Consider the following 57,671-nt stretch of genomic DNA (forward strand, 5'->3'; position numbering starts at 1 on the left):
CCCCTTTTGGGGTGTGGGCAGTGTGGTTTGCCCGGGGGGGCTTTTTTTCCCGGGTTTTCTCCTCACCTGGGTGCCGGGGGGGGGGGGGGGGGGGGGGGGGCCCCCCCCGGGGGGGGGGGGGGGGGGGGGGGGGGCCCCCCCCTGTTCCGGGTGGAGCACTGCTTGGCGGCCCCTCACCCCGACCCTCTCCCCCAAGGGGAGAGGGAGCAGCGGTCACCGCGTTTGTTGGGCGGGTTGGACGTCTTGCGTTTCTTCGGTCGGCGGGTTGCGGATCGAGGGGCGGAGGCGGCTCAGGCTGCATAGGCCTGCCACTAGCGCCAGGCCTGCTGCGACCAGGGGCGGGGTAATGCCCGCGCCTACGCCCATGGCCAGGAGGGCGGCGACCAGGGTGGCGCCGGTGGTCTGGCCTACCAAGCGCACCGTCGAGACCAGGCCGCCAGCCGCAGCGGCGCGTTCGCGGGGGGCGCTGCCGATGATGAGGCGCGCGTTCGGGGCCATGAACATCCCGAACCCCGAGCCGCACAACGCCATCCGCCAGGCGATGTCGAAATACCCGGGGTCGGCCGGCATGTACGCGATCAGCAGAAGCGCGCAGATCGAGACGCCCATGCCGATCCCGCCGAGCAGCCCCGCCGGGTAGCGATCGGACAACCAGCCGGAGAGCGGCGCGACGAACATGTTCGCCAGCGGCCACGGTGCGATCGCGGCGCCGACTTCCGCCGCGCTGAACCCGTAGGCGTGCGTCAGGCGGAACGGGGTCGAGAGCAGCAGTGTCATCTGTGCGATGAACGCGGTGTAGGCACCGATCGCCGACAGCGCGAGCACTGGCCGCGCGAGCAGGTCGATCGGCAGGATCGGCTTGGTCTCGCCTTGTTCGCGTTTCACGAAGAACCAGCCGATCACTGCGCCGGTCAGCACGATGGCGGCGGAGACGATCGGGCTGTCGCCGTGGACCGCGCTCTCCGCGCCGCCGATGACGAGGCCGATCATCGCTGCGCACATGACTGCGCCGAGGACGTCGAAGGGTTCGTCGTGTTTGCGCGGTTCGGGTAGCGCGCGGCCGAGTAGGAGCGACGCGATCGCGAACGGGACTGCGCTGGCGAACACCCAGGGCCAGGGGGCGATGGCGAGGACGAGGCCGCCGATCGTCGGGGCGAGTGCCGCGGAACTGGAGACGACGACCGAGTTGATGCCTAGCCCGCGGCCAAGTTGCTTGGTCGGGTAGATCGAGCGGATCAGTGCGGATGAGACGCTCAGTGCCGCCGCGGCACCCAAGGCTTGTGCGGCGCGGACGACGAGCAGGAAGGGCAGGCTCTTGGCGAAGAAGCAGAGCAACGTCGCGACGGTGAAGAGCAGCTGGCCGTATTGGTACATGCGTTTCAGGCCGATGCGATCGCCGAGCCCGGAGAAGGGGAGCAGCGCCATCGCCAGGATCAGCTGGTACACGGTGACGACGGTCACCACCGCGCTGCTGCCGACGTGCAGGTCGCGCGCAATCGTCGGGAGCGCGACGGTGGCGATGCCGCCGTCGATGATCGTCAGCGCCGTGCCCGCCGAGATTGCGGCGATCGCGACGAAGCGGCGGGGTTTGGGCAGGCCGTCCTGCATTTTCTTGAACTCGCTTCGTCACCCCGGACTTGTTCCGGGGACCACCGTGCCGCACAATCGACAGGATTTGTTATGCGGATCGGTGGACCCCGGAACAAGCCCGGGGTGACGGTAGGGAGTTGTATATGCGTGGTATCTTGTTTGCGACGGCGGCGACATTGCTTGCGGGGACCGCAGCCATCGCCCAAGTCGCACCGATGACCAAAACGAACACTGCCGCCGACCCGTATATCTGGCTCGAGGACAAGGATGGCGCAAAGCCGCTCGCCTGGGTCGAGGCGGAGAACGCCAAGACGTTGCCGCGGCTGCAGAACGATCCGCGCTACAAGACCTTCTATTCCGAGGCGCTCGCGATCGCGTCGGCCAAGGATCGCATCCCGATGCCGAACCAGATGTTCGGGCGGATCTATAATTTCTGGCGCGATGCCGAGCATCCGCATGGGCTGTGGCGTTGGACGAGTGCTGCCGATTACGCGAGCGCGACGCCGAAATGGACGACCGCGCTCGATCTCGATGCGCTGGGCAAGGCCGAGGGCAAGCAGTGGGTGTGGAAGGGGTCTACTTGTCTTCAGCCCGAGGAGCGGCTGTGCCTCGTCGCGCTGTCGGAGGGTGGCGAGGACGCGGTGACGTATCGCGAGTTCGACCTGTCGACCGGCGCGTTCGTCGAGGGCGGCTTCATGCTGCCGAAGTCGAAGCAGGATGCGAGCTGGGTCGACAAGGATACGCTGCTGGTCGCGCGCGACTGGGGCGCGGGGACGACGACTCAGTCGGGCTATGCGTTCGTGTTGAAGCAGGTGAAGCGCGGCCAGCCGCTGACCGCCGCGACCGAGGTGTATCGCGGCGCGGCGACCGACCAGGGGCCGACCGGTGCGGATGTGCTGACCGACGAGAAGGGCAACCGGCTGGTGGTGATCCAGCGGCGGAAGACGTTCTTCGGTGCGGACAAGCTGGTGTGGACGCCGGCGGGGACGCGGCCGTTGGCGTTGCCCGACCGGACGTTTCCGGTTGGCATGATCGACGGACAGGTGATCTTCTCGACCAGCGATCCCTGGGGCAAGATCCCCGAGGGGGCGGTTGCCTCCGCGCCGCTTGCCGAGGTGGAGAAGGGCGCGATCAATCCTACGATCGTGTTCGCACCGGGGCCGCGCCAGTCGGTCGACGGGATGGCGCTGACCAAGTCGAAGCTGTTGCTGGTGGTGTCGGACAATGTTCGTGGCCGGGCGTCGGTCTATACGCATGGGGCGGGCGGCTGGACCGCCAAGCCGATCGCGTTGCCCGACAATGCCTCGATCGACGTCGCGAGCACGACCGATCGTAGCGACGATGCGTATCTGACGGTGACGGGGTTCCTGACGCCGACGTCGCTCTATTCGCTGGATGCGGCGACGGGGGCTGCGCCAAAGCCGATCAAGACTTTGCCGGCCAAGTTCGATGCGTCGAACGATGTGGTCGAGCAGTTCGAGGCGACGTCGACCGACGGGACGAAGGTGCCGTATTTCGTCGTCCACAAGAAGGGCATCGTGCTCGACGGGACGACGCCGACGATCATGACGGCGTATGGTGGTTTCCAGGTGTCGATGACGCCGAGCTATTCGGGGAGCACCGGCAAGCTTTGGTTGGAACGGGGCGGCTCGTACGTGCTCGCGAACATCCGCGGGGGCGGGGAGTTCGGGCCGAAATGGCATGACGCGGGGCGGAAGACCAAGCGGCAGGTGATTTACGACGACTTCGCGGCGGTCGCGAAGGACCTGTTTGCGCGGAAGCTGACGAGCCCGGCCAAGCTGGGAATCTATGGCGGGTCGAATGGCGGGTTGCTGATGGGGGTCGAGTTCAACCAGCATCCCGACCTTTGGAAGGCAGTGACGATCCAGGTGCCGTTGCTCGACATGATCCGGTATGAGGGGATTGCGGCAGGGGCGTCGTGGGTCGACGAATATGGCTCGGTGACGGTGCCAGCGGAGAAGGCGTTCCTTGAGAAGATCTCGCCGTATCAGAACATCAAGAAGGGCGTCGCGTATCCGGAGCCGTATATCTGGACGACGACCAAGGATGACCGCGTCGGGCCGCAGCACGCGCGGAAGTTCGCGGCGCGGTTGAAGGAATATGGGCTGCCGTATCTGTATTATGAGGACACGGCGGGTGGCCATTCGGGCGATGCGGATATCGAGCAGGGGGCTCGGTTGCAGGCTTTGCAGATGACGTACTTCACGCAGAAGCTGGTGGGGGTGGCGAAGTAGGGGGCGGCCCGAAGAACCCCGTCATCCTGGACTTGATCCAGGATCCAGAGCCACGAGGCATTCCGCACGTGGCTCTGGATCCTGACTTTCGTCAGGATGACGGGGCGCGCCTCAGCGGCAGCGGACCTGGCTGTTGCTTTGCTCGACCGCGCGCCCGGCGAGACCACCCGCCGCTGCACCGAGCAGCGAGCCGACGATCCGCGAACGGCCGCCGTCGATGACGTTGCCGAGGATGCCGCCGCCGGCCGCGCCGATGATCAGCCCGGTCGTGCCGTCATTGCGCTTGCAGTAATATTTGCCGTCCTGCCCCGCATAGACGCGGTCGTTGGTTGCCAGCGTGCGCTCCTGGTAGTTCGGGCCGGCGCGATAGTAGCGCGAGGGGTCGTAGTTACCCTCGTCGCGCTCGTCCGGATACGCTTCCTGGTAGCCGCCGCTGCGATCTGGCGCGGTGCGATAGCCGCCCTGTGGCGCATAGCCGCCGCGGTTGCCGCGGACCGACTGGTAGCGATCGAATTCCTGGCGGAAGATCTGCAATTCGCTGTCGAGGCGCGATTGGGCGGCGGCGAAGCGCGCGTCGTCGGCCTGCGACTGCGCGAGCGCGGGGGTGGCGGCGGAGAGGCAGGTAGCGGCGATCAGTGCAGCCGTACCGAGAAAACGCTTCATGATCCGGATCCTTCTAAAAGGTCACAACGAGAGTGGGCGGCAGCATCGCGCCACCGCCCACTCGATTTCAAGACTTATCAGCGGCAGATCTGCACGCGGCGGTTGTGGCGCCATTCGGTGCGGCAGCGGCGGCTGTTGTTCCAGTTGCGACGATCATGATCGCGACCACGATAGCGACGGTCGTCGTGACGATCGCCGCGGTGATCGTTGTGGCGATAGTCGCGGCGGTCGCCCCGATGGTCGCGGTGGTCGCCGCGATGATCGTTGTCGCGATACTGCTGGCTGTACCCGCGCTGTGCCTCTGCGGGAGCGGCGGCGCCGAGGCCGAGTGTCGCGAAGGCCAACCCGGCAGCGATGAGATGCGTAAACTTCATGAGATGTCCTCTCGAACCCGACAATCGGGATGTGCCGTTGATACGGCTATCGAGAGACATCGTTCCTGAACGGGGTTGTTGGCTGGCGTACAGGTTGGGTGCGCCAGCCGGGGATCAGGCGGCCCTATGTTAGCCGGGGAGCCCCTCGATCACGAATACGCGGTAGTCGGCACCCTTAAGGCGGTGCTGCAGCGCGTCCTGATAGGCCGGGCTGTCATACCAGGCGTGCGCCTCGGCCACGTCCGGGAATTCGAGGATCACGGCGCCCTCGACAGCCTGACCTTCGAGCGTCTCGACCGCACCGTAGAACGCCAGTGGCTTCAGCGTGCGACCTTCGCGGGCCAGGGGCGCCTTGGCCTGGTATTGCTTCATCTCTTCGGCATCGGTGACTTCGTTGCGCACGAATACGACATAGGCGGTCATCAACATTCTCCTTCTGCGGCGGCAGGGTGGCAGCGAATATACCTATGCCCGTCAAGATGCGCCTGGTTTCGGCCTGAACGCACCGAGGCCCGCGATCGCCAGTCGTTGGGCGGGGATCGCTGTTTCGGCGAACGAGAAGCGCAGGTAGCGCGCGGTGGTCGGTCGGGCGAAGGCGATGCGCTGGGCGGCGAGCGCGTAGGCGATGTTGGGGAGTTCGCCCTTGGCGATATCCTGCCAGCTCTTGCCGTCGGTGCTCGCCTCGACCCGGTAGCCTTTCGGCGGGGCGGTGTTCGCCATTACCGCGCGCGACGGGATCAGGACGAAGCCGGCGAGGGTCTCGGTCGCGGCGAGGTCGATCGTGACCGAGGCGGGTGTGCCGGGCGCAGGCGCGGGCAGGGTCCAGGCGGTCGCGCTGTCGTCGTCGAGCAGCGCCTTGGCACCCGGCGCGGTCGCGGTGACGATCGACCAGCGGGTGGTGACGACGGTGGTCGTGTCGGTGTTCCGGACCGGCGCGACGGGGGCGGGTGCGACCTGACGGAACAGCGCGACTTCGCTGATTGCTGGGCAGGCGGTGCCTTCGAGGATGCGCAGGCGGAGGCGGCGGGGGGCTATCGGTTTTTCCAGACGGACGATGCGCTGGGGGCCGATGCCCGAATGCTCGGCGAGCTTGCGCCATTGTCCGCCGATCTCGGCGTCGATCGCGAACCGGGTCACGCGGATGCCGAGTGGGAGGTATTCGCGGAGGCGGATGAGGTCGAACGATCGGCCCGGCGGGAGGTCCAACGTCAGCGTCGGCGTGGTGATGGCGTCGGGCGTCGACCAATAGGTGTCGCGGTTGCAGTCGAGCACTGTGCTGGCCGCATAGGTCTTCCCGCGGACGTGGCTGGCGGATGCGACGGCGCCCTTGGCGAGATCGGTTGCGAAGGTCGCGGTTTGGGCCGTGCCGAACGACTTCAGTGTCTCGACGTCGATGTCGGCGAGGCGGCCGCGCCGGTCCGGCGGCAGGTTGAGGTTGAGGTTGGTGCCGCGACCGACCGACTCGTCGTGCAGCTTGATCAGGCGCGCGGGCGTCTTGACCTTCGAATCCTCGTCGGCGTGGTAGAACCAGCCGGGGCGGATCGAGACGTCGGTCTCGGCGGGCCACCAGAGCGGCGCGCCGCGCACGCCAGAATTGCCCTCGGACTGGACATAGGGATGGTTCGGCATCGTCGGCCAGCACGGATCGCCCGCGATGCCGTCCTCGTTCCCGACCCAGCGCAGGTCCGCGCCGAGCGGGTCGAAGGTGCAGGCCATCGGCTGATGCTCGTGGACCAGCGCGACGATCGACGGCCAGTTATAATATTTTGGCGCGTCGATCTTCCGCGTGTCGCGCGCGCCGCCGTAATAGCCGTCGCCGCCGTTCGCGCCGTCGAACCAGAATTCGAACAGCGTGCCGTAGCGGGTGCAGAGTTCGACCACCTGCTTGCGGAAATACTCGACATAGGCGGGGCGGCCGTATTCGGCGTGGTTGCGATCCCAGGGCGAGAGATACAGGCCGAAATCGAGCCCTGCACGGCGCGTGGCGCGCTCCATCTCGCCGACGATGTCGCCCTTGCCGTCCTTGTAGGGGCTGTTGCGGATGCAGTGTTCGGTCAGCATCGTCGGCCACAGGCAGAAGCCATCATGATGCTTGGCGGTCAGGATGATGCCGCGCATGCCGCCGGCCTTGGCTGCCGCGACGATCTGGTCGGGCGAGAAGTCGGTCGGGTTGAAGAGCTTCGGATCTTCGTCGCCATAGCCCCATTCGCGATCGGTGAAGGTGTTGATCGAGAAATGGACGAACGCGTATTGCTCACGCGCGTGCCAAGCGAGTTGGCGCTTCGAGGGCGTCGCACCCCAGGGTTTCGGCGCGGTGTCGCGGCCGGCACCGATCGCGTGGGTGGCAGTGGCGGCAAGACCCGAGGCTAGCAGCAGGCGGCGGGAAACTTCGGTCATCATCGTCTCCGGGAGGTATCAGGCAGCGGGCTGGCCGAACGAGGGCGGTCGGTCGGCGAGCTTCGCGCCGAATGCAGGGTTCGGCGTGGCGGACATGGTGAAGCGGAGCGTACCGCCAGCCGCGAGATCGGCGTGGGATATCCAGCTTTTCGTCCACGGTTTGCCGTTCCACTGGACCGCCGCGACATAGGGCGTGTCGGCGCGGTTGCCGGGTGCGTCGACGACCAGCTTGCGGCCCTTGCCGACGCGGACCTCGGCGTGGGTGAACAGCGGCGAGCCGAACACGTAGACCGCCGCGACCGGATCGACCGGGTAGAAGCCGAGCGCCGACATCGCGAACCATGCGCTCATCTGGCCGCAGTCGTCGTTGCCGATGATCCCGTCGGGCGCGTTGCGGTACATCGTGTCGAGCAGCTTGCGGACCAACGCCTGCGTCTTCCACGGCTGCCCGACATAGGCGTAGAGATACGGCACATGCTGGTCGGGCTCGTTGCCGTGAGCATATTGGCCGAGCAGCCCGGAGATGTCGGGCGGCGCATCCTTGGGTAGTGTCGACGGCGCGGCGAACAGCGCGTCGAGCCGGCTCGCGAACTTCGCGTCGCCGCCGAAATGCGCGATCTGGCCGTAGAGATCGTGCTGGTTCAGGAACGTCGTCTGCCAGCCATTCGCCTCGGTGAAGTCGCGGTAGCGCTTGGTGTGGCCGAGCTGGATCGGATCGTACGGCTTCAGCCAGCTGCCGTCGGAGAGCTTGGGCCGGGCGAGGCCGATCGCGGGATCGAGCACGTTACGGTAGTTGCGGCTGCGGAGACGCAGGCGATCGGCGTCTTCTTTCGCGCCGGCCTTCTGCGCGAGCGTCGCCATTGCCCAGTCGTCATAGGCGTATTCCTGAGTCCGGCTGACCGACTCGTCGACGACGTCCGCGGGGAGGTAGCCACGCTCGATATAGGTGCCGCGCGCGCGGCTGTTGACGAGGTCGGGGGCGGCGGGATCGAATGCGCGGGTTCGAATCGCGGGCCATGCAGCGGCATAGTCGGCGTCGATGCCCTTTGCCGCGGCCTCGGCCATGATTGCGACCGAGTGCCAGCCGATCATCGTGCCGGTCTCGACCCCCTGGAGCGGCCAGCAGGGTGGGCCGTACGCGCTTTGCTGCGTCTGGCGGATCAGGTCGCGGACCAGCGACTTCGCGCGATCGGGTGCGACCAAAGTCAGCAGCGGGTGGAGCGTGCGATACGTGTCCCAGGTCGAATAGGTGCTGTACGCCTGCTCGCCGGCGGGGACGCTGTGAACCTCGCGATCGAGCCCGACATAGCGGCCGTCGACGTCGGAGAAGAGCGTCGGCGCGATCATCGCGTGGTAGAGCGCGGTGGTCATGATGACGCGGGCGTCGTCGGTGGCGCCCTCGACCTTCACGACCTTCAACGTGTCGGCCCAGTTCCGGATCGCCTGGCGTCGCGCGACGTCGAACTCGCGGAAATAGGACGCGGCGAGGTTGGTGCGCGCGCCCGCCATGTCGACCGCGGAGACGGCGGTGCGGACGACGATCGGTGCGGCGCCTGCGTTGTCGTAATGCAGCACCGCGCGGACGCGGTCGGCGGTGACGATCGCGCCGTTGACGCTCTGTGTGTCGGCGTAGAGCGTGATCCGATCGGGCTTTGGCGACACGTGCATCGCGAAGTGGATGCGGCGGCCCTTCGCCCAGCGGAACGTCCGGCGGCTGCCGGTGAGCGTGCCGTCGGTATCGAGTTCGATCCGGCTCTCGTCGATCAGCGGACCTTCGCCGGGGCGGCTGTCGCGGTAATTGCCGAGGTCGATCAGGAGGTGGCCGGGGCCGGCGGGGAAGTGGTGACGCTGCCAGCCGACGCGTGTCTCGGCGGTCAGTTCGGAGCGAACGCCGTTGCCGAGCGTGACGGCGTAATAGCCGGGCTCGGTGACCTCCTGCGCATAGGTCTGGCGATAGCCTTCGCCGGGCTTGTCGGGTGAGCCGGGCAGCAGCTTGACCGCGCCGCGGCCGGGGACGACGAGCACGTCCATCAGGTCGGCGATGCCGGTGCCCGACAGATGCGTGTGCGAGAAGCCCATCATGGTCGGGTCGCCGTGATGATAGCCCGAGCAGTTGGCCCAATTCTCGGTATCGGTGTCGGGACTGACCTGGACCATCCCGAACGGCATCGTCGCGCCGGGATAGGTGTGGCCGTCGCCGCCGGTGCCGATCCACAGATTGGGCGCGGCCTTCACCGAGCGCGCGGCTGCGGGGATCGCGCCGGTGATGGCCAGCGCACCGCTTGAGCCAAGCAGGGCGCGTCGGGTGATCTTCATAGTGCGCTCGCCAATAATGCGGGGCGGGTGTTCGCAAGCTGAACGATCAGTTCGCCGAACAGCCCGTTGGCCCAGGCGAACCAGGAGCGCGTGAACTTGGCGGGATCGTCCTTGTCGAACGCCTCGTGGATGAAGCCGGTGTCGGCATCAGTGTCGCGCAGCATCCGCAGGCACGCGCGGACGGTCGCGTCATCTGCGCCCGCCAGCGCGCGGACGATCAGCGACATCGGCCAGATCTGGCCGAGCCCGACATGCGGTCCGCCGATGCCCTCGGCCTTGGTGCCCTTGAAGAAGTAGGGGTTGGCGTCGCTCCAGGCGGCATCGGCGGTGCGACGCCAGAGCGGATCGGTGGCGGGGACGCAGCCCATATAGGCGAGCGCGGAGAGCGACGGCACGTTGGCGTCGTCCATGAAGACGGCGTTGCCGAAACCGTCGACTTCGAAAGCCCAGACTTCGCTGCCGTCGCGCAAGCGCATCCGGCCGTGCGCGACGAGGGCCGCCTCGACTTCGTTCGCGAGCGCGGTCGCGTCGGCGGCGAGCGCCGTGTCGTGACGCGCTTCGTTCGCGACGACCGCGAGTTCGCGCAGGGTGGTGACCGCGAACAGGTTCGACGGGATCAGATACGGGTAGACGCAGGCATCGTCGGAGGGGCGGAAGCCGCACTGGATCAGGCCGTTGGGCTTGGCGGGATTGCCCCAGCCTTCGAGCGCCATCGTCTCGGTGTTGCGGTTCGAGGATCGCAGGAAGCTGTAGGGGCCGCGACCGTCCTTGCGCTGTTGCTCGCGGTAGGTGCGGATGCTCGCGCGGGCGGCCTCGGCCCAGGTCGCGTCGAACGGTGTCGCGTCGCGCGTCGCCTGCCAATAGCCGTAGGCGAGGCGCATCGGATAGCAGAGCGAGTCGATCTCCCATTTGCGCTCCGCGACGCCGGGTTTCATCTCGGTCTGGTCCTTGAGGGCCCAGCTGAGATCGGTCTTCGCCGTCGGGCTTTCCATGAACGCGTTGGCGTAGGGGTCGATCAGGATCGAGCGCGACTGGCGCGCGATGAGCCCGCGGAAGAGCGTGCGCAACGCCGGGTCCTCGCGGACGAGATGGAGATAGGGGCGAAGCTGCGCGGAGCTATCGCGGAGCCAGAGGCAGGGGATGTCGCCGGTGATGACGAACGCATCGGGGGCGCCGCCGATCGTCGACATGCGAACCGTGGTGTCGAGCGTGTTCGGATAGCAGTTGCCGAACATCCAGCGGAGCTTTGGGTCGCCGATCCGGGCGGAGACACGCGCGATCTCGCGTTCGACCGAGCGGCTGGTGAAGTTGCGGTCGGCGAGCGCGGGGCGCTTGCTGGGGAGCGAGGGGCGGGCGGCGAAGGCGGACGTGCCGACGAGCGCCAGGCCCCCGGCGACGCCGCCGGCCATCACGGTGCGGCGGTCCATGTTCGTGGCGCTCACTTGGGCAACTCCACCGTGGCGCCGGTGATCGTCAGGTCGCTCCACTGGCCCGCGCCGTCGCCGGGCTGGCCGCCACCGATATAGAGACGGTAGGCGCCGGGGACGATCGTCCGCGTGCCGTCGCGCGCGACGCTGCTCATCGACCGGGGATCGATCGTGATCGGCACGGTGCGCGACTGGCCGGGCTTCAGCGCGACGCGGCCGAAGCCGACGAGCTGGCGCTGGAGGACGGGGGTGGTCGATCCTCCGGCTTTGGCTGCGGGCGCGACGAGGTACGCCTGGACGACTTCTTCGCCTGCACGGTCGCCGGCGTTCGACAGCTTCGCGGTGACGGTCAGCGGCTGTCCGGCGGCGACGCTGAGCGCCGGCTTCGTCGCGGCATAGGCGAAGCTGGTGTAGCTCAGGCCGTGGCCGAAGCCCCAGAGCGGCGTGCCGGTGAAGTAGCGATAGGTGCGCTCCTTCATCGTGTAGTCGGTGAACGCGGGCAGGTCGCCGGTGGTCTTGTAGAAGGTGACGGGAAGGCGGCCCGACGGGTTGTTGAGCCCCGCCAGCGTCTCGGCGATCGCGGTGCCACCGGCCTGGCCCGGATACCAGGCGGCGAGGATCGCGTCGGCCCATGCCGGATCGACCGCGACCGCGCTGCCGCTGGTGAGGACGAGGACGATGGGCTTGCCGGTCGCCTTCAGTGCTTCGAGCAGGCGGACCTGCGCTGGAGGCAGGCCGATGTCGGTGCGGTCGCCGCCGACGAAGCCGGGGACGCTGACCGAGAGCGCTTCGCCTTCGAGATCGGGCGACAGGCCCATCACCGCGACGATCACGTCGGCGTCGCGCGCGGTGGCGACCGCCTGGTCGAGCAACGGCTGTGCGGGGGGGCTCCAGAGCAGGCGGACGCCTTCGTCGTCGCTGCGGTGATCGAGTTCGAGGCGGAACGGGACGGGCTTGCCGTCGCTGGTGAGCGTGACCTCGACGCGGCCTTTCTTGACCTCGCCGGCGGAGATCTGGCGATCGCCGATCCAGAGCCGGACCGCGTCGTGCGTCGCGCAATCCTTCCAGCAGGCGGGGACGTCGACGACCAGCGGATAGGTGCCGGCGGCGGGGGGCGTGAAGGTCCCGGTCCAGCGGACGCCGAAGGTCCTGGCGAGACCGGGAGCGGGGCTCGCGCGGTTGTGGTCGATGTCGATGTGGCGATCGATGCGGGTCAGAGTCGGTGCGCCGACGCCGGCCTGCGCGGCGAAATATTCGGTCTTCAGGCCGCCGACGAAGACGGTTTCGGGGACGGGCACGGCTGCGCCATCGGCGAGCGATGAGCCTTGCGCGTAGCGGACGTTGGCGCCGCCGAACTGCTTGCGGATGCCCTGCAGCGGGGTGACGGGCGCGACCGCGGTGCCGTGATAATTGCCTTGCAGCACGCCGAGATCGTCCGCGTCCGCGCCGATCACCGCGATCCGGCTGCCGGGTTTCAATGGCAGGCGGTTCGCATCGTTCTTGAGCAGGACGATCGATTTCCGTGCCGCGTCGAGTGCGAGTGCACGGTGGGCGGGGGTGTCGACCTGGTCGGTGCCGATGCTGCGCCACGGGTTGGCGGCGCCGAACACGGTGCCGAGCGCGCGGCGGGCTTCGAGCGCGCGAATCAGCGCGGTGTCGACCTCGGCTTCGGTGACGAGACCCTGGCGGACCGCGGCGGGGAGGGCGGCGTAGGCGCTGCCGCAATTGAGGTCGGTGCCGCCCCGGATCGCGGCGGCGGCGGCGCCCGCGGCGTCGAGGCGGTAATGGTGGTAGAGGCTGATGTTCGACACCGCGTCGCAGTCCGACACGGTGAAGCCCTTGAACCCCCAGTCGCGCCGAAGCCGGTCGACCATCAACGCCGATGACGCGCAGGCCGGGACGCCGTGGATCGAGTTGTACGCGCACATCAGCGACTGCGCCTTGCCCTCGGTGACCGCGAGTCGGAATGCGGGGAAGTAGGTCGCCTCCAGGTCATAGGGGCTGGGATCGACGTCGAAGCTGTCGCGGCCGGCTTCGGGGCCGCTGTGCACCGCGAAATGCTTGGGGGTGGCGATGACCTTGGGATGGAGCGGGTCGGGACCCTGCAACCCGCCGATGAACGCGACGCCGAGGCGACCGGTGAGATACGGGTCCTCGCCGTAGGTTTCCTGGCCGCGGCCCCAGCGTGGATCGCGGAAGATGTTGATGTTGGGCGACCAGATCGTCAGCCCCTCGTAGATCTTGCGGTTCGCGCCGACGTCCTGCGCGTTGAAGCGCGCGCGGGCCTCGGTCGCGACGACGTCGCCGATCTTCGCGACCAGCGCGGTGTCCCAGGTCGCGGCCATGCCGATCGCCTGCGGGAAGACGGTGGCGTGGCCGTTGCGCGCGAGGCCGTGCAGCCCCTCGTTCCACCAGTCGTAGGCGGGCAGGCCGGCTTTCGGATCGGCGGGCACGGTGCTCTGCAACTGCGCCGCCTTTTGTTCGAGCGACATTTGCGCGACCGCGGTGGCAACGGGATCGGCGGAGGCGAGCAGGAGCCAGATCATCGGGCGAGGGTCCTCAGGGTAAGCGCTTTCCGCAAGGTGGCGGCGGAGGCGTCGGAGACGACATGGATGGTGACGCTCTCGCCCGGCAACAGGTCGAAGCCGTCGTCGGACGGCTGGGCCGCGACCGCGCCGAAATCGAGCATTATCGCGCGGGCCAGGTTGGTCGCGGTGATCTTCACGTCGTTGCCGGTCCAGCGAACGCTCAGGCCGGGGTCGGGGTACGCCATGTCCTTGGGCAGGGCGCGTTCGATGATCGCCCGGCTCGTGCCGCCGTTATCGAGCTGCAGATCGGCGACCGCGTAGCTGCCGGTCGGCGCGGCGGTACCGAACAGCGCATCGTCGGACAGCGTCGCGACCAGTCTCGACGAGAGCGGCTCGAGCATCAGCGCGGCGGTGGTGTCCTTCAACACCTTGCCGTCCATCGTCATCGTCCGCACCCGCCAGCGGGAGTCGACCAGCGTGGTCGCGTCGGAGATTAGCGAGATGCGCGTCGCGCCGTCTTTCCGCTCGGCGACGATCGCCTGGGGCGCGAAGAACCGCCGGGCGGCGTAGTTGAGCAGCTTCCAACGGCCGGCATGATCGATGCTCGCCCAGCTGATCGAGGGCCAGACGTCGTTGAGCTGCCAGTAAAGCGAGCCCATCGTCACCGGTCGGCAGGCGCGGTGATGCGATGCGGCGATGCGGATCGCCTCGGCCTGGTTGACCTGCGTCAGGTAGACGAGATCGGCAAAGTCGCGCGCGGGGCGCAACCGATCGCGCAGGTACATCATCAGCCGCTCATTGCCTTCGCTGGCGAGGAACTTCTGGTGCGCCTTCATCACCGGGCTGTCCGCCGTGAGCGTGCCCTTGCCGGCGAATTCGCGGATCGTCGACAGGTCCGGCATCGACTGGAACCCGTATTCGGACATGAAGCGCGGGCAACTGTCGAGATAGTTCTCGACCGGCTTGGAGCCCGACCATACGTCCCAAAAGTGACGGTCGCCGTCCTTGTCGGTGTCGACCGGCCCCTCGTAATTGGTCGAGGGCGAGCCCGGCCAATAGGGCGTGCCGGGGGCGTTGCGCGTGACGGCTTCGCGCAGGACGCGGTCGAACAGCACGGCCATGCCGGCGCCGATGCGCTCCTGCTCGTCGGCGCCGACCGCCTTCTTGAAGGCCTTCCGATCCGACCAGTTCTCCCAGCCCGACAGGACCTCGTTGCCGCCGGCCCACAGCACGACGGAGGGGTGCGATCCGATCCGCGCGACCTGTTCCTCGGCCTCGATCCTGACGTTCTCGCGGAAGGCGGCGTCGGGCGGCGTGACGCTGCCGCCGAACATGAAGTCCTGCCACACCATCAGGCCCATCCGGTCGGCGATGTCGTAGAACGCGTCGTCCAGATAGGTCCCGCCGCCCCAGATGCGGACCATGTTCATGTTGGCGTCGCGCGCGCCCTTCAGGATGGTCTCCATATAGGCAGGCGTGACGCGCGCCGGGAAACTGTCGAACGGGATGATGTTCGCGCCCTTGGCGAAGATCGGCGTGCCGTTGACCTTGAACCCGAAGCTGCCGTCCTTGCGGATCAGCTCGACCGTGCGCAGGCCGATCCGCTTCGTCACGCTGTCCTCGGGCGTCGGCTCCGCGCCGCCCAGCGATGCGGTGACGGTGTAGAGCGGCTGCGCGCCGTAACCGACCGGCTGCCAACGCTTCGGATCCGCAATCGCCAGCGGGATCGAGACCGCGTTGATGCCCTTGACGAGCGTCACCGTCCGGTCGACCGAGACCGTCTTGCCGTCCGGCCCGGTGACCGCGGCGCGGATCGTCGCGACGCCGGGCGTCTCGACGGCGATGTCGAGCTTGGCGGACAGCCGTGCTTCGGTCGGCGTCAGCGCCTCCTGGTCGACGCGGAGCGTGTCGATCCGCGCGTCGTCCCAGATCTCCAGCCGGACCGGCCGCCAGATGCCGGTGTTGACGATGCGGGGACCCCAGTCCCAGCCGTAATTATATTTGGGTTTGCGGATATAGGGCGAGGTCTGCTTGCCCTTGGGTTCGTCGCCGAACGCGCTGTCATATTCGCCCGGCAGCGGGTTCTTCTCGGCGAGCACCATCGGCTGGAGCGTGCGGATCGGCGAGGCGATCGTCACCAGCACCTCGTTGCGTCCGACCTTGAGCACGGGCTGTGCATCCACACGCCAGCGCCGGTGCGCGTTGTCGGTGGTCAGCAGCACCGTGCCGTTGACGCTGACCGTCGCGAACGTGTCGAGACCGTCGAACACGAGATCGAGGTGATTGCGCTGGAGCATCGCCGGGGTGACGTCGAACACGCGGCGGAACTGCCATTTGGTCAGCCCGGCCCACTGGATCGCTGCCTCGTTGGTGCCCTTGAACGGATCGGGCACGCGGTGCGCCGCGATCAGGTCCTGCTGCACCGATCCGGGGACGGCCGCCGGCAGCCACGTGGCCTCGCGCTTGTGCGCGGTGATCGCGGCGGTGTCGGTCGGATCGATCCGCACCTGCCACGCACCGTCGAGCGGCACGATGGTCTTGGGCGAGGCGAACGCGGGCGCGGCGAGCGCGATCAGGGGAAGGACGAACCAGCGACGCATCAGCGTGTCTCCGACAGGGTCATGCGCTCGACCGCGTAGAATGGGTCGGACGTGGGGGAGGTGAATTGCAGGCAGATGTCGCGGTCTCCGGTGATCGTCGGCAACGTCCCGTTCACGCTGAAGCGGGTCGGCGCGGTCTTCGGATCGGGCAGCGGGAAGGTACCGGCGATCACCGGTTTCGCGCCCTTTACGGTGCAGCCGACCAGCACCATTAGCTCGCCGTGTGGCGTCACGTTGTAATGCTGGCGCACCTTGGTGACGTCGTGCGCGAGGCCCCAGTTGCGCGGCAGGCGAGCGATATCGATCGTGAACCCCTTGGCGACACCCATCGGCGCGGCCGGGTAGGCGGTGCAGGTATCGAAGATGTCGGCGTTGAACACCGGGGCGTTGGTCTGTGCCTCGGAGGTCAGCGGTAGGCGGAGGATGAGCGAACCGGCAGGGCAGGCGATCATGTCCGACGCCGTGCGGGTCAGCAGCGCCTGGCGCCCGGTCTCGAACAGCCGCGGCTCGGCGACCGACTGGCCGCTCGCATCGAAGGCGGCGGCGCGGATCGACACACCGGGCTTTACCGAAAGCGGCGCGGTGTAGGCAGGCGACCGCGCGGTCGGCATCTTGCCGTCGAGCGTGTAGCGGATCGTGCCGTCAGGCGCCTGCGTGGCGAGCACGACTTTCGTGCGATTGGTACGGAGCGCATCGCCGCGCGTGCCGTCGAGCGTGTAGCCGACCGCGAACGCGCTGTCCGCGACCTCCAGCCCCGACTTCCGCCAACGCCGGATCTGCGGCTGGACCCGGTCGAGGAAGCCGGCGAAGTCGCGCTTGTCCTTGCCCGACCACGTGATCTCCGCGAGCGCGGCGGCGCGCGGGAAGATCAGGTGCTGCATCTGGTACGGGGTGACGATGTACTCGCTCCACAGATTGGCCTGTGCGCCGAGCACGTGCTGCGCCTTGTCCGCCGAGATGCCCGTCGGCATCGGCTCGTAGTTATAGACCGTCGCGAGCGACTGGATTGCGAGGCGGCCGGGCGGTTCGTCGCGCCGGTCGCTTTGCAGGTTGTCGAAATAGAGCGTCGGTGCGGGCGACAGCACGACGTCGTGGTTCTGGTTGGCGGCATCGACCGCGCCCTTTTCACCACGCCACGACATCACCGAAGCCGACGGGGGCAGGCCGCCCTCGAGGATCTCGTCCCAGCCGATCAGGCGACGTTTCTTGCTAGCGAGATAGGTGCCGAACTGGTCGATCATCCAGCTTTGCAGGCCGTTCTCGTCCTTGATGCCGAGCTTCGCCATCTGCGCCTGGACCTCGGGGCTGCGTTCCCACTGGTCCTTCACCGCCTCGTCGCCGCCGAGATGAATATAGGTGCCGGGGAACACCGCCATCAGTTCGTCGAGCACCGTCTTGACGAACGCGATGCCCTTGGGGCCGGGGTTGAAGAGGTACGGGTTGACGCCCCACGCGTTGCTGACCGCAGGCGTGTCGCCGGTCACGCCGAGCTCTGGATAGGCCGCGACGAGCGCCTGCGCATGGCCGGGGAGGTCGATCTCGGGGACGATCACGATGCCGCGCTCGGCGGCGTAGGCGACCAGTTTGCGCAGTTCGTCCTGCGTGTAGAAACCGCCGACGCGCGCGCCGGGCGCTTCACCGGTCGAGGGGCTGGTACGGATGCTGCCGATCTCGGTGAGCTTGGGATAGGCCTTCACTTCGAACCGCCAGCCCTGGTCGTCCGACAGGTGCAGGTGGAGCGTGTTGAGCTTAACCGACGCCATCTGGTCGACGATCGCATAGATCGACGGCAGCGACTGGAAATGCCGTGCGGTGTCGACCATCAGCCCACGCCAGCCGAAGCGGGGGGCGTCGTCGATCGTCACCGCGGGGATGCGCACGGGCTGGCCGAACGCGCGATCGGGGCTGATGAGTTGGGCGAGCGTCATCGCGCCGTAGAGAAGCCCGGCGTCGCCCGACGCGGTGATCTTTGCGCCGGACGCGTCGACGGTCAGCCGGTATGCCTCAGCGCCCTTGATCGCGGCATCGCGGACGAAGCGGATATTGCCGTTCGGCGACGTCTGGAGAGCGAGCCCGCGCTCGGTCTTCACATGCGCGATGAGCAGGCGCGCGGCTGCGTCGGCACCCGCGTCGGATGGATCAGCCGCAACCATTGCACCGTTGGCGACCGTAAAGCTGCCGGCGGTGCGAGTGATTGCCGAAGGTTGCGGTACCAGTGGCAGGCGGTCCTGCGCCTGGGCAGGGATCGCGCAGAGAGCGGCAGGAAGCAGCGCCGTCGCCGTCAGCCAGCGCCCGGCATTTCGGTTCGCGGTTGCACGCATGTCGACTGCTCCCTGTATCGGCTCCTGACGGCCGCTGGTCGAGGAATGTAACCAATATAAGTCCAGACACAACCCCGTCATTTGACAGCAAGCTTGTCCTGATCTGACAAGAGATCGGACGTGGGGCGGTCAGGGGACATACCAATATGGCCCATGGATTTAGTCTGGTTGCCGACCAGGCGGTCCTTGGCTACGCTACCATAAGGGACGCGGCAAGGCTCGCTTTGAGCTGCCGGTCGGAGGGGGAATACATGGCGTTTTCCGATGACATCGGACGCTTTCGCAAGGGAAATCCATCGCCGCTCTACCTCCAGTTGCAGGAACTGATCCGCAACGCGATCGGCGAAAAGCTGTTGGTGCAAGGCAATGCGATCCCGGCCGAGCGCGATCTCGCGATCGAGTACGACGTATCGCGGATCACCGTGCGCAAGGCGATCGGCGGACTGGTCGAGGAAGGGCTTCTCACGCGCAGGCGCGGGGCGGGGACGTTCGTCGCCGGGCGCGTCGAGAAGAGCTTCTCGAAGCTGTCGTCGTTCAGCGAAGACATGGCGGCGCGGGGCCGGACGTCGAGCAGCAGCTGGATCTCGCGCTCGGCGGGGCAGGTGAACCCTGAGGAGGCGATGGCGCTGGGGTTGTCGCCGGGGGCGGCAGTGTTCCGCTTCAACCGCATCCGCTATGCCGACGAAGAGGCGATGGCGCTCGAATTCTCGACGATCGCGGGATATTGCCTGCCGTCGGTCGAGGTGGTCGATGACTCGCTCTACACCGCGCTCGAGAACGCTGGCAGCCGCCCGGTACGCGCGCTGCAACGCCTGCGTGCGGTACCGTTCGGCGGCGAGCATGCGCGGATGCTGGGCGTCGACGCGGGCCATGCCGGGCTGCTGATCGAGCGTCGCGGCTTCCTGCGCGATGGCCGGGCCGCGGAGTTCACGCGCTCCTATTACCGCGGCGATGCGTACGACTTCGTCGCCGAACTCGCCGATATCTGACCTCCACTACCGAGAGTACCGATGAACCGACGTGAGCTTCTTGTTGGCACGGCGGGCGCCGGTGCTTCTCTGGTCGTGGGGCCGATCGAGGTCGGGTTTGCGGCTAGCGTCAAGGCGCAGGGCAGTGCCGGCGCGCTCCCCATGCCGCAGCCGTCGCGAACCCTGCCGTCGCGCGCGCTGGTGCAGGATCCGTCGCGGACGCTGATCGAGCGCGGGTGGCTGTTCCACGAGGGCGACGTGATCGCGCCCGCGCCCGACGGCCACAACGCGACGTATCTAAGTGTGAAGGCCGGCAACGCGCTGGGCGCCGCGGCGATAGCGTATGATGATTCGGACTGGCAGTCGGTCCGCCTGCCGCATGACTGGGCGTCGGCCCAGCCGTTCGTGAAGACCGCAAGCATCTCGCAAGGCTTCCGTGCACGCGGTATCGGCTGGTACCGGCGGACGCTGCGGCTCGATCCGGCGGACCGCGGCAAGACGATCGGGCTGCAGTTCGACGGAATCGCGACCAACGCGACGGTCTGGGTCAACGGCAGCGTCGTCGCGCACAACTGGTCGGCGTATACCAGCGTCGAGATCGACCTGACGCCGTTCGCGCGGTTCGGCGACGACCTCAACGTCATCGCCGTGCGCGTCGATGCGCAGGCGATGGAGGGCTGGTGGTACGAAGGCGCGGGGATCTATCGCCATGCGTGGCTGATCCGCCGCGCGCCGGTGGCGATCGTGACCGACGGCGTGCACTGCGATCCGAGGCCCGCCGCGAATGGCGGGTGGAGCGTGCCGGTCGAAGTGAAGCTCGGTAGCATCGATCGCGCGTCGGTCGGCGTCACGGTGGATGTCGCGCTGCTCGATCCCGAGGGCAAGCGCGTGGCGGGGGCGCAGGCGGCTGCGACGGTCCTGCCTCTGGAGCACGCGACTGCGGCATTGACGCTGGCCGTGCCTGCGCTGCGCCTGTGGTCGATCGAGACTCCGACGCTCTATACCGTGGTGACGCACGTCCTGCGCGACGGGGCGATCGTCGACGAGCGACGGATTCCGGTCGGCTTCCGCACGATCCGGTTCGATGCGGACCGTGGCTTCCTGCTCAACGACAAGTCGGTGAAGCTGAAGGGCGTGTGCCTGCACCAGGATCATGCCGGGGTCGGCACCGCGATCCCCGATGCGCTGTTGCGCTGGCGGCTGGAGCGACTGAAGGCGATGGGCTGCAATGCGATCCGCTGTTCGCACAATGCGCCGGCCGCCGAACTGCTCGACCTGTGCGACGCAATGGGCTTCGTCGTGATGGACGAGAACCGCCAGTTCAATCCCGCGCCCGATTACATGGCGCAGCTCGAATGGATGGTCCGCCGCGATCGCAACCACCCGAGCGTGATCCTGTGGTCGGTGTTCAACGAGGAGCCGATGCAGGGCACCGAGGCGGGTGTCGAGATGCTCCGGCGAATGGCGCACGCGGCGCACGCGCTCGACGACAGCCGGCCGGTCACGGGCGCAATGAACGGCGCGTTCTTCGATCCGATCAACGTGTCGAGCATTTTCGACGTGGTCGGCTTCAACTATTACCAGGGCGACTACGACCGCTTCCACCAGCTCAACCCGACCAAGCCGATGACGAGTTCGGAGGATACCAGCGCTTATGAAACGCGCGGCGCGTTCGCGAGCGATCCGGCCGCGCATGTCCAGTCGTCTTACGACGTCGAGGCGGCGAGCTGGGGCGATACGCACCGAGCGACGTGGAAGAAGATCGCCGATCGCCCGTTCGTCGCGGGCGGGTTCGTATGGACCGGGTTCGATTATCATGGCGAACCGACGCCGCACGAATGGCCGACGATCTCCAGTTTCTTCGGCATCCTCGACCTGTGCGGGTTCCCGAAGACTGCGTTCGATATTCATCGCGCGCACTGGGTTGATGACGTGCCGGTCGTCAGTTTGACGCCGCACTGGACGTGGCCGGGACGCGAGGGCCAGCCGGTCGTCGTGCTGGTGATGAGCAATGCCGAGCGCGTCGAGTTGCGGCTCAACGGGCGGAAGGTCGGCGAGCAGGCGGTCGACCGGATCATGGGCAACGAGTTCAGCGTGGCCTATGCGCCGGGGCGGATCGAGGTTGTCGCGATGCGCGGCGGTAAGGTCGTCGCGACGGCCGCGCACGAGACCGTTGGCAAGCCGGTTGCGTTGCGGCTGACGCCGGCGCGGACCGTGATGGCGGGCGACGACGAGGATACGCAGCCGGTGACGATCGACGCGATCGATGCGGCTGGACGGCATGTTCCGACCGCGAACCTGCCGACGCGGTTCTCGGTCGACGGCGCGGCGATCATCGGTGTCGGTAATGGCGATCCGAACAGCCATGAGCCGGAGAAGGGCGATGCGCGGTCGTTGTTCAACGGGCTGGCGCAGGTGATCGTGCAGGCGGGCACGGGCCGAGGGCGGATCGTGATGACCGCGACTGCACCAGGATTGAAGCCGGCGCGGCTGGTGATCGACCGGGCGGCGATCGCACCGCGCGCACAAATGGCCGCGACCTATGGTGGGCAGGCTATCCGCGAGTGGCGTCGCTCGCCGGCGTTCGCCGCGCGCCCCGATCCTGCGCTGGCGCCGATCGATGGGGACAATAATAGCTGGGCGTTCGTGCGTAGCGGTACGCCGGTTCAGCCGGCGGCGGAGGGCCGTTGGCGACTGTATCGGGCGAGCGTGACGCCGTGGCGGCGGATCGGTGCGGAGGGCGGCACGATCCGCTTCGCCGCGATCGTGGGGAAGGCCGAGCTGTGGGTCGATGGCCGGCGCCTCGCGTCGAAGGGGGGTGCTGAGGCCGGGCCGCTTGAGGCGGCGTTGCCGGCGGGCGGTGGCGTGCGCCAGATCGTGCTGGTGGTGGAAGCCACCGCGGAGGGGGTTTCGGGGATACTCGGCCCTGTGTCGCTGGAACCTGCAGCGCGCTGAGGTCTATACAATCCTCCCCCGCCAGGGGGAGGTGTCGCCGAAGGTGACGGAGGGGGAGGGCACGGAACAGGCGTTTCCCTTTCCTCCCCCTCCGTCTGGCAAGTGCCAGCCACCTCCCCCTGGCGGGGGAGGATCAATTTCAAAGCCTACCGGGCCAGCGCCGTCAGGACCGCGTCGGTCGCCAGCACGTGAAGCTGGCCGGGGGCGGGGCGGGCTATCGCGCGGATACCGAGCTTCGCCAGTGCCGCATCGTCTGCCAGCGCGATATCGCCCAGCTCGACGCGCAGTCGCCCGGTATGGCGGCTGGCGGCAAGGACGTTCGCTGCACCGCCGAGCGCAGCTTCGGTCGCCGAAGACAGCGTGATCGCATCCGCCGCGACCTGCGCTGCCGGTTCGACGGTGAGGTCTTCGCCCAAGGCCAGCGCGTCGCGGATCTCGACCGACACCACATCCGCGATCGGCCCGAGCACGACCTGGAGCGCGGAGTTCGACGGCCGCAGGATACCGCGTGCGCCCAGTGCCTTCAGGGCGGCGTCGTCGACCGCGGACTGGTCCACCACGATCAGGCGAAGCCGCGTCGTGCAGGCGCTGACCGTGGTCAGGTTCGCCGGACCGCCGAGCGCACGGGCGAACGCCGCACCACGACTGCCGGGCTGCGCTGCGGTCGTCGGCGCCGCGACAACGTCGGTCTCGCGACCCGGCGTCTTCAGGTCGAAGCGACGGATGAAGAAGCGGAACACGACGTAATAGATCGCGGCATAGGCCAGACCGACCGGGATCAGCAGCAACGGCCGCGTCGCCTTGCCGTAGTTCAGGACGTAATCGAGCAGCCCGGCCGAGAAGCCGTAACCGAGCTTCACGCCAAGCAGCGCCATGATGACTTCGGACAACCCGGTCAGAACCGAATGGATCGCATACAGGACCGGCGCCAGGAACATGAAGCTGAATTCGATCGGCTCGGTAACGCCGGTCAAGGCCGAGGTAAGGGCGAGGCTGGCGAGCATCCCGCCGACCGCGCGACGGCGTTCGGGGAGCGCTTCGTGGTACATGGCGAGGCAGGCGGCGGGCAGGCCGAACATCATGACGGGGAAGAAGCCGGCCATAAACGATCCTGCGCTCGGATCGCCCGCGAAGAAACGCCGCAGGTCGCCGTTCACGCCGTGAAAGTCGCCGATCACGAAATAGATGATGTTGTTGATCAGGTGATGCAGCCCGGTCACGAGCAGCAGGCGGTTGAGCAGTCCGAACAGGAACAGCCCGACGTATCCCGATCCGGCAATCGACAGGCTCATCGTGTCGATCGCGGTGCCGATCGTGCCATAGCCCCAGCCGATCACGCCACCCAGCACCAGGCCGGCAACGCCGCTGGCGATCGGGACGAACCGTCTGCCACCGAAAAACGCCAGATATTCCGGCAGCTTGATCGTCGAGAAGCGATTGTAGAACAGGCCTCCCACCAATCCCGACAGGATGCCGATCGGCACGTCGAGCCGGGCGATGGACTTGGCGCGCCATGCCGCGATCGCGAGGTCCGCGCCGGCGCCGGTCAATCCGGCGGTCGTTTCGGGCGGGATGACCAGCAGGACCTTGGCGCCCTCGGTCGCGACGAGGAAGCAGACGACCCCGGCGAGACACGCCGCGCCGTTGCCGTCGCGCGCGAAGCCAGTTGCCACGCCGATCGCGAAGAGAAGACCGAGATGCGAGAAGATCGCGTCGCCCGCCGCACTCAGGAAGGCGATGTCGAGCAGGTCGGGCTGGCCGAGGCGGAGCAGCAGGCCCGCGATCGGCAGCACCGCGATCGGCAGCATCAGCGCGCGGCCGAGCGGCTGGAGGGCTTCGAGGATCGATTTCATGCGGTGAACTCCCGGGCGAGCGAGCGGACGTCGGCGGCGGACCCGCATTGCAGCGCGGCGGCGGCATGCGCGCGGCACGCCTCCATCGTCAGCGTGGCGACCAGCGCCTTGATCTCGGGCACCAGCGTCGGTGCGGACGAAAGTTCGGTGACGCCGAGCCCGATCAGGATGGGGACGGCGAGCGGGTCTGACGCGAGCCCGCCGCACACACCGGTCCAGCGGCCATGCGCCACGCCGCCCTTGCAGGTCTGCGCGATCAGCCGGAGCACGGCGGGGTGCAATCCGTCGATCCCGCTCGCGACGGCTGCGTTGCCGCGGTCCATTGCCAGCGTGTATTGCGTGAGGTCGTTGGTGCCGACCGACAGGAAGTCGGCTTCGGCGGCGATCAAATCGGCGGTGACGGCGGCGGCGGGCGTTTCGATCATCACGCCTACGGGCACGTGGTCGACGATGCCGATCTCGGCAGCAACGCGGTCGACCACCGCGCGGACGGCGCGCAGTTCGTCGAGACTGGCGATCATCGGGACCATGATCCGGCATTGCCCGGCGGGCTTTACCGACAGGATCGCGCGGACCTGGTCCTCCAGTATCTGCGGGTGCGCGAGGCCGACGCGGATGCCGCGCAAGCCTAGTGCGGGGTTCTCTTCAGGCGCCATCGGCAGATACGGCGCGGGCTTGTCGCCGCCGATGTCGAGCAGTCGGACGATCAGCGGGCGGCCGTCGAGCGCGTCGGCGATCGCCTGATAATCGGCGGTCTGTTCGGCGACCGTCGGTGCGGCATCGCGTTCGAGGAACAGGAATTCGGTGCGCAACAGGCCCGACCCTTCCGCGCCGTTCTCGACCGCGAGATGCGCGTCGCCGAGCGCGCCGAGATTGGCGAACGCCTCGATCCGGGTACCGTCGGCCATGCGGCAGGGTTCGCTCGCCCGCGCGAGGGCTTCGGTGCGGCGGACCTGCGCCTGGACGATCCGGACCTGCGTGGCGACGAGCGTGTCGGCGTCGGGGTCGATCCGTAACAGGCCTTCGCCTGCGTCGAGGATCACGGGCGTATCGTCGCTGATGGCGTTCAACGGCGACCCGATCGCGACCAACGCGGGCAGGCCCATCGTCGCGGCGAGGATCGCGACGTGCGAGGTCGGGCCGCCGCGCTCGACGCAGAAGCCGACGATGTTCGCGCGGTCGAGCGACAGGACGTGGGACGGCAGCAGATCGTCCGCGAGCAGGATCGTGTCGGGTGGGAACGACAGTGGCGTGGTCTCCACCCCGGCGATCAGCGCGAGCAACTGGCGTTCGAGATCGAGCATGTCGTCGGCGCGCTCGGCGAGCCGCGGATCGGTGCTGGTGCGCAGCGCGTCAGCCTGCGGACGGATAGCGCTGCGCCAAGCATGACCCGCACTCTCGCCGCGGGCGATGCCGCCGCGTGTCGTTTCGTGGAGCATGGGATCGTCGAGCATTGCTGCATGCGCCTCGACGATCGCGCGTTCGGGGCCGGTTGCGCTGCGGGCGCGCTCCGCGAAACGGGTCGACAGCGTCGTGACGGCCGCATCGAAGCGAGCCTCCTCGACGGCGATGCCTTCGCCCTGTTCGGGGACCGAGATGTCGGCGGGGCGAAACCAGCGTGCTCGGCCGATTGCCAGGCCGGGTGCCGCGGTGACGCCGATCAGCGCGCCGTCGACTGCGGGGCGGGCTGGCGAGGGGACGATGGCGGGTGCGCGGACGGGGGCTTCGGCCGGCTCGTCCATGCCGCTTTCGATCAGGTCGCAAATCGCGGCAAGCGCGACCGCGGCGTCTGCACCTGCCGCAGTCACGATGAGCGTCTCGTTGTGGCGGATTGCCAGGGCTAGCAGGGCTATCGGGCTGCGGACGTTGGCGGTCTTGTCGCCGGATGTGAGCGTCACGTCGGCGTCGAAGCGCTTGGCTGTCGCGGCAAGGCGCGCGGCGGGGCGGGCGTGGATACCGTGGGGGAGCGGAACGACGACCGTGCGTGTGTGCGTCGCGCCGTCCTGGCTCGTCTCGCGGTGTGCGACCGCGTCGCTGGGTTCGAGCGTCATCAGTGGATCGCCGACCGCGACCAGTTCGCTGGAGACTGCGTGGACGATTCTGAACCGGTCGGGGTTCACGATGACGATCGGCGTGACGACCGCACGAGCCTCGCGGACCAGCAGGTCTAGGTCGAAGCGGATCAGCGGTGTCCCGCGCTCGACCGGGTCGCCGACCGCGACGCACGGGGTGAACCCGCGTCCGCCGAGCGCGACGGTGTCGAGCCCGATGTGAATCAGGATCTCCGCACCCTCGGGCGTGGCCAGCGTGATCGCGTGGCGGCTCGGCAACAGCGTCAGCACGGTGCCGGCGCAGGGAGCGTAGAGGCAGTCGCCGGTCGGATCGATCGCGACGCCGTCACCCAGCATCCTCTCCGAGAACACCGCGTCCGGCACTTCATCGATCGGCGTTGCCCAGCCCTGCATCGGCGCGGTCAGGAGGATGGAGGCCATGAGTGCGTTCTCGATACCAGAAGGAATGGGCGCAAAAGCAGGGTGGAGGCGGTCAGGCCGCGCTCGCCCCGCCGATCCATGTGCCGACCGGATGCAGGTCGCGGGTGAGCACGACCCAGTCGGCGGTGCGGCCGACCTGCAACGTGCCGCGCTCCTGCGACAGGCGCAGGAACGCCGCCGGATAGGTTGCCGCCATCGCCGCGGCGATCTCGGGGGCGACGCCGAGCCGGTCGACGGTGTTGCGGACCGCGCCCGCCATGTCGAGATCGGAGCCCGCCAGCGTGCCGTTGGCGCCGACGCAGCGGCCATTCTCGACATGGATTTCACGGCCCTGCAGCACGAACGACTTCTCCGCTGCGCCGACGCAGGGCATCGCGTCGGATACAAGCATGAACCGGTCGTGCGGCCGTGCGCGCAACGCGATCCGCAGCACCGCGTCGTCGACATGGAAGCCGTCAACGATGATCCCGCAATACACCGCCTGGTCGTCGAGCACCGCGCCGACCACGCCCGGGGCGCGGTGGACCAGCGGCGACATCGCGTTGAACAGATGCGTCACCCCGGTAATTCCGGCGGCCATCCCGGCGCTCGCGGTGGCGTGATCCGCGTCGCTATGACCGATGCTGATGAGCACGCCTGCCGCGGTCAGCGTCGCGATCTGTGCCGCGGTCACGCGCTCGGGTGCGAGCGTCACCATGACCCGGCCGAGACGGGGGCGGGTCAGCAGCGCGAGCAGCGCGTCGTCGAGATCCTGGAAGCGCGTCGGGTCGTGAATGCCCTTGCGCGCCGGGCTGATCACCGGGCCCTCGATATGGATGCCGAGCACGCCGGGGACGCCCGCTAGGATCGCCGCGTCGACCGCGTCGAGCGCGAGCGCGATTACGTCGGGCGTGTCGCTGATCAGCGTCGGCAGGAACGCGGTGGTGCCGAACGGGCGGTGCGCCGCGCCGATCGCGGCGATACCCTCGACCGTAGGGGTATCGTTGAACAGCACGCCGCCGCCGCCGTTGACCTGCGTATCGACGAAGCCCGGCATCAGCCAGCCGCCATCGAGATCGATCGCGTGATCCACGGCCTGATCGGTGGTTGCGTCGTCGATCCGGGCAATCCGCCCGTCCTCGACGACGATCGTCGCGTCGTTCAGGACGCCCGTGGGGGTGACCACATGGCCATTCGAAAACCGGAAGATCGTCATAACGTGCGCGTCACCTTGCTGAGATGCGACGGAGCGTCGGGGTTGAACCCGCGAGCAAGCGAGAGGGCGTTGACCATGCGATAGAAGCTCTGGATCATCAGGATCGGCTCGATCGCCGGGTGCGCTTTCAACGCGGGCAGGACGCCGTCGTCGCTGCTGCCATCGAGCCCGGCATCGGCGAGCAACACGCCTGCGCCACGCTCGGCGAACTCGCGCGCCGCATCGCGCACGCCGTCCCCGGCCGCGTCGGAGGTCGCGAGCGCCAGCAACGGGAAGCCGTCCTCGACCAGCTGCATCGGGCCGTGACGGACCTCGGCCGAGCTGAACGATTCGGCATGCAGCGCGCAGGTTTCCTTCATCTTCAGCGCCGCCTCGTTGGCGATGCCGAAGCCCATGCCGCGCGCGATCACGAACAAATTGGTCGCGGTGCGCAGCGGTGCGACGGCCGCCGACCAGTCGAGCGCCCAAGCCCGTGCGAGGTCGGCGGGGATGGACGCAACGGCGCTACGCAATGCGTCGTCGTCGGCCCATTCCGCGGTCAAAGCGGCGAAGGCGGCGAGCGAGCAGATATAGGATTTGGTCGCCGCGACCGACTTTTCCGGTCCGGCGCACAGCGGGATCAGCGTATCGGCGGTTTCGGCGAGCGGCGAAGTCTCGTCGTTGACGAACGCGACGACATGCGCGCCGGCGGCTTTCTGCGCGGCGACTGCGGCGAGCAGGTCGGGGCTGCGACCGCTCTGCGACACCGCGATGCACAGCGTGTTCCGCGCGCCGAGCGGTGCGTCGTAGATCGACACGACCGAGGGCGCCGCGGCGGCGACCGGGATGCCGGTCTTCGTCCAGATCAGATACTTGCCGTACACCGCCGAATGATCGGAGGAGCCGCGCGCGCAAGTCACGACGACTGCGGGCGGGGCGCTACGAAGGCGCGCACCGAGCGCCGCGAACGCCGCGGCGTTGGTCGCGAGCATCCGTGCGACGGCCTCGGACGATTCGGCAGCCTCGCGGAACATCAGCGTCGCGGTTTCCGCGATGGGAGGCGGTGTTAGCGGAGGCGGGGTGGCGTCGTGCATGGCGGCTCGCTTCGATTGGCGTTCGGCGAGGAGCGAGAGGCCCCCCGACCCAGACCGGTTTGAGTAAGTTATGGATTGGTATTATTCAAGCGCCGGATGTTCGGCCACCATGTTCGCCAGTCGCTCTACCGCGTCGCGGTTCGTCGCTGCGCGTCCCGGCGAGGCGAAGCCGAAGCGTAGTTCGGCTGGATCGGCGGCGGTCGTCATGGGCGCGCGACACGAGGCGTGGACTTCGCGGACACCGGTCGCGAGGATCGCAGGCAACGTCTCCGGCGAGACCCCGCTTCCCGCGAGCACGATGATCCGACCGGCGGCTTGTCGGTGCAATGCCGTCAGCATCTCAACGCCATCGACCGCCTTCGGGGCGCCGCCCGAGGTCAGGATCCGGTCGAAGCCGAGCGTGACGGCGGACTCGAGCGCGTCGGGCATGCCGCGGCACAGATCGAAGGCGCGGTGCAGCGTCAGCGAGAGTGGATGTCCGCGAGTATCGCCCAGCGATCGGGCATGGGCGACCCAAGCGGCGAGGGCGGGCACGTCGAGCCGGTGGTCGGCATCGAGCGCACCGATGACGATCCCCGCCAATCCGGCTTCGGCCGCGGTGCGAATGTCGTGGGCGATCAGCGCCTGCTCACGCGGCGTATAGACGAAGCCGCTTTCGCGTGGCCGGGCCAGGAGGTGAACGGGTACGCCGGAGGCCTCCGATGAAGCCGCCGCTGCCCGGATCAGCGACGCTGGCGGGGTGAGCCCGCCGACGCCAAGCGCCGCGCACAGTTCGATGCGGTCCGCACCGCCAGCGATCGCTGCGTCGATACCGTGCAGATCCTCGACGCAGACCTCGAGCATCCTTCGGGTACCGCGCACCATGTCTTCCGGCACGCTCACGCCTGGAACAGCGACCGCGCCTTCAGCACCGTCGTCTTGCCGCGCGCGTCGGTGACCGCATAGGTAAAGCCCGGCAACAGGCAGAACGCGCCGACATTGCCCTTCGTGTCGAGCGCGAGGAAGCCAACCTGGACACCGCGGATCGCATCGCCGCGCAGCTTGGCGATATGGCGGACGACCTCTTCGCACGCCTGTTGCGGCGTCGATCCGCCGCGCATCGACGCGACGACGCGCGCCGAGCCAGCGACGCGGGTCACTTCCTCGCCTAGCCCGGTCGAGGTGGCCCCGCCGACGCCTGCCTCGACGTACAGTCCCGAACCGACCTGCGGCGAATCGCCGACCCGGCCACGCATCTTGAACGCCATGCCGGAGGTCGTGCAGGCACCCGCCATCCGCCCGTCGGCCGTGCGCGCGAGCAGGCCGATCGTGTCATGGTCGAGCGCGCCGCCCGGCGTGCGGGTGATGCGGTTCTCGCTATTGGCTTCGGGTTGGTATTTCGCGGTCTTGAGCCAGTCGCGCCATGCCTTTTCCGATTCCGTGGTGAGCAGCGACTGTTGCGGGAACCCCTGGTCGCGCGCGAACCGTGTCGCGCCCTCGCCGACGAGGAAGGTGTGTGGCGTCCGCTCCATGACGCGGCGCGCGACGGAGATCGCATGCACCGTGTTCTCCAGCGCGGCGACGGCCCCGACCCCGCCGACATCGTCCATGATGACCGCGTCCAGCGTGACGTGGCCGTCGCGGTCGGGATAGCCGGAATAGCCGACGCTATGATTGGTCGGATCCGCCTCGGGCACCATCGCGCCGGCCTCGACCGCGTCGATCAGGGAGCCGCCCTTGGCGAGTTCCGCGAAGGCCACCGCGTTGGCGGCGGCGCCGAAGTCCCACGTCGACAGGACCATCGCGCCCGTCGCCGGAGCGTCCGTCGCGGCACCCGATCGAGCGTGTGCCCGAGTCGCTACGAATGGTATCATGCCCAGGCCGCCCAAACCGGCGAGCAACGACCGTCGCGTGTTCTGCATCAGATCCCCCTTGCGTTCTTATGTGCACGCTATCGCAAGGAGGTGGCGACCGCCAGTAGTGACGCCGATTTGCAACATTCCGACGCAAAAGTTCTAGACCGGTATTGTTTCGGCATTGACTGAAACCGCATTTTGACCAAACCAGTAAGGACAACCGGTATAGCGCTATCACGCAACCGGGCTTTTTTAGGGGTAGGTATGAACTTCGGCCATTCTGTTTCGCGGATCGCGCTCGTCGGATCTCTCGTGTTTTCCGCTACCACGGCATTCGCACAGGATGTGCCCGCGCAGGCCGTGACGCCCGCACAGGCTGCCGCGAGCACGCCCGCCGAAGCCAAGGTCGAGGCGGATGCCACCACCGCAACCACCGCCGTTGATCGCGACACGCCGAAGGACGACACGATCGTCGTCACCGGATCGCGCATCCAGCGCCCGAACATGACGTCGGCGGCGCCGATCACGTCGGTCACCGCGCAGGACATTCGCGCGCAGGCTGCGGTCAACGTCGAGGACGTGCTGAACCGCCTGCCGCAGATCGCGCCGGACAGCCAGCAGACCTATAACGACTCCGACGGTCGCCAGCGCATCAAGCTGCGCAGCCTCGGGTTCGAGCGCACGCTGGTCCTGATCGACGGCAAGCGCCTCGGCACGCAGAACGGCCAGGACGTCGGCATCATCCCGCCGTCGCTGCTCGAGCGGGTCGACGTGCTGACCGGTGGTGCCTCGTCGGTGTACGGGTCGGACGCGGTCGCGGGCGTCGTCAACTTCGTCCTGAAGAAGGATTTCGAAGGCATCCAGCTCGACGGCAACTATAATTTCTACAACCATAACAACAAGGACACGGTCGCGTCGTCGCTGGCGCGTTCGTCGGGCTTCAGCAGCCCGCGCGGCCTGACCAACGACGGCGGTCGTACCGACGTCACGCTGACCGCGGGCAAGAAGCTGTTCGACGGCGCGCTGCGGATCAACGGCTTCGTCAACTACAAGCATACCGACGAAGTCCTGCTGTCGGCCCGCTCGAACTCGGGCTGCTACCTGACGCAGACCAGCCTGAACGCACCGCTGTCGTGCGGCCTGACCCCGAGCAGCTCGACCAGCGGCCTCATCACGCCGCTCAGCGGTGCGAACGCCAACGCGCAGCTCGTCAACAACCCGAACGGCACGCGTACTTTCGTGCCGTTCGGTCCGGGTGCCGGCAACGCCTCGAACTATTTCAGCAACTATGCGTATCAGCGCCCATCCGAGCGCGTGAACGCCGGCGGCTTCGTCAGCCTCGACATCGCACCCGACGCCGAGCTGTATGCGTCGGGCATCTGGTTCCGCGACAAGTCGTACAACAACTACCCGGCGATCGCCGGCGGCAGCGTGCAGGTGAACTGCAACAACCCGTTCTTGTCGGGTGCGCAGGCAACCGCGATCTGCGGCGCTGCGGCTGGCACCGCGGCGACGGCACCGATCGACCTGCGCTATCGTCTTGGTGAGGGCAACGATCAGCCCGACGCGTATCTGAACACCGGCGTTCGCCTGACCGGCGGCGTCCGCGGCAAGGTCGGCAGCGCGTGGACGTATGACGTCGGCGGCGTCTATGCCCGCAACCACCAGGATTACACGCCGAGCTTCGTCAACGCGACCAACCTGCGGAACTCGATCAACGTCGGTGGCACGCGCGCCGCACCAACCTGCGCCACCACCACGGACGCCGCCTGCGTTCCCTTCGATGCGTTCAGCGCGGGTAATACCAACCCGGCATTGATCGACTATCTGTATGATCAGGGCACGTCGGCGACCACCGGCACGCTGTACGACGTACAGGCCAACGTCACCGGCGATCTCGGCAAATACGGCATCACATCGCCGTTCGCCGAGCAGGGCGTCGCGATCGCGCTGGGAACGGAATATCGCAAGGATACGCTCAAATCGACCGCCGACAGCGTGTATCGCGCAGGTCTGGGCGGCACCGACAGCTACCTTAAGCAGGACGTCTGGGAGGCCAATATCGAGGTCCAGGCGCCGCTGGTCGAGCACAAGCGCTTCGCCGACCTGTTGCAGGTGAACGGCGGCTACCGCGTGTCGAAGTACAGCAGCAACCCGAGCACGTTCAACACCTGGAAGGTCGAGGGCATCTACGCCCCCGTCAGCGACCTGACGTTCCGCGCCTCGTTCAACAAGGCGCAGCGCGCACCGACGGTCACCGAGATCCGCCAAGCGACGAACATCGATTTCGCGTCGGGCGGCGCGGGCACGTTCAACGATTTCTGCGCACCGACCGTCGTCAACGGCGCCAATGGCGTGACCTACGGCGCGCCGATCGCATCGCGCGACGTGTGTCGTGCAACCGGCCTGTCCGACGCGCTCTACGGCAGCCAGACCCTGCTGTGCAGCAACGGCACCACCCCGAACGGCTCGGCGGCATGCACGGTACGCTCGGGCGGCTTCACCGCCGATCCGGAAACCGCCTACACGCAGACCTATGGCCTGATCGTGAAGCCGCGGTTCGTGAAGGGCTTGGTGTTCTCGGTCGATCGCTACCAGATCAAGATCAACGACTCGCTCGGCTATAACGATTTCAGCTATTACACCGATGGCTGCCAGCGTTCGAACGGCGACGCGTTCTTCTGCCAGGGGATCGTCCGGAATCCCGGCACCGGCACGCTGTATTCGACGGCCGGGAGCAACCCGACCACCGGCTTCATCCGCCAGGGCACAACCAACTACTTCACGTCGATCGCCCGCGGTTATGACTTCCAGGCGCAGTACACGCTTGACCTTGCCGGCGCGGGCAAGATCGATTGGAACTTCAACGGGTCGCTGGCGACCTTCGCGGGTGGCCAGGACTCGCCGCTCCAGCCTGAGCGCAACTGCGCTGGATACTATGGTAATGGCTGCGGACAGCTGCTCCCGAAATGGTCGCACGGCCTGCGCGCAACCTACACGACGGTCGACCGCGGCTTCAGCGCCTCGTTCAACTGGCGCTATGTCGGGTCGCTGACCAACGCGGACAATTCGGGTGATCCGGCGATCGGTGGCACGGACGCACGCGCGCGGACCAGCTACTACCGGGTTTCGCCGAAGAGCTACTTCGACCTCGCGCTCAACTTCGCGATCGACAAGCAGTTCTCGCTGCGCCTGATCGCGAATAACCTGCTCGACAAGAGCGCGCCGATCGTTCCGGACTCGTACAACGTCGCCCTCGCGCGCACGAACACGATTCCGCAGCGTTACGACTCGCTGGGCCGCAACCTGGCAGTGGGTGCGACCGTCAGGTTCTGATCCCGACGTAGTGGTGGCTTGTGTCGGTCGACGCGAGCCACGGACGCCGAACAAAAATGCCTCGCACTTTCGAGTGCGGGGCATTTTCGCGTCCGGTGAACTGCCGTTCTAGTTTCGCTGCTACGGCGCAGCGACTTTTGCTGCCCTAAGCCAAGGGCATGCATGCGCTAACGCCGATTGCTTCAGCTTTCGGGGGCGATCGTCACGCGTAATCCGTCGAAGGTGTCGTGAAACGGTATCTGGCACGACAGTCGAGAGGTGGCGGCAAAAGTATCCAGGCTTTCAAGCAGGTCCTTCTCGTCATCGGCTGCTGGTGGCAGCTGCGCCGCCTGTGCCGGATCGACGATGACGTGACAGGTGGCACAGGAAAGGCTGCCCCCGCACAAGGCCAGGAGTTCGTCGACACCGCCCTCTCGAATGACCTCCATCATGGATAGTCCCTCGGTTGCTGCCAGCGTCCGGATATCACCTTCGCGCGTCGTTACGATCAGATTGGCCATGTCTCGTCCTCTTGGTAAGCGTACTGCGCTTCCGGTAAAAAGCCGGAGGACGCGTAGAATTGTCTAAAACGCTCATGGCTGACGCCAGCGGTCGTCAGTCCAAAGCGCGGAACTGCCGCGACGGCGCGCTTCGGCCTTGTCATATCCGGTGACGCATGACGACAGTCGGTTCCCGAGGCGCACCCGACAGGGTGTGCCCCGGAGATCGCTCAATAGTGGAACCTGAACTCGACGCCGACCCGGCGGGGCGTCAGGACACCCCGTGAATAATAGCGTTCGACCACGTCGCTGCGGACCTGGTTGAACGACGACCTGTCGTTGCTGATCGCCGTCACCGCGTATTTGTCGAAGATGTTGTCGGCGAACAGCCCGACCTCGAACGGCTTGGTGACGTAGGTCAGCGAGGCGCTGTGCGTCACATAGCCTGGGATTGCCTCGCCATTGCCGCGCAGACCTACGCGCGAATAGATCTCGCCACGGTAGATGGTCGCCCAATTCGCCTCGATCTTCCTGCCGTCGCCCAGCGGGTAGCTGTAGATGAGCCGCGCACTCCCCGAGTTCTTGGCCGAGCCCGGGAGCCTGTCACCGGAGAACGCATTGTCGCGCACGCCCTGGCTCACCACCAGCCCGATCACATCCTCCGTCAGATGTGCGTCGACGTACGAATATGTGCCCGTCAGCGCTAGGTTGGGAGTGATCTTGACCGTGCCCTGGAAGTCGAACCCTTGCGACACCGCCTCTGCGCCGTTGACGGTGATCCCGATCGCGCCGTTGACCGTCTGGCTCGGCACCTGCACGCCCGACCATTTGACGTGATAGCCGTCGAGCGTGAGCAGGAGGCGCTTGTCGAACAGGCTGGCGCGGACCCCCAATTCTATGTTGCGCGTGCGGTCCGGGCCGTAGCCCACTTCGTTGGGGAGCGCGCACAGCACCTGCCCACCGGCGGCGGCTCTGGCCAGATCCTCCGGCGTGCAGGCGATGACCTGGTTGACGCCGCCGACGCGGTAGCCCGTCGAATAGGTGGCATAGGCGAGCAAATTGTCGCTGAACTTGTACGAGGTGTTGGCCTTCCAGACGATGCCGTCCTTGCCGGTCGAGCCGGGCTTGAACCGGTTCGCGTTGATCGTCGTGGACGGAAACGCGCCGATGCCCACGCCGATCAGCGGCAGCGCCGACCCGCCGACGATCGTCGCGTCGTACTTGAAGTAGCGGATGCCGCCCGTCACCTGCCACGCGTCGGTCAGGTGAAGCGAGGCCTCGCCGTAGAGCGCCTTTTCGACGTTCTTGCTGTTGAGCTTCGAGACATATTCGAGGTCGTCGGGCCGCCCGGCGCCGGCAAAGTCCGAGAAGCCCGGCGTGTATTCATGCCGGTCGCTCGCGTATTTCTGCCGGTTGTAGAATCCGCCGATCACCCAGCTCAAGGGGCCGCCATGCGTAGAGACCAGGCGCACTTCCTGGTTGAGCTGTTTATATTTGCGTTCGTTGTTGGCAAAGGACGAGAACGCGGGGAACGCCTCGTAGCCATAGTCGAGATCAAGCAGCAGATCGGTATTGTCGTCGACGCTGCTGATATGCTGCTTGGTATAGGCGGTGGTGCTCACCAGCTGGGCGATGCTGCCCAGGTTGATGTTGAACTCCGCCGAGAAGAGGTCGGCGCTGCGATCGACCGGCTCAAGGTAGCGGAACGGCGCTTCGTACTTGCCGGTGCCCAGCACGCCGGCACCGTTCGCCTGGCGGCCGCCGGTCTTGGTCGTCTGGTGCGCGTAGGTCAGGTATGCCTTGATGTTGGGGTTGTACTCGAGGAGCAGCTGGTTGCGCGTGGTGAAGGTGTGCTCGTAGTTCACATCCTCCTTACGCTTGAAGTTCGCGGCGTAATCGGCGGTCGTCCCGAGCGAACCGGTCGAGGTGGCCGTCGCGCGGCCAGGCTGCGGGTTCGACACGCCCGGCTGCTGCAGCAGGTAATTGTAATCGATGAAGCCGGCATTGTCGTAATAGCCGGTCGACGTGCGGAAGGCGACGTGATCAGTGATGATCGGCACGTTGATCGCGACGTCGCCGACCCCGCCGAAATCGTCAGAATGCGACTGCGCATAGCCGCGGCCATGGACGTCGATCGAAAGGCGATCGGTCTCGGGGCGGTTGGGAATGTAGCGGACCGCGCCGGCGAGGGTGCCGAGGCCGTAGAGCGTGCCCTGCGGTCCTTGCAGGACCTCGACCCGGTTGACGTCGATCAGCTTGAAATCGAGGTAGAGCGGGACTTCGCCGAGATACACGCCGACCGAGTTGCCGCTGTTGGCGCCGAACACGCTGGTATCGCCCGACGCGATTCCGCGCAGGATGATGCCGCCGGTCGAGGCTGGCCCGGTATCGGCCACGGTAACGCCGGGAATGAAGGAGGCGAGCGAGCGCACGTCGTCGAGCCGCAGCGATTCGATCGCTTCGGCGGAGACCGCGCTGATGTTGATTGGCGCGTCCTGCAACGTGGTCCGCCGGCGGCTGCCGGTCACGATGATCTCGTTGGAGACGGACTCTGCGGTTTGCCCCGCGGTGGCCGCGGTCGGTGCCTGTGTGGCATCCTGCGCCAGCGCCGGAACCCCGGCCACGCTTGCCAGCGCCGTCGCGCACAATAAACCCGCGCGCGAGAATCGTCCTGCCATTTAAGCCCCCTTGGTACGTAAAACGCTATCGCCTCTCCATGTTCTTCCTGTCGGCGTCGGCGCCTCGCTCGGGGCCAATCGCTTATGAGCAGAGTGTGGATATTATCGGCGGACCAACATGGGGCGTTTGACGTAAGCCGGTCGCGCATCGGGACCGGCGAGCTGCAACGACCTACGTCAAACGGCGCATGCCCGGCGGGGACTCGGCGCGATATCTGGTCGCCATGGTTCGTCACGCCACCTCGCGCGCGATACGCATGGCGCTCAGCCTGGTTTGCGCGCTGACCATGATCGCGCCGGCGCACGCGGAGCGGCAGACGCGGGCTCGACTGGTATCCTGCGGCGAGAACAGCTGCCTGCGGCTGTCAGGATATCGGGCGCTAGCGACCATGGTCGTCAGGGTCGGGGAGCATGACCTTTCGGTCGAGGGCGACCGTGCATGGCAGGCGACGGTGCCGCTGGATATCGCGCGCGCGTGGCCAATCGCCCGCAATTATGCACTGCGCGTGGCCTTCGTCGATCCCGACGCGGGGACGGAGAGGGTTGAAACGGTCATGCTGCCGCCGGGGTCGCTTGGCGCTCGCACCCAAATCGCCTCGCTCATCGTCAGCGCGCGCTGACGCCGGCAAACCTGTCCTTCGTCCCGCGCTTGTGATCACACCCGGTCGGCCCTACATTATCGTCACCTGATCGCCGGAGAGCGATGGGCCCGCGAACGCAGGAGATGATGATGAAGATTGGCCTGGCGGCATGTGCCGCACTCGTGATGGCGACGCCTGCCATTGCCGCACCTGGTGGAAATCCCTTCTCGGCCGACAGCGCCGTCTTGAACCTCAGCGGGATCGACCTCGCGAGCGTCGACGGACAGCAGCGCCTTGCAATCCGGATGGACAACGTCGCGAACGCGGTGTGTGGCCAAGGGCTGAGCTCGATCCATCTGGCGCTCGGCGCACAGGCGCGTGGCTGCCGCGCGGACGTGATTGCTGATATGCGGAGCCGCATCGCAACGGCAACAGCGTCGCGGGATGTCTCGGGTCGGACGCAGTTGGCGTCGCGCTGACCGATTAAACGGGGCGCGCCGGGGTATGTGTGCCCCGGTTGTCGCTCCGTCAAATAGCGTATGGCCGCCGCGATCCCGGTGCCTACGGTTCGGGCATGAAGCAAGCTATCCTGGTGCGTGGTACCCGCAACTCGGTCCTGCGGGTGATCGCGCCTGTCGTCATTGCGGCGCTGTCGGTGGGGGCGACGTCGAACAACGTAGGACCGCGCTTCGCACGCTGGATCGATGGTACGACTTCGACCGAGCCCGAGACTCAGATGCAGCGTATCGATGACGATAGTTTCGTCATTCGCCAGTCGGTAATAACCAATTTCGAGGCACCTTTCCTCTATTTGCTGTTCGGCACCGATCGCGCACTGCTGATCGACAGCGGCGCGGGTGGGCTGAAGATCCGCCCGACGGTCGACCGTGTGATCGCCGAATGGCGGAGGCGTCACCGCAATCGCCCGATCCGACTGGTCGTCGCGCATTCGCATGGGCATGGCGATCATCATGGCGGCGACGACGAGTTTCGCGATCGGCCGGATACCCAACTGGTCGGGCTCCAGCCCCAGCAGGTTGCTGCCTTTTTCGGCATCCGCGATTGGCCGAACACGACCGGCCGTTTCGACCTCGGGCATCGCGTGCTCGATATCGTGCCGACCCCCGGACACGAGCCCGCGCACATCATGATCTATGATGCGCGTACGCGGCTGATCTTTTCTGGCGACATGCTGTATCCTGGCAGGCTCTATGTACCGAGTGACCGGTTCGACGTGTTTCGTGCGAGCGCGGTTCGGCTGGCGGGCTTTGCCAAAACCCATCCGGTCCGCGCGCTGCTCGGCGCGCATATTGAGATGACGACGACGCCCGGTAAGGACTATCCGATGGAAGCGGCCTCCCATCCGTCCGAGCACGGCCTTGCGCTGCCGCCGTCGGCGATCGACGAATTGGAGAAGGCCGCCGCCGGCGCCAAGTCACCGCCGGAGATCGACCGCCATCCCGACTTTATCGTCTATCCGGTCGCGCCCAAGCCGGTTTGACGTTCAGGATGCATCGATCATGATGCGGTAGATCAGTTTCCGATCGTCTTGGGTTTGCGCCACCACGACATGGTGTGGGCGTCGTGCGCGGTCGTCCAAACGCCAGCGCGCGTATAGCGGAGCGCGCCGCTACCGGCGGGCGCGCCCATCCGCGCGGTGATCGCGAGCGACGTGGGATCGATCACCACGAAGGTCTGCCCGGCTGTGGTGCGCAGCCACACCTTGCCCCCGCCGGTGTCGATGTCGCCGTATTTCAGCGTCTCGTCCACCTTGATGCGGCCCGATACCGCGGCGGTCACCGGATCGATCCGGGCGACGGTGCCGTCACCCTGTTCCTGGACCCATATCGATCCTTCGCCTGCCGCCAGGAAGCCGGGCTCGCGACCCAACGGCGTCGTGGCGACGACGTTATTGGTAGTCGGGTCGATCTTCTGCACGCTCTGCTGCGTACCACTGACCGCCCAGAGCGACCCCATGCCGAAGGTCAGGTAATAGCTGTCGGGATTGGTCGCGATCGACGCGGTGACGGCGTTGGTGGCAGGATCGACGCGCGCGATCACACCCTTGGCGTCGCTCGCCACCCAGATCGATCCGGCGCCAGCGACGACGTTGAGTTCGCCCTTCGGATTGGCGATCCCGGTCGCGATGACGGCGGTGATCTTTGCGGTCTTCAGGTCGATCCGGGTGAGCGTGAAATCCTTGCAGTCCGCGACCCACAACGACTTGAACGCAATCGTCATCGCGCCGCACGGATGCGCCATCGGGACTTCGGCGCGCTTGCCCTTGCGCGACCAGCGCTCGACGCGGCCGCTGTTGGTGGCCCATACCGTCTTGCCGTCGACCGCGAGGAAGTCCGCGAAGCCGGGCACGGGGATGACCTGCTCGCGTGGTTTCGCTGCGAATGCGGGCGTGACGGCAGTGCCGATGCCGAACACCGCGGCGGCCCATGTCGTTGCCACTGTCTTTTTCAATCCGTGTCGCCCCCGTATTCGTTCGATAGTGCCGATCACGCAGCCGCTTCCGTGTCGGGATTGGGCTGCCGCGTCCTGATTCTGTCGATCAGCGGTCGTGCCGGAAACAAAAACTGTTCCGGGATCGTCAGCCGTCGACGCTCGTCCTGGCCCACCAGTTCGGCTTCGCCGCTGCGGTACGTGCCGAAGATGCGATCGAGCAGGATCAGCGAATTGCCGTAATTGCAGCGCGTGTCCTCGTAGGTCACCGAATGGTGGAGGCTGTGATGCTGGATCGTCGTGAAGGCGAACGCGTACCAGCGTGGCGGATCGAACCGCGTGTTGGCATGCGCGAAGGTCGAGACCACCGCGAGGATGTTGAGCGCACAGAAGATCGCGGCCTGCGGAAGATCGAGCAACGCGATCACGCTGAGGCTTATCAGGAACAGCTCGATCGGATTGCCGACCGCACCCTTCATCGCGTTGAGCTGCGTCAGGTGATGATGCGGCGCATGCGTCGACCAGAAGAACGACTGGTTGTGCATCAGGCGGTGCAGCCAATATTGGCCGAACTCGATCAGCACTACGACCAGCGCGACCTGCACCACGAACGGCAAATGCATCGCCCACGGCGTCGCGATGCCGAGCGCCTGCTTGGCGGCCATCATCGGTTCGTCGGCGAAGGTCTTCGTCGCCCAGGCGATCACGGTGTAGCTGAGCACGACGTAGAAGACGTCCGTGAAGAACTCGCGCCTCGTCAGGCGCCAGCTCGAATGCCGCTCGTTGACCCATTCCAGCGCCTGGATCAGCGCGGTCGTCGTCAGCGTGGCGATCACGATCGACCAGGGGTTGGCGATCCAGTCCGCCGGGCCGAACGCCCAGAACAGCAGGACGGCCGCGACCATCACCGGCTGCACGTAACTCAGAAGCAGTTTCTGCATCGCTACTTTCTGCATTGGATCGCACCTGATTGGATCGGCGGCAAAAACGGTCGCCGTGCGCCGAGACGATAGTAGGAGACGGCAGCGGCCGTAGGTGTGCGAATGACGTACTGCGCGGGCTAGTCGATTGTGATTCCGTGACGCCCCAGGAAGTCGCGCGCGGGCCCCAGCGCATCGGCGTGGAGACGCCAGCGATCGATCGAGTTCCGGTAGAGCGGCCGGCGGACCTGCGCGGCGCTCGGCGTCGAGACCGGCGCGGCGTTGGTATGGAAATCGAGACAGGAATCTGACCAATCCAGCCCGCAATGTGCGAGCAGGCGGGCGGTCTGCTCGCGCTGGTTGTCGACGAGCGTCTCGTACTGGAGTTCGAGCACGCGACCGGGCAGCGCCTCGCGCCACAATGCCATCATGCGGTCGAAGCGCCCGTAATAGGCGGCGATGTCGAGCAGGTCGTAGCTATAGTCGTAATAGCGCGATCCGACCGCGAACAGGTTGCGGAAGTTGGCGAGGATCGTGTCCATCGGGTTGCGGCGGAGGCAGACGATCGTCGCGTTGGGCAGGGCGCGGGCGATGACGCCGACATACAGGAAATTGCCCGGGAATTTGTCGATGACATGCGGCTTTGTCCCGGAGGCGTGGGACGCAGCGCGAGCGATATAGTCTCGACCGATCGCGCCGAGGTCTGCGCTGGCGGCGGCGCGGATCGTCTCGGGATCGAGCACGGTTCGGCTGCGCGTTCCCGCCGCGGCTTTTACCGCGAGCGGCATCGCCTGGAGTTCGCCGGCGCTCTCGACGTCGGGGTGCGACGACAGGATGCGGTCGACCAGCGTCGTGCCCGTGCGCGGCATGCCGATGATGAAGATCGGCGATGCGGGTGACGGGTTCGCGACCCGGGCCTTCGCGATCGTCGGCCAGCACGCCTCGACCGCATCGAAATTGGCGTCATCGTCGGCGAAGCGATACGGCAGCGTGGCGCGGTGTTCGGCATTGGTTTCGGCTAGAACGGCGAACGCGGCGCGCGGATCGGCGAGGTCGTCGATCTCCTTTGCGAGCGCATAGCCGAGCAGCAGGCGATCCCGCGGTGCCCGCGCAGCCTCTCGTGCGGCCGAGAGCCGGTCGACATGATTGCGATCCGGTGTCTGGCGGCGCAACCCGGCCAGAAGATGATGTGCGCGGGCGTCCTCCGGGGCCAAGGCGAGCAGGCCTTCCAGTGCCTGCTCCGCCGCCTCCTGCCGCCCGAGGAAGCTCAGCGCCGCGGCTTGGTTGTAGCGGAACGCGGTGTTCATCGGCGCGAGCCTCACGGCCTCGACAAAATGGGGAAGCGAGGCGGCATGATCGCCCAGCCGCGCATAGACGCAGCCCATCGTGTCGCGCCCGAGCGCGTCGGTCGGCGGTGACAGCTCGGCGGCAGCGAGCGCCGATGCGGCGTCCGCATCCCGCCGGACGAGCGTGTAGAGGCGGGCGAGTTGGGCGTGATATTCGCCGTGCGCGTCAAGCGTGACGGCGGTTTCGATCAGATCGATCGCGCTGCGTATCTTGCCGAGTGCGGCCGCGCCGATCCCGGCGAGAAAATGCGCCTCGGCTGCGTCCGGCGCTTCCGTGCGCCAGCGGGCTGCGGCGGCGAGCGCGCCCTCGTTGTCGCCACGCGCTAGCGCCGCTCGGATAGCGGAGGCGCGGGTGGCCGTGTCTGCGGTTCGATCCATGCGCCCTCGGCCTAGCGCGTCAGCGTGGTGACGGCGATCGCGGTCGCCGATGCACGGTTCTCCACGCCCATCTTCTCGAAAATCTGTTCGAGATGCTTGTTCACGGTGCGCGGACTGATCTCCAGGATTTCGCTGACCTCGCGGTTCTGCTTGCCGCGGCTGATCCAAAGCAGGACTTCGGCCTCGCGCGAGGTGAGCCCGTGCTGGGCGGCGAGCATCGCCTGCTCCTCCCCTTCGTGGCGTTCGGTCAGGCGGAACACCCATTGATTCGCGGCGGTGTTGCGCAACAGGCCGGCTTCCAGCGTACGATCACCGGCTGCCACGGTGACGCGTGCTCCCGGCATCGGCGGACTGGCTTGCAAAACGCGCAGCGCCGCCAGGAAAGGCATGGGTAGCCCGCCGGATGCGCAGGACCAGCCGGGGAATAGCCGTTCGAGCATCGCGCTCGCGGCCGGGGTCAGCCATTGCGGCTCCCCGGCACCATCGACCGCGAGCGCTGGCCGGCCGCTCATGTCGAGTGCGAGCTGGCTGCCATGCGCGACGCGTGCGGTGGCCAGGTGCACCCGGATGCGGGCCAGCAGCTCTTCGATCACGATCGGCTTGCTGACGAAGTCGATGCCGCCGGCGTTGAGCCCGCGGACGACATGCTCGGTCTCGGTCAGTCCGGTCATGAAGATGATCGGCAAATGTTGGAACGCCGGAATGGCCTTGATCCGCAGGGTCGTTTCGAACCCATCGAGATTGGGCATCACCGCGTCCATCAGGATCAGGTCGGGCGTGATGTTCTTCAACAGCGCGAGCGCGGCGAGACCGTCGATCGCGATCAGGACGGTCATCCCGGCGCTCTCGATCGTCGTGGTCAGGAACCGCAACGCTTCGGGCGTATCGTCGACGACCAGGATGACCGGCCGTGCCGCCTCTGCGGGTTCAACGCGCATCGTCGAGCGTCTTCTGTAGCGAGGCGAGATCGAGGTCGACCAACTGGCGTCGGAGCACCATGACCAGGGGCGCGGCGGTCGGTATCGTCTGCTCGAACACATCGAGTGCGTCTTCGAGGCCGCGGACGTGGCCGATCTGTGCAAGATGTCGCAAGCGATCGAGGAAGGGCAGGGCGGCCGCTGGCAAGGGGGGCAATGCGGCGGGCGTATCGGTTAGGTCGGGCACCGCTGCCTCGTCCCAGCGCAAATCGAGCTGCGTGCCGATCAGCGAGATCAGCGCGTCGAGTTCGACCGGCTTCGTCACGAACGCATCGTGGTTGCTGCGGTCTTCCCCACCGATGTTGAGTTCATGCACGTCGGCGGACACCATCACGATCCGCAGCGAAGCGCCGTGGCTCGCGCGTAACCGGGCAGCAACGTCCCACCCGCTCATCCCGGGCATCTGGATGTCGAGCAAGACGATATCGGCGGGCGTACGCTCGGCCAGCAGGAGCCCGTCCGTTCCATTCGCTGCGGTATGCACCACGAAACCCAGCGCGGCGAGCAGCGACTGGAGGATGGCACGCTGCGCAGGATCGTCGTCGATCACGAGTACGGTCCGCGGCGGTCCCGCATAGCCGGTGATCCTCGCACCCTGCACGGACGCGCGCGATGCGACCATCGGGGCGGGCAGCATGATGCGGAAGCGGAAACTGCTCCCGACGCCTGGCGTACTCTCCACCGCAATGTCGCCGCCGAGCACGCTGGCAAGTACGCGTGTGATGGCGAGGCCCAGGCCGATGCCCGGCTGACTTTGCGCCTCCGCCGAGTTGCCGCGTTCGAACGGTTCGAACACGCGGTCCAGGTCGCCCGCGGCAATCCCGATGCCGGTGTCGCGAACCTCGATATCGGCGACCTGGCTGCGGTAGCGGACCTTGACGGCGACGCTGCCCGATTGGGTGTATTTGATCGCGTTGGAGACGAGGTTGATGAGGATCTGGCGCAGGCGCTTCTCGTCCGCCTTCACCTGCGCGGGCAGCCGATCGTCGACGTCGAGCGTCAGCGTCAGACCCTTGGCGGCGGCCTGCATCCGGAACATGTCGACGATGTGGTCGAGCAGTCCGCGGATGTCGATCAGGTCCGAGCGGATCGTCAGGACGCCGCTCTCGATCCGCGAGATTTCGAGCAGTCCCTCGACGAGGTTGGTGACGTGTTCGGCGGAGCGGCGGATGATCGTCCCGACTTCTGCGCCCGACAGCGTGTCGTCGCGTTCCAGCAGCTGCGCATAGCCGTAGATGACGTTGAGGGGCGAACGGATCTCATGGCTGACCGCGACGAGGTAGCGGGTCTTCGCCTCGTTGGCAGCCTCGGCCGAGACCTTGGCGCGCTCAAGCTCGGCCAGGGTCGCCGCATGGGATGCGTTCGCCGCGGTCATGACCCGCCTGGACGCGGCAGCGTAGCGATATAGGCGCGCCAGCCGCCGAGCGCGGTGATGTCCTCGGCGCCGACGATCGCGCGCGGCTCGGCGACGAAGCCCTTGACGGTCGATCCGTCGGCGAGCGTCACCGAGCCGATCGCAAGAGGCGCCGGGACCTCCACGACGAAGCTGCCGAATGCGGCGACGTCGAGTTCGTAGACTTCCACTGCGATCGCGGCGCCGTCGTCTTCGCCGACATGGATCAGCGCAGGCTTGGGCGGTGTGGAATTGGCCATCGCGTACAGTCGATAGGTTGGCGCGGTCGTGGTGGCACTGATCAGCCGCGCCTCGCGGGATGTCAGTTGCCAGTGGAGTGGCATGCCTTCGAGATGCGCGCCGACGACGGCGAGTTTCACGGTTTCCATAGTATCCTCGATGTTCAGGGGCGGGGGTGGGGGAAGCGCGGCGGCGGCGAGATAGGCCTCGCCGGCGTCGAGCAGGCCCTGGTCGGTCCAGGCGGGCGCGATCAGCGTGATGCCGAAGCCGGTCCCGTTGTCGCGCCAGCCGGCGGGAAGGGCGAGAGCGGCCATGTCGAGCAGGTTGACGAAGTTGGTGTAGAGACCGAGGTTGCTGTTGAGCGCGATCGGCGCCGCGCGCATCTCGGCGATGCGGTAGATCGTCGGCGTGGTCGGCAGCGCGAGCAGGTCGATATCCTGCCACATCGTGTCCGCGATCCGCTGCAGCGCGGCGAGCCGATACTGGCCTTCGAACACGTCTACGCCGCTGACGGAACGTCCGGCTTCCATGATCGCGCGCACGGTCGGGTCGATCGCTTCGGGGCGTGTATCCAACAGAGGCAGGGCTGCGGCGGTGCGTTCCGCCACCCAGGGGCCGCCATAGAGTAGCATCGCCGCCTCGCGGAGGGGCGCCATGTCCACCTCGACCAGTTCGGCGCCGTCCGCGGCCAATGTCGCTAGCGCTTGTTCGTACAGGCGGGCGGCGGTGGAGTCGCCGAGGAAGATACGCTGGTCGGGCGCTGGTACGCCGATCCGGCGCATGGCGACGGGACGGTCCTCGCGCGGGCGGGAATAGGCGTCGGTGCGGTCGAAGCCGGTGACTACCTCGTCGACCGCGCGCGCGTCGGTGATGGTGTGAGCCAGCACGGTGATGCAGTCGAGCGTGCGACACGCCGGCACCAGCCCGGTGGTGCTCCAGCGGCCTTTGGTAGGCTTCATGCCGATCAGGCCGTTGAACGCGGCGGGGACGCGACCCGATCCGGCGGTGTCGGTGCCGAGCGCGAACGCCACCAGTCCGGCCGCGACCGCGACTGCCGAGCCGGAACTGGATCCGCCACTGACATAGGCACGGTTGAACACGCAGGCGGGTGCGCCGTAGGGGCTGCGGGTGCCGTTGAGGCCCGTCGCGAACTGGTCGAGGTTGGTCTTGCCCATCGGGATCGCACCGGCCGTGATTAGGCGTTCGACCACCTCGGCAGAGACGGTCGGCGTGTAAGCGAAGTCTGGGCACGCGGCGGTGGTTGGTACGCCCGCCAAGTCGATATTGTCCTTGATCGCGAACGGCACCCCGGCAAGCGGCAGTACCTCTCCTGCGGCGATCCGTGCGTCGACGCGGCGTGCGTACGCCAGGACATCGGCATCGGCGATGCGCGTGATCCACACCGCGGGCTGGATCGCCGCATAGGCGTCGATACGTGCCAGTGCGGCTCGGGCGATGCTGACCGCATCGGTACGCCCAGACGTAACCGCGGCGGAGATGTCACCGATCTGGAAGGCGACGTCCATCACGCCACCTCCACCGCGAGCATCGCCCCGCCGGGCGAGAGCGGTTGTCGCTCCTGGACGTAGATGCGGCGTATCGTACCCGTGACGGGGCTGATCACGGGGGATTCCATCTTCATCGCCTCGATGATGCCGATCGTGTCGCCTTCCGTCACTTCCGCCCCTACGGCGACCATCAGCTTCCACAAGCTACCGCCGAACGGTGCCTCCACCAGCTCGCAGCCTTCGGGCACGTCGATCTCGGCTGTTGCTGCGCCAGCGTCCGCTTCCTCGGTCAACGCCGCGACGCGGTCGAATTCGCCGTTGCGCTCCCAGTCCGCGCGCTCCTCGTCGAACGCCGCTTGGCGCTGCATCTGGAATGCGGTGATCGACGGCGCGTTGTCGGCAAGGAAGGCGCGGTATTCCGAGAGGCGGAACACTTCCTCCTCGATCCGGATGGCGCGCCGGCCGAGCGGGAAGTCGCGGCGCCACTCGGTCAGTTCGTCGTGGCTGACCGGGAAGAATCGGATGCGGTCGAAGAAGCGCAGCAGCCAGGGCTTGCCATCCCGGAACGCTTCGGTCTGGCGCCACGCATTCCACACCTGAATGGTGCGGCCGAACAACTGGTATCCGCCGGGACCTTCCATGCCGTAGATGCACATGTACGCGCCGCCGATGCCGACCACGTTGGGCGGCGTCCAGGTGCGTGCGGGGTTGTATTTGGTGGTGACGAGCCGGTGCCGCGGGTCGATCGGCGTCGCCACCGGTGCGCCGAGATAGACGTCGCCGAGGCCCATCACGAGATACTCGGCATCGAACACGATCCGCTGCACGTCGTCGATGCTGTCGAGCCCGTTCACGCGGCGGATGAACTCGATGTTGTCCGGGCACCACGGCGCATCGTCGCGCACCGATTCCATGTATTTGTCGATCGTCTGGTAGATCGCCGGGTCTTTCCACGACAGCGGCAGGTAGATCACGCGCGACGGGATTTCGAAATCGTCGAGGCCACCGAGCCGCTCCTCGGCCGCGGCGAGCGCATGGAGCAGCGACGCCTGCGAAAGCTGCCGGCTGTCGTAGTGGATCTGCAGCGAACGGATGCCCGGGGTCACGTCAATGATGCCGAGAAGCGCGGCCTTTTCGACTTCGAGCATCAACGCGTGAACGCGGAGCCGTAGTTCGAGATCGAGCATGATTGGGCCGTATTCGACCAGCAGGTTGCGATCGCCCTGCTGACGATAGGTGACGGCGGGGCGTACGCCTTGTGCCTCGATCGCGCGCAGGATCGGCGAACCGAGCGCGTTGTCGGACTCCGCTGGTTCAGCCGTCGGAGCCGATAGCGTAGCGACGAGTTGGTCCTGCGCCTGCTCGGCCGCGACCGCTGTCGCATTGTCGATCGGTACGAAGCGGACACTGTCGCCCGGGGCGAGCTGCCCGACCTTCCACAGATCCGCCTGAGCCACGACGAACGGACAGACGAAGCCGCCGAGCGAGGGACCGTCGGGACCGAGGATGATCGGCATGTCGCCGGTGAAGTCGACCGCGCCGATCGCATAGGCATTGTCGTGGATGTTCGACGGGTGAAGCCCGGCCTCGCCGCCGTCTTTCCGCGCCCAGTGCGGCTTGGGGCCGAGCAGGCGGATGCCGGTGCGGTTGGAGTTGTAGTGGACTTTCCACGCCGTGCTGCGCAGCATCGCGATGTCGTCGGAGGTGAAGAAATCGGGGGCGCCGTGCGGGCCGTAGAGGACGGAAAGCGTCCATTCGCGGGTGATCGTCGGTCGGTCGGCGAGCGTGAGCGTTGCTGCCGGCGCGCTGGGCGGATCGGTTCGGGCCAGATGCAGCGTGTCGCCGGTCATCACCGCACGCCCGGCATGGCCGCCGAACTCGCCAAGCGTGAAGGCGCTTCGGCTGCCCAGGAACAGCGGCACGTCGAGTCCGCCGGCGATCGCGATGTACCCGCGCATGCCGCCACCCGTGACGCGCCCGATCTTGAGGATCTGGCCGGCCGCAATGTCGATCGGCTCGTAGGAGGACACTGGCGTGCCATCGACGGCCGCACCGAAATCGGCGCCGGTCAGGCAGATCCGGGTGGCGACGTTGAAGAGCAGCGTCGGCCCGGCGGCGGTGATCTCGAGCCCTGCCGTGTCTTCCGCGTTGCCGAGCAGCCGGTTGCCAAGGCGAAACGCGAGTGCGTCCATCGGCCCAGAGGGCGGTACGCCCACATCCCACAGGCCTAGCCGGCCGGGGTAATCCTGGACCGTGGTGGACGCGCCGCCCGCCAGCACGCGGATCGACCGCGGCGTGTAGGCGATGTCCGCAAGCGCGCGGGTCGAGACCTCTCCGCTGGTGAACACCGGCGAGCGCACGACGGTACGCAGCCAGTCGAGATTGGTCTCGATCCCGGCGATTGACGTGGCGTCGAGCGCGTCCTGCATTGCTTGCACCGCGGCGTCGCGGGTGGGTGCGGTGACGATCAGCTTGGCGAGCATCGGATCGTACCAGCTCGATACCTCGGTGCCGGCGGCGATCCAGCTGTCGACACGCGGGCCTTCGGGGAACGAGACGCCGACCAGCCGGCCCGAGCTTGGCCGGTAATCCTGCGCGGGATCCTCGGCATAGAGACGAACCTGAATCGACGCGCCGACTGGCTTCGCCTCGAAACCGTCGAGGAAGGCAAGGTCGCCGGCGGCGCCGCGGACCATCCATTCGACCAGATCGACACCGGTGACCTGTTCGGTGATGCCGTGTTCCACCTGGAGCCTGGTGTTGACCTCAAGAAAAAAGAAGTCGTCGCGTTCGGCGTCGTAGAGGAACTCGACCGTCCCCGCGGACCGGTAATCGGCGGCGGCGGTGAGCCGGACGGCGGCGTCGATCAGCGCCTGACGCGTGGCGGCGGGGAGCAGCGGAGCGGGAGTTTCCTCGACGACCTTCTGGTTGCGCCGCTGGAGCGAGCAATCGCGCTCGCCGAGCGCGACGACATTACCGGCGCCGTCGCCGAACACCTGGACCTCGATATGCCGCGCGCGGGCGACGTAGCGTTCGAGGAACACGCCGCCGTCGCCGAAATTGCCTGCACCGAGGCGGGCTACGGTGGCGAAGCCCTCGCGGATATCGGCCTCGTCGGCGCAGACCTTCATGCCGATGCCGCCGCCGCCGGCGGTCGCCTTGAGGATCACTGGATAACCGATCTGCGCTGCCGCCTCGACCGCTGCAGTTTCGTCGCGGAGCAGGTCGGTGCCGGGCGCGAGCGGCACGCCCTGCGCGGCGGCGAGATCGCGTGCGGTGTGCTTCAGGCCGAAGGCGCGAATGTTGTCGGGGGTCGGACCGATGAACGCGATGCCGCGCGCGGCGCATGCCTCGGCGAACGCGGTGTTCTCGGACAGGAAGCCGTAGCCGGGGTGGATCGCTTCGGCGCCGGTCGCTTCGGCGGCGGCGAGGATCGCCTCGACATTGAGATAGCTCTCTGCCGCTGGCGATGGACCGATCCGGACCGCCTCGTCAGCCTGGGCAACGTGCGCGGACCCGGCGTCGGCGTCGCTGAACACCGCGACCGAACCGACGCCCATCGTCTTCAACGTACGAATGATGCGGCAGGCGATCGCGCCGCGATTGGCGATCAGGACCTTGGTGAACATCAGCCCGACACCAGCATGCGTACGGGGGTTGGGTTGAAGCCGTTGCAGGGATTGTTGACCTGGGGGCAGTTGGACACGACCACGATCACGTCCATCTCCGCGCGCAGGTCGACGGTCAGTCCGGGCGCGGAAATGCCGTCGACGATGCCGAGCGTACCGTCCGCCTCGACCGGCACGTTCATGAAGAAGTTGATGTTCGACACCATGTCGCGCTTGCCGCGGCCGGCGCGAATGTTGGCGTCGAGGAAATTGTCGACGCAGCTATGCTGGGCCTTGGTATGGTGGCCGTAGCGCAAGGTGTTGGACTCGCACGAGCAGGCGCCGCCGATCGTGTCGTGATAGGCGACGCTGGTGCCGGTAATCGTCATCATCGGCCGACCTTCGTTCGAGAGCAGCACCGCGCCCTCGCGCAGGAACAGGTTGCGCTGCGCCACGATCGTATCCTGCGCGCTGTACCGCTCGGAATCGTCGGCGGCGGCATACATCAGGAAATCAACTGCCTGATTGCCTTCGAGATCGACGATGCGCAGCGTTTCACCAGCGGCGACGCGGTGCATCCACGGTGCGCGGGCGGGGACGGTCTCGTCGTGGCGGATGGTACCGGGGAGGGGGGCAATGGTCATGTCGGTCCTTCAGCGCGCGTAGAGATCTTCGGTGTTGAGGAAGGCGCGGAGCCCTTCCGGCGTCGCGGTGCGGATCGGGTCATCCTCGGCCGCCGGTTCGCCGCGCCACGCCGTCGCGCGCAGCGGCGTCACCGTGAAATCGGCGCGGGTGTCGAGCACATGCGGGCAGTTCGCGAGCACGACGATCAGGTCCATTTCGGCGCGCAGGACGAGCGTCCGGCCGGGCGGGAAGGGGCCTATCTCGGGCAGGGTGGCGCCGTCCTCGGCGATCCGGACGCCCTTGAACCAGTTGATGCAGGGGTGGACGTCCTTGCGACCGAGCCCGTGCCTGGCGACGCCCAGCATGAAGCGGTCGCGTGCGTTCGGATGCGCGCCGTAATTCTTGCCGTCGCCGTAAGCGCGCGCGTTGGATGCTTCGTTCGATGCGCCGCAGAACGCGTCGTGCGTGCCGGCGTCATCCTCTAGGATGGTCATCATCACCCGGCCCATGTCCGACAGCAGCAGCCGGCCCGCGCCCAGATACCCGTTCCACTGCACCTTCAGCGTATCGGCCACATTCAGCCGCTCGGTCGGCGTCTCGGCATTGAACACCAGCATCGAGGCGCAGGCGTCGCCGACGAGGTCGATCAATCGCAGGCGTGTGCCGCGCGCGATCCGGCGCGACGCGTAGCCCGCAGGCGCAATCGTCTCTTCCCAGACGGCTTCCCCGGGCGCGTCGACGGCGGCGGCTGGGAGGGTGGGCATCGCCTCCACCCAGGTGCCCGTCATCGCGCGGGCGTGGTCGCGGGCGCCGTACGGATCGGCGGTGGTGGTCGTCATGCGAAGGGTCTCCGTGCAAGATCGCCGCCACCGATCGCGTCGACGAGCGCCTGTGGCGGCAGGGTCTTGCGATCGAGTGGCAGGTCGTAGGTGGTGGTGGCGCCGAAGCGGTGCGGCGCGTGCGGATCGTGGCGGCGCTTGTCGAAGGCGAGTACGCGCGTACCGAGTTTGAACGCCTCGCCGATGTCGTGCGTCACCATCACGATGGTAAGCCCGCGCTCCTGCCAGAGCCGGGTGATGAGCGCGTGCATGTCGAGGCGGATGCCCGGATCGAGCGCGCCGAACGGCTCGTCGAGCAGGAGGATGCGGGGATGCTTGACCAGCGCCTGCGCAATCGCCAGCCTCTGCTGCATGCCGCCCGACATCTGCGCGGGATAGACGTCAAGGCTGTGATCGAGGCCGACCGCGGCGAGCATCTCGATCGCGGTGTCGCGGGCGGCACGCCGTTGCGCCCCGAACAGTCGCGCGGCGAAGGGGGCGTGTGCGCATTCGAGCCCGAACATCACGTTGCGCAGCGCGGTGAGGTGCGGGAACACCGAATAGCGCTGGAACACGACGCCGCGATCGGGGCCGCATTCGGCGCGCATCGGCTTGCCATCGAGCAATACTTCGCCGCGGGTCGGCGCTTCCTGACCGAGGATCAGGCGGAGGAAGGTGCTCTTGCCGGCACCCGACGGGCCGACCACCGCGACGAAGCTGCGCTCGGCGATCTCGAGCGAGACGCGTTCGAGCACGATCTTGTCGCCATATTCGACCCAGATGTTGCGGAGTTCCAGAAGCGGAGTCACCGGCCGCCCCCATGTGCCCAGGGGAAGCCGCGGCGGCTGATGAACAGCAGCAGCGCGTCGGCAGCGATCGCGAGCAGCGAGATCCAGGCGACGTAGGGCAGGATGATGTCCATCGCGAAATAGCGCCGGACCAGGAAGATCCGGTAGCCGAGCCCGACATCGGAGGCGACCGCCTCGGACGCGATCAGGAACACCCAGGCCGGGCCCATCGACAACCGCAGGGCCTCGATCAGGCGCGGCATCAACTGCGGCAGGGCAACGCGGATCGCCAATTGCCAGCTGTTGGCGCCGAGCGTCTGCGCCTTGACGGTCTGCTCGACCGGGAGGGTCGCGACGAAGTTCGTCAGGTCGCGCGTCATGAACGGTGCGATGCCGATCGCGATCAGCGCGATCTTCGAGGCTTCGTCGAGCCCTAGTACGATGAACAGGATCGGCAGCACCGCGACCGGCGGGATGACCGCGATCACCGCGACCGTCGGGCCGAGCACCGCACGCGCGAGCGGCATGACGCCGAGCAGCAGGCCGAGGACCAGCGCGCTCGCGGTCGCGATGGCGAGGCCGATGCCGAGGCGATAGAGGCTCGCCAGCGTGTCGGCGACGAGGATGACGCGATCGGTCGAGGGATCGCGATCGGTGGTGAACCCGCGAATGGCCTGCGCCATCGCCTCGAAGGTCGGCAGCACCTTGTCGGCGGGATTGTCGAGGTGGCGCGCTTCGGAGGCGAGCAGGTAGACGAACAGCAGCGCCACGATCGGCAGCGCGCCCAGCAGAAGCTGCGCCGCGCGGCCGAGGCGGATATCGACAAGCCGCGTCAACGCCGATGCCTTGCGTCGGTGCGGTTGCGCCGGTCAGTCGTCTTGCTGGAATGTTGTGGCAGTACGCTCATCTCATCCCCGGATTTCATGCATGCCGACGGCACGGCGTGAGAACCGTCGGAACTGCTGTCCCGACGTCGCTCTTCTGTTCAGTCGACGCGAGGCTACAGCTTGCCGTCCGCCGCCAGCTTCATGAAGCTCGGATCGAACCGCAGCTTCACATTCTTGGTGTCGCCGAGCGTCTTGCCGCCGGCGAAGGTGATGCCGATCGTGTCGACGGACTTCGCGCTCGGCCCGAACAGGCCGTGGGCGAAACTGAACTGACGGACCCGATCGGTCACGGTGATCAGGTCCGGGTTCTCCGCATAGGCGACCGCGTCCTGCGGCTTCGCGTACAGGTGCGTCGTCTTGAGCTGTTCGTCGAAACTCGCCTCGGTCGTGCCCGCGGCCTTCGCCATGGTCGCGCGCGCGGCGCGGCCCGCGGCGTCGTTGCGGGTCATGATCGCCATCGTCTCGTACCAGATGCCGGCGAGCGCCTTGCCGAGGTTCGGGTTGGCCTTGAGCGTCGCGGTGCTGACGTTGAGCGTGTCGAGGATCTCGTTGGGGATCTTCGAGCTGTCGAAGACCTGCGTCGCGCCCGGCGTCGCGCGGATCGTCGATAGCTGCGGGTTCCAGGTCACGACCGCGTTCACCGTTGGCGAGGCAAAGGCCCCGACGATGTCGGCGTCGCCGGTATTCACCGTCTTCACGTCCGCGAGCTTCATGCCGCTCAGTTCCAGGCCGCGCGCGAGCAGGAAATGCGACACGGACAGTTCGACGAGCTTGACCGAGCGACCCTTGATGTCGGCCATCGTCCGGCCGTTCTTGAGCACCACCCCGTCATTGCCGTCGGAATAATCGCCGATCAGCAATACAGTAGTGTCCTTGCCACCCGCCGCCGGAATGGTCAGCGCATCCATCGTCGTACAGACCACGCCATCGAGCTTGCCCGCGGCGTACTGGTTTACGGACTCGACATAGTCGTTGACCTGCACCAGCCGGATATCGATGCCGTATTTGTCGGCCCATTTCTTCACGATGCCGGACTGCTGCGCATACGCCCATGGCATCCACCCGGTGTAGATCGACCAGCCGATCGTGAAGTCCTTCTTCACGACGCCTGCGCCGGTCGCGGACCCCGACGGCTTGCTGCCGCAACCGCCCAGCGACAGCAGCACGGCGACGGCTGCAACGCTATTCAGCCAAGGTCGAAACACCATCAAGCACACCCCTTAGCCACCCGATGATACCAGTGCGCCGCCGTCTCCCGTATGATCGGGAACAGACGCGGCGGACGAAGGCATCATCCTTGGAACAAGGTTGCCGTGCCGGGGATCATCAATGAAGAGGTAAAATACTGATGAAAGGCATAGGCTGTATCTATGCCCTGCGTTGCGCCCGGTGGCGCCGGGTGACTTCGTCGAGGAACAACTGGGTTGCAGTGTCGCGCGACGGATCGGCCCGCGCGAGCAGGAATATGTCGTAGGCGGGTTCGGCATCGGCGTGGAGCAGTGGCCACAACCGGCCCTTGGCGACGGCATCCGCAGCGGCAAGCACGGGTAGGAAGCCGATGCCGACGCCGAGGGTAATCAGTCGGGCGGCCTCGTTGATATCCTCCGCATGCCCGGTTGCCTTGGTGCCGAGGCGATAACGACGGCGCAGACGCGTGATGGTATCGAGTTCGTCATCACCGGTAAGGACGAAGCCCTCGTCTTTCAGTTCGCCCAGTCGGTCGACGCGGTGTCCGAAAAGGGGGTGGCTGCGCGCGCAATAGAGTTGCTGGCGTTCGACGAACAGCGGTTCGTAGACCAGGCTGCTTCGCGGGTTGCTGTCGTAGCCGACGCCGATCTCGGCATCGCCCTGCTCCAGCGCGTTGAGGACCGCGCGCCAGGGCGAGACGCGAATCTCGATATGAATGTTTGGGTTGCGACGGTGGAAGCTGACGATCGCCTCGTCGAATTCGGTCGAGGTCACCGCCGAGATCAGTTGGATGCGGACGATGCCCTCGACGCGCTTGGTGGCCTGCGCGACCTGATGCGGGACCATCCTCGCTGCTTCGAGCATCTCCTCGCACAGTCCAAGAAGCGCGGTGCCGGCTGGCGTCATCTCGACACCCGAAGACGATCGCTTGAGCAGCTCGACGCCGACCTGGTCCTCCAGCCGTTTCAGCGCTGCGCTGATGCTCGGTTGCTGCTTGTTCAATTTGCGCGCGGCGGCGCCGATGCCACCCGCCCGAACGATTTCCACGAAGGTGCGCAACAGGTTCCAGTCTACCCGGCTCGCAAAGGTCTTGTCAGGCAGGATCGCGTTGTCGTCCAAACACTCGGCTCCCGGATTGTCCGGGGGCACCTTTAGCTGCGTGTCGTTCTTGCGCAACGCGTGCGGAATGCGTCGCTGGCGTTGCGAAGCCGCTAAGCGCTCAGCAGGCGTTTCCGGAACACCCTCTTGATGCGACGGTCTTCGAGAACGCGCCCCACGGCATACAGCGCGGCAAAAATGCCCGCAAAGACATACCCCGGTGTCGGCGACGGCTTCTTGTCGTCCTCGTCCTTCTTGCTTTTCTTCTTGGGTGGGTCGGGCTCGGGAGCACCCAACGCCTTGTCGATCGGGTTCAACACAACCGGTGGCTTCTTCACCTCGGGCTTCTTGCCCTTGGCCTCGGTCCTCGCCTTTTCGAACTTGCCGAGAACGATCGTGGCTTGCGCGAAGGCGAGAAACAGCAGCGGCGCGAGGAAGCAGAACAGCAAGGCTCGGCTGGCCAGACGGTATCGTAACACCAGCCCGGTCGCTCCGTGTTCGACGCGCAGGGTGCCGCGATCGAAAACGGCCATCTTGTCCTGGGCAGCCTGGCCTTCCTTTTGGAACGACAGCGTGTCGCCCGTCCGTTCGTGGGTCGTCCCGGTTTCGAGGAACAGGGGGTCGAGCCGCTCGAAGGCGTCGTCGACAGATTGTCCCGGCGCCAGCGGGAGGCTGCCCTCGACGTGCCAGATCCCGTCGACAAAGCGTCGATACACCGAATATCCCAGAGCCGCGCGTGGGGTGGTCGCGTCGAACCCCGTGGCTTGGCCTGCGGTCGAAGCGGCTCCGGTCATTCTGCCGGTACCATCGGCGCCGACGCCATGTTGCCGCTCAGCCGCCGACCGAACCGTTCCTTGATCGACTTCCACCCTTCCGTGAAGGTGTAGGTCATCGTCTCGCGGACCGACATGGGGCGGCCACCCTCCATCCCGAGCAGTTCGGCTTCACCGTCGACGCACGTCCCGAACACGCGATCGATGATCACCCAGGTGTTGGAATAATTGCTCCGGCTCGCCTCATAGTCCTGCGAATGATGTACGCTGTGATGCTCGGTCGTGTTGAACAGGAAGCGCCACCAGCGCGGCGAGTTGAAGCGGACGTTGATGTGTTGGTAGGTGCCGACGGCAAGGCCGAAGGACCCGGCGAGCAGGGCAGCCCGCGGCACGAAGTCGAAGAACCCGCCGACGCCGAGACCGATCAGGAACAGCTCGACCGGATTGCCAACCGCGCCTTTGTTGATGTTGAGCTGGGTAATGTAGTGATGCGGCGCGTGTGCCAGCCATAGCGGATGCCAGTTATGCATCCCGCGGTGCATCCAGTATTGCCCGAAGTCGAACACGAGCGAGATCATCAGCGCCTGCACCAGTAGCGGCAGTCCTGTGAACCAGGCGAACTTTTCCCAGTCGAACGAATGCTGGATCGCCTCGATCATCGCACCGTCGCCGATATAGCCGTCGATCATGCGCAGGACGGTGTAACCGAGGCCGACATAGAACAGGTCGGTGGTCAGTTCCTTCCAGGTCAGTCGCCA

Annotated in this window: 40 protein-coding genes (1 of these 40 running past the window's edge); 7 read left to right on the forward strand and 33 right to left on the reverse strand. The window is 66.9% G+C overall.

Features of this window, described 5'->3' with window-relative positions; genetic code table 11:
- Positions 1 to 213: 213 nt before the first annotated feature.
- On the reverse strand, positions 214 to 1,608 hold the full coding sequence (locus tag O6X71_RS18980; protein WP_353467234.1) for an MFS transporter: 1,395 nt from the start codon (positions 1,606 to 1,608) through the stop codon (positions 214 to 216).
- Positions 1,609 to 1,733: 125 nt separating this feature from the next.
- Here O6X71_RS18980 and O6X71_RS18985 point away from each other — a divergent pair, with 125 nt between their 5' ends.
- A complete protein-coding gene (locus O6X71_RS18985) occupies positions 1,734 to 3,845 on the forward strand; it encodes a prolyl oligopeptidase family serine peptidase (protein ID WP_353467235.1) in 2,112 nt (703 codons plus the stop codon).
- 111 nt (positions 3,846 to 3,956) lie between these two features.
- Here the strand turns inward: O6X71_RS18985 and O6X71_RS18990 are convergent, their stop codons facing one another.
- The 9 genes from O6X71_RS18990 to O6X71_RS19030 form a co-directional block, all read right to left on the reverse strand.
- Positions 3,957 to 4,508, reverse strand: coding sequence for a glycine zipper 2TM domain-containing protein (locus O6X71_RS18990; RefSeq protein WP_136189564.1), 552 nt, complete (start codon positions 4,506 to 4,508; stop codon positions 3,957 to 3,959).
- 77 nt (positions 4,509 to 4,585) lie between these two features.
- Positions 4,586 to 4,882, reverse strand: coding sequence for a hypothetical protein (locus O6X71_RS18995; RefSeq protein WP_353467236.1), 297 nt, complete (start codon positions 4,880 to 4,882; stop codon positions 4,586 to 4,588).
- Positions 4,883 to 5,011: 129 nt separating this feature from the next.
- Positions 5,012 to 5,305 (reverse strand): DUF1330 domain-containing protein, encoded by a 294-nt coding sequence (locus O6X71_RS19000; protein ID WP_056487012.1) that lies wholly within the window; start codon positions 5,303 to 5,305, stop codon positions 5,012 to 5,014.
- A gap of 51 nt (positions 5,306 to 5,356) precedes the next feature.
- Positions 5,357 to 7,279, reverse strand: coding sequence for an alpha-L-fucosidase (locus O6X71_RS19005; protein WP_353467238.1), 1,923 nt, complete (start codon positions 7,277 to 7,279; stop codon positions 5,357 to 5,359).
- Positions 7,280 to 7,297: 18 nt separating this feature from the next.
- Entirely contained in the window at positions 7,298 to 9,595 is a 2,298-nt protein-coding gene (locus tag O6X71_RS19010; RefSeq protein ID WP_353467239.1) for a GH92 family glycosyl hydrolase, read from the reverse strand.
- Entirely contained in the window at positions 9,592 to 11,022 is a 1,431-nt protein-coding gene (locus O6X71_RS19015; protein ID WP_353467348.1) for a glycoside hydrolase family 125 protein, read from the reverse strand. Before O6X71_RS19015 ends, O6X71_RS19010 begins: the two co-directional genes overlap by 4 nt.
- 11 nt (positions 11,023 to 11,033) lie before the next feature.
- Complete coding sequence (locus O6X71_RS19020) at positions 11,034 to 13,568, reverse strand: glycoside hydrolase family 3 C-terminal domain-containing protein (RefSeq protein ID WP_353467240.1); 2,535 nt, start codon at positions 13,566 to 13,568, stop codon at positions 11,034 to 11,036.
- Positions 13,565 to 16,150: a beta-mannosidase gene (locus O6X71_RS19025; protein WP_353467241.1), complete on the reverse strand. Its 2,586-nt coding sequence runs from the start codon at positions 16,148 to 16,150 to the stop codon at positions 13,565 to 13,567. The genes O6X71_RS19020 and O6X71_RS19025 overlap by 4 nt, the downstream gene beginning before the upstream one ends.
- A complete protein-coding gene (locus O6X71_RS19030; RefSeq protein ID WP_353467242.1) occupies positions 16,150 to 18,471 on the reverse strand; it encodes a beta-N-acetylhexosaminidase in 2,322 nt (773 codons plus the stop codon). Before O6X71_RS19030 ends, O6X71_RS19025 begins: the two co-directional genes overlap by 1 nt.
- Before the next feature lie 251 nt (positions 18,472 to 18,722).
- On the opposite strand from O6X71_RS19030, the gene O6X71_RS19035 reads away from it, so the two are divergent.
- Positions 18,723 to 19,460 carry a GntR family transcriptional regulator gene (locus O6X71_RS19035; RefSeq protein WP_056062350.1) on the forward strand — a complete coding sequence of 246 codons (738 nt, stop codon included), beginning with the start codon at positions 18,723 to 18,725 and terminating at the stop codon, positions 19,458 to 19,460.
- A 21-nt stretch (positions 19,461 to 19,481) separates the two neighbouring features.
- Positions 19,482 to 22,394, forward strand: a complete 2,913-nt coding sequence (galA, locus tag O6X71_RS19040) for a beta-galactosidase GalA (RefSeq protein ID WP_353467243.1) — start codon at positions 19,482 to 19,484, stop codon at positions 22,392 to 22,394.
- A gap of 146 nt (positions 22,395 to 22,540) precedes the next feature.
- On the opposite strand, the gene nagE is transcribed toward galA, so the two are convergent.
- The 6 genes from nagE to O6X71_RS19070 all read right to left on the reverse strand — a co-directional run bounded on the left by nagE (position 22,541) and on the right by O6X71_RS19070 (position 30,860).
- Entirely contained in the window at positions 22,541 to 24,247 is a 1,707-nt protein-coding gene (gene nagE, locus O6X71_RS19045) for an N-acetylglucosamine-specific PTS transporter subunit IIBC (RefSeq protein ID WP_353467244.1), read from the reverse strand.
- Positions 24,244 to 26,739: a phosphoenolpyruvate--protein phosphotransferase gene (gene ptsP / locus O6X71_RS19050; protein ID WP_353467245.1), complete on the reverse strand. Its 2,496-nt coding sequence runs from the start codon at positions 26,737 to 26,739 to the stop codon at positions 24,244 to 24,246. Before ptsP ends, nagE begins: the two co-directional genes overlap by 4 nt.
- 52 nt (positions 26,740 to 26,791) lie before the next feature.
- On the reverse strand, positions 26,792 to 27,934 hold the full coding sequence (gene nagA, locus O6X71_RS19055) for an N-acetylglucosamine-6-phosphate deacetylase (RefSeq protein WP_353467246.1): 1,143 nt from the start codon (positions 27,932 to 27,934) through the stop codon (positions 26,792 to 26,794).
- On the reverse strand, positions 27,931 to 29,007 hold the full coding sequence (locus O6X71_RS19060; RefSeq protein ID WP_353467248.1) for an SIS domain-containing protein: 1,077 nt from the start codon (positions 29,005 to 29,007) through the stop codon (positions 27,931 to 27,933). Before O6X71_RS19060 ends, nagA begins: the two co-directional genes overlap by 4 nt.
- An 81-nt stretch (positions 29,008 to 29,088) precedes the next feature.
- A complete protein-coding gene (locus O6X71_RS19065; protein ID WP_353467249.1) occupies positions 29,089 to 29,883 on the reverse strand; it encodes a copper homeostasis protein CutC in 795 nt (264 codons plus the stop codon).
- 2 nt (positions 29,884 to 29,885) lie between these two features.
- Positions 29,886 to 30,860: a N(4)-(beta-N-acetylglucosaminyl)-L-asparaginase gene (locus O6X71_RS19070; protein WP_353467250.1), complete on the reverse strand. Its 975-nt coding sequence runs from the start codon at positions 30,858 to 30,860 to the stop codon at positions 29,886 to 29,888.
- Positions 30,861 to 31,154: 294 nt separating this feature from the next.
- Between O6X71_RS19070 and O6X71_RS19075 the strand changes: the two genes are divergently transcribed.
- Complete coding sequence (locus O6X71_RS19075; protein ID WP_353467251.1) at positions 31,155 to 34,178, forward strand: TonB-dependent receptor domain-containing protein; 3,024 nt, start codon at positions 31,155 to 31,157, stop codon at positions 34,176 to 34,178.
- A 182-nt stretch (positions 34,179 to 34,360) separates the two neighbouring features.
- On the opposite strand, the gene O6X71_RS19080 is transcribed toward O6X71_RS19075, so the two are convergent.
- Positions 34,361 to 34,678 carry a 2Fe-2S iron-sulfur cluster-binding protein gene (locus O6X71_RS19080; RefSeq protein WP_353467252.1) on the reverse strand — a complete coding sequence of 106 codons (318 nt, stop codon included), beginning with the start codon at positions 34,676 to 34,678 and terminating at the stop codon, positions 34,361 to 34,363.
- Positions 34,679 to 34,887: 209 nt separating this feature from the next.
- A complete protein-coding gene (locus O6X71_RS19085; RefSeq protein WP_353467253.1) occupies positions 34,888 to 37,335 on the reverse strand; it encodes a TonB-dependent receptor in 2,448 nt (815 codons plus the stop codon).
- 224 nt (positions 37,336 to 37,559) lie between these two features.
- Between O6X71_RS19085 and O6X71_RS19090 the strand changes: the two genes are divergently transcribed.
- The 3 genes from O6X71_RS19090 to O6X71_RS19100 all read left to right on the forward strand — a co-directional run bounded on the left by O6X71_RS19090 (position 37,560) and on the right by O6X71_RS19100 (position 39,417).
- Positions 37,560 to 37,955: a hypothetical protein gene (locus O6X71_RS19090; protein ID WP_353467254.1), complete on the forward strand. Its 396-nt coding sequence runs from the start codon at positions 37,560 to 37,562 to the stop codon at positions 37,953 to 37,955.
- Between the two features lie 110 nt (positions 37,956 to 38,065).
- Positions 38,066 to 38,395: a UrcA family protein gene (locus O6X71_RS19095; RefSeq protein ID WP_353467255.1), complete on the forward strand. Its 330-nt coding sequence runs from the start codon at positions 38,066 to 38,068 to the stop codon at positions 38,393 to 38,395.
- A gap of 95 nt (positions 38,396 to 38,490) precedes the next feature.
- Entirely contained in the window at positions 38,491 to 39,417 is a 927-nt protein-coding gene (locus O6X71_RS19100; protein ID WP_353467256.1) for an MBL fold metallo-hydrolase, read from the forward strand.
- 32 nt (positions 39,418 to 39,449) lie between these two features.
- Here the strand turns inward: O6X71_RS19100 and O6X71_RS19105 are convergent, their stop codons facing one another.
- The 15 genes from O6X71_RS19105 to O6X71_RS19175 form a co-directional block, all read right to left on the reverse strand.
- Positions 39,450 to 40,376 carry a Vgb family protein gene (locus O6X71_RS19105; RefSeq protein ID WP_435368512.1) on the reverse strand — a complete coding sequence of 309 codons (927 nt, stop codon included), beginning with the start codon at positions 40,374 to 40,376 and terminating at the stop codon, positions 39,450 to 39,452.
- Between the two features lie 47 nt (positions 40,377 to 40,423).
- Positions 40,424 to 41,323 carry a sterol desaturase family protein gene (locus O6X71_RS19110; RefSeq protein ID WP_353467257.1) on the reverse strand — a complete coding sequence of 300 codons (900 nt, stop codon included), beginning with the start codon at positions 41,321 to 41,323 and terminating at the stop codon, positions 40,424 to 40,426.
- Between the two features lie 104 nt (positions 41,324 to 41,427).
- Entirely contained in the window at positions 41,428 to 43,011 is a 1,584-nt protein-coding gene (locus tag O6X71_RS19115) for a tetratricopeptide repeat-containing sulfotransferase family protein (protein ID WP_353467259.1), read from the reverse strand.
- Between the two features lie 11 nt (positions 43,012 to 43,022).
- Complete coding sequence (locus O6X71_RS19120; protein ID WP_353467261.1) at positions 43,023 to 43,949, reverse strand: DNA-binding response regulator; 927 nt, start codon at positions 43,947 to 43,949, stop codon at positions 43,023 to 43,025.
- Positions 43,939 to 45,363, reverse strand: a complete 1,425-nt coding sequence (locus tag O6X71_RS19125; RefSeq protein WP_353467262.1) for a hybrid sensor histidine kinase/response regulator — start codon at positions 45,361 to 45,363, stop codon at positions 43,939 to 43,941. The genes O6X71_RS19120 and O6X71_RS19125 overlap by 11 nt, the downstream gene beginning before the upstream one ends.
- Positions 45,360 to 47,147, reverse strand: a complete 1,788-nt coding sequence (gene atzF, locus O6X71_RS19130) for an allophanate hydrolase (RefSeq protein ID WP_353467263.1) — start codon at positions 47,145 to 47,147, stop codon at positions 45,360 to 45,362. Before atzF ends, O6X71_RS19125 begins: the two co-directional genes overlap by 4 nt.
- Entirely contained in the window at positions 47,147 to 50,758 is a 3,612-nt protein-coding gene (gene uca, locus O6X71_RS19135) for an urea carboxylase (protein WP_353467264.1), read from the reverse strand. Before uca ends, atzF begins: the two co-directional genes overlap by 1 nt.
- Positions 50,758 to 51,381, reverse strand: coding sequence for an urea amidolyase associated protein UAAP2 (locus tag O6X71_RS19140; protein ID WP_353467265.1), 624 nt, complete (start codon positions 51,379 to 51,381; stop codon positions 50,758 to 50,760). Before O6X71_RS19140 ends, uca begins: the two co-directional genes overlap by 1 nt.
- Before the next feature lie 9 nt (positions 51,382 to 51,390).
- Positions 51,391 to 52,200, reverse strand: coding sequence for an urea amidolyase associated protein UAAP1 (locus O6X71_RS19145; protein ID WP_353467266.1), 810 nt, complete (start codon positions 52,198 to 52,200; stop codon positions 51,391 to 51,393).
- A complete protein-coding gene (locus O6X71_RS19150) occupies positions 52,197 to 52,988 on the reverse strand; it encodes an ABC transporter ATP-binding protein (RefSeq protein WP_353467267.1) in 792 nt (263 codons plus the stop codon). Before O6X71_RS19150 ends, O6X71_RS19145 begins: the two co-directional genes overlap by 4 nt.
- Positions 52,985 to 53,803 carry an ABC transporter permease gene (locus tag O6X71_RS19155; RefSeq protein ID WP_353467268.1) on the reverse strand — a complete coding sequence of 273 codons (819 nt, stop codon included), beginning with the start codon at positions 53,801 to 53,803 and terminating at the stop codon, positions 52,985 to 52,987. Before O6X71_RS19155 ends, O6X71_RS19150 begins: the two co-directional genes overlap by 4 nt.
- A 164-nt stretch (positions 53,804 to 53,967) precedes the next feature.
- Complete coding sequence (locus O6X71_RS19160; protein WP_353467269.1) at positions 53,968 to 55,062, reverse strand: putative urea ABC transporter substrate-binding protein; 1,095 nt, start codon at positions 55,060 to 55,062, stop codon at positions 53,968 to 53,970.
- A 160-nt stretch (positions 55,063 to 55,222) separates the two neighbouring features.
- A complete protein-coding gene (locus O6X71_RS19165) occupies positions 55,223 to 56,161 on the reverse strand; it encodes a LysR family transcriptional regulator (RefSeq protein WP_120298852.1) in 939 nt (312 codons plus the stop codon).
- 92 nt (positions 56,162 to 56,253) lie between these two features.
- Entirely contained in the window at positions 56,254 to 56,934 is a 681-nt protein-coding gene (locus O6X71_RS19170; protein WP_353467271.1) for a hypothetical protein, read from the reverse strand.
- A protein-coding gene (locus tag O6X71_RS19175; RefSeq protein WP_353467272.1) for a sterol desaturase family protein crosses the window boundary here: on the reverse strand, positions 56,931 to 57,671 show its 3' portion. It continues 264 nt past the right edge of the window; the window shows 741 of its 1,005 coding nt (coding positions 265–1,005); its start codon lies beyond the right edge, outside the window — the gene reads right to left on this strand; it ends in the stop codon at positions 56,931 to 56,933. The genes O6X71_RS19170 and O6X71_RS19175 overlap by 4 nt, the downstream gene beginning before the upstream one ends.

The organism is Sphingomonas faeni, from assembly GCF_040407505.1.
GTDB classification, from domain to species: domain Bacteria; phylum Pseudomonadota; class Alphaproteobacteria; order Sphingomonadales; family Sphingomonadaceae; genus Sphingomonas; species Sphingomonas faeni_E.

Coding starts and splice junctions, on each gene's coding strand:
- O6X71_RS19170 (WP_353467271.1), bottom strand. CDS start 56,934: ATGACCGGAGCCGCTTCGACCGCAGGCCAAGCCACGGGGTTCGACGCG.
- O6X71_RS18980 (WP_353467234.1), bottom strand. CDS start 1,608: ATGCAGGACGGCCTGCCCAAACCCCGCCGCTTCGTCGCGATCGCCGCA.
- O6X71_RS18990 (WP_136189564.1), bottom strand. CDS start 4,508: ATGAAGCGTTTTCTCGGTACGGCTGCACTGATCGCCGCTACCTGCCTC.
- ptsP (WP_353467245.1), bottom strand. CDS start 26,739: ATGGCCTCCATCCTCCTGACCGCGCCGATGCAGGGCTGGGCAACGCCG.
- O6X71_RS19115 (WP_353467259.1), bottom strand. CDS start 43,011: ATGGATCGAACCGCAGACACGGCCACCCGCGCCTCCGCTATCCGAGCG.
- O6X71_RS19085 (WP_353467253.1), bottom strand. CDS start 37,335: ATGGCAGGACGATTCTCGCGCGCGGGTTTATTGTGCGCGACGGCGCTG.
- galA (WP_353467243.1), top strand. CDS start 19,482: ATGAACCGACGTGAGCTTCTTGTTGGCACGGCGGGCGCCGGTGCTTCT.
- O6X71_RS19000 (WP_056487012.1), bottom strand. CDS start 5,305: ATGACCGCCTATGTCGTATTCGTGCGCAACGAAGTCACCGATGCCGAA.
- O6X71_RS19120 (WP_353467261.1), bottom strand. CDS start 43,949: ATGCGCGTTGAACCCGCAGAGGCGGCACGGCCGGTCATCCTGGTCGTC.
- O6X71_RS19060 (WP_353467248.1), bottom strand. CDS start 29,007: ATGCACGACGCCACCCCGCCTCCGCTAACACCGCCTCCCATCGCGGAA.
- O6X71_RS19020 (WP_353467240.1), bottom strand. CDS start 13,568: ATGATCTGGCTCCTGCTCGCCTCCGCCGATCCCGTTGCCACCGCGGTC.
- O6X71_RS19015 (WP_353467348.1), bottom strand. CDS start 11,022: ATGGACCGCCGCACCGTGATGGCCGGCGGCGTCGCCGGGGGCCTGGCG.
- O6X71_RS19080 (WP_353467252.1), bottom strand. CDS start 34,678: ATGGCCAATCTGATCGTAACGACGCGCGAAGGTGATATCCGGACGCTG.
- O6X71_RS19140 (WP_353467265.1), bottom strand. CDS start 51,381: ATGACCATTGCCCCCCTCCCCGGTACCATCCGCCACGACGAGACCGTC.
- O6X71_RS19110 (WP_353467257.1), bottom strand. CDS start 41,323: ATGCAGAAAGTAGCGATGCAGAAACTGCTTCTGAGTTACGTGCAGCCG.
- O6X71_RS19005 (WP_353467238.1), bottom strand. CDS start 7,279: ATGACCGAAGTTTCCCGCCGCCTGCTGCTAGCCTCGGGTCTTGCCGCC.
- uca (WP_353467264.1), bottom strand. CDS start 50,758: ATGTTCACCAAGGTCCTGATCGCCAATCGCGGCGCGATCGCCTGCCGC.
- O6X71_RS19010 (WP_353467239.1), bottom strand. CDS start 9,595: ATGAAGATCACCCGACGCGCCCTGCTTGGCTCAAGCGGTGCGCTGGCC.
- O6X71_RS19030 (WP_353467242.1), bottom strand. CDS start 18,471: ATGCGTGCAACCGCGAACCGAAATGCCGGGCGCTGGCTGACGGCGACG.
- O6X71_RS19160 (WP_353467269.1), bottom strand. CDS start 55,062: ATGGTGTTTCGACCTTGGCTGAATAGCGTTGCAGCCGTCGCCGTGCTG.
- O6X71_RS19095 (WP_353467255.1), top strand. CDS start 38,066: ATGAAGATTGGCCTGGCGGCATGTGCCGCACTCGTGATGGCGACGCCT.
- nagA (WP_353467246.1), bottom strand. CDS start 27,934: ATGACGATCTTCCGGTTTTCGAATGGCCATGTGGTCACCCCCACGGGC.
- O6X71_RS18985 (WP_353467235.1), top strand. CDS start 1,734: ATGCGTGGTATCTTGTTTGCGACGGCGGCGACATTGCTTGCGGGGACC.
- atzF (WP_353467263.1), bottom strand. CDS start 47,147: ATGGACGTCGCCTTCCAGATCGGTGACATCTCCGCCGCGGTTACGTCT.
- O6X71_RS19035 (WP_056062350.1), top strand. CDS start 18,723: ATGGCGTTTTCCGATGACATCGGACGCTTTCGCAAGGGAAATCCATCG.
- O6X71_RS19145 (WP_353467266.1), bottom strand. CDS start 52,200: ATGACGACCACCACCGCCGATCCGTACGGCGCCCGCGACCACGCCCGC.
- O6X71_RS19025 (WP_353467241.1), bottom strand. CDS start 16,150: ATGCGTCGCTGGTTCGTCCTTCCCCTGATCGCGCTCGCCGCGCCCGCG.
- O6X71_RS19090 (WP_353467254.1), top strand. CDS start 37,560: ATGGTTCGTCACGCCACCTCGCGCGCGATACGCATGGCGCTCAGCCTG.
- O6X71_RS19100 (WP_353467256.1), top strand. CDS start 38,491: ATGAAGCAAGCTATCCTGGTGCGTGGTACCCGCAACTCGGTCCTGCGG.
- O6X71_RS18995 (WP_353467236.1), bottom strand. CDS start 4,882: ATGAAGTTTACGCATCTCATCGCTGCCGGGTTGGCCTTCGCGACACTC.
- O6X71_RS19070 (WP_353467250.1), bottom strand. CDS start 30,860: ATGATACCATTCGTAGCGACTCGGGCACACGCTCGATCGGGTGCCGCG.
- nagE (WP_353467244.1), bottom strand. CDS start 24,247: ATGAAATCGATCCTCGAAGCCCTCCAGCCGCTCGGCCGCGCGCTGATG.
- O6X71_RS19125 (WP_353467262.1), bottom strand. CDS start 45,363: ATGACCGCGGCGAACGCATCCCATGCGGCGACCCTGGCCGAGCTTGAG.